The following is a 55968-nucleotide window of genomic DNA, read 5'->3' on the forward strand; positions in this document are numbered from 1 at the left end:
CAAAAGCCTCAAAGTCGACCGACATACCTACATAGCCACCCTCGACATCAAGATCTTGACACCAACGAACAGGCCTTAACTTCACGGCCTTGGCCTAAAGGGTGAGGTCACGGCTGCCGTTCGGACGCCGCCGGCCGGGGCCCGGTCGCACGGGGGCCGGGGCGGCCGCCCGTGGCTCCAGGGGGCCGTCCCCCCCGCCGCGCAGCGGGCGAGGTTGCGACCGTCGACGAGGGTGTGTCGGCGAGCGGTGGCATGAGGGGCACCGGGGCGGGCGGAGTCGGCTCGAACCGTTCGCAGCCGGCAGGTCACGACAGGCCGCGGCCCGCACCCCCGCTCGGCGGCGCCGTCCAGACCATGGCCAGGGCGAAGCCGAGGTCGTCGAACCGGGCCCCGGGGAAGACGCTGCCGTAGAGAGCGCGGAACTGTGCGCGCGAGAGGTAGCGGTCGCTGAGCAGGTGCGCCAGCCAGGGCCGGCTGTGCCAGAAGCGGAGCTGGAACCATGCGTCGCGAAGGCCGACGCGGCGGATCTCACGGGGGAAGTTCCCCAGTGCGGGCCAGGTGTACGCCTTCCGCGGCGGCGTCGGACACCGGTCGCAGACGTTGTCCACCAGGGCGACGGTGCCACCGGGCCGCACGAGCCCCTTCAGGTGCTCCAGCCCCGCACGGTAGTCCGCCAGGTGGTGCAGCATCGTGTGGCTGTAGACCAGGTCGAAGCCGTGCTCGTCGGTCAGGTCGAACAGGTCCCGCACCACGTAACGCACCTGGGGCCGCGCCCTCCTGGCCCGCGCGATCTCGATCAGAGGCCGGCTCAGGTCCAGGCCGACGACCTCCTCGAACCGGTCGGCCAGGGCAGCGGCCGCATGCCCGGGCCCGCAGCCGGCGTCCAGGGCCCGCCCGCCCCTCGGGTCCAGGCCGAGCAACCAGGCGGTGTTCTGCCCGGGGAGCAGGCTGACGAAGCGGTCGTAGGCGGAGGCGAACCCGTCGAAGGACCGGGGATCCACACTCTGCGTCATACGTTCTCCTACGGGCAGGTCGTGCGCGGTCGGCGGCGAGGAGGAGTCGCGGGTCCAGGCGCCGGCATCATCGGCTCCAGCCGAGTGCGCGGGAGATGGTGCGGGCGGTGGTCCGGATCGTCGGCAGCAGTTCCCGGAGCCGGGCGAGGTCCACCTGCGCGGCGCAGTGCCGTGACGGACAGGGCCTTGTGCACCGCGCCCGTGCCGTCCCGGACCGGGACGGCGATGCAGTTGACGAAGGGATCGTACTGCGCGTCGTCCGCCGCCCAGCCGCGCTCGCGGATCTCGCGCAGCTGGGCGGCGAAGCCGTCGGTGGTCGGCACCGTGGCGCCGGTGAACCGCTCGTAGGAGTAGTTCTCCATGACCTGCGCGCGCTCCTGCGGGGACATGTGGGCCAGGATCACCTGGCCGACGCCGGAGGTGTGCAGCACGACGGCCTTGCCGATCTGTGAGTAGGGCCGCACCCCACCCTGCGGATCCCTGTCCGTCAGCCGGGGGGCCGTTCGGGCGGGCGGCGGTCTTCCGCGACGAAGCGCCCGGCGCGGCGGTCTCACCGGGAGGCCTTGCGCCGGCGTCCTCGCCCTCTTCCGTACCGCGTCCCCGCCCCTCCACCGGCCCTCGCGTCCGTTGCCGCCGGGTCCTTTGGCGGTGTGCCCCGGTCCGCCGAGACGACCAGAGCCGCGAGGGCTGTGGTGACCGGGACCGAGGCGACCAGGCCGATCGAACCCACCAGTGTGCGCACGATCTCCTCGGCCACCAGCTCGCTGTTGGCGACCGTGCCCACGCCACTCTGCGCGACCGTGAAGAGCAGCAGCAGCGGCAACGCGGCGCCGGCATAGGCGAGGACGAGGGTGTTGACGACGGAGGCGATGTGGTCCCGGCCGATCCGTATGCCCGCGCGGTACAGGCCGCGCCAGTTCATGGCCGGATCGGCCTCGTGCAGTTCCCATACCGCCGATGTCTGCGTCACCGTCACGTCGTCCAGGACGCCGAGCGATCCGATGATGACGCCGGCCAGGAGCAGGCCGCTCATGTCGATCGACGGGTACAGATGGTGGATCAGACCCGTGTTGTCGTCCGTGTTGCCGGTGAGGGCGGACCGAGTGAGGAAATCCGAGCCCAGGAGGCCGATCAGCACGAGGGAGACGAGTGTGCCGAGTACGGCGACCGAGGTGCGGGCGGACAGCCCGTGGCACAGGTAGAGGGCGATGAGCATGATCGCGCTCGCCCCGACGACGGCCACCAGCAGGGGGTCGGAGCCCTGCAGGATCGCGGGGAGGACGAAGAGGGCGAGCACGAGGAAGCTCACGGCCAGGGCGACCAGGGCCATCACACCGCGCAGGCGGCCCACCACCACGACGGCGAGTGCGAAGATCCCCGCGAGCAGTGCCAGGGGCGTCCGGCGGTTCACGTCGGTGACGGAGTACCGCAGGCCCTTCGGTGCGGAGGGCTCGTAGGCCGTCACGACCCTCTCGCCCCGGGACAACTGCCGTGGCTGGGAGGGGTGCACGAGGTCGGTGAACGTACGGCCCCTGTCCTTGCCCGTGTCGAGCCGGATGGTCGCCTTCTTGCAGGTGCCGGACGCCGGTGGCAGCGCGGACGCCCCAGCGGCCGGGGAGGTGGCGCCGGCCGCTGGATCACTCGGGGGCCGGGCCGTCCTGCAGCTGACCGCGACGACTGCGGTGACCGTCGCCTGCTGCGTCTGCTGGTCGAAGCCGACACCGGTGTGCTTGTGCGGTGGGGCGGCCCCCGGCCACAGCACCACCAGTCCGACCACGACGGCAGCCGTGAACGGTACCAGGATCGCCGCGATGACCCGTCGCAGGTGCCGGGAGACCGGCGCAGCAGGCCCGTGACTGTGACTGTGACTGTGCGCGTGTCCGTGGTCGCGGGGCCTGCGGGCGGAACGGCCCCGCCCGGGCGCTGACGCGCGAGGAGATCCGGACGGGTCGGCTGTGTGACCGTACGCGTCGGTGGCGCCGTGCCTGGCCCGGGGGCGGGCCACGGTCTCGGGCTCGTCCCCGGCGCTGCGCCGGTCGGTCCGTTCCACACCTTCTCCCTCGCGGTCACCCCAGCCCCCCGGAGCCGGGCTCTCGTGGTGGCTCCGGGAAGGCTACGGGAACGCAGCGCGGTGCTCGCCCGTGCGGCACCTGTTCAGGGTGACCGGGCCGAGGCCCCTGCACGGTCGCAGGCGCCGGCGCACACGTGGTCGGGCGGCGCTCCCCGCCGGCTCACTTGCTGGAGCAGGGGAGGAGCGCCATCTCGCGCGCGTTCTTGACGGCGGTGGCGAGCCGGCGTTGCTGCTGGACGGTGACGCGCGTGACGCGACGGCTGCGGATCTTTCCGCGGTCGGAGATGAACCTGCGCAGCAACGTGGTGTCCTTGTAGTCGATAAAGGTGATGCCTGCCGCGTCGAGGGGGTTGGTGCGGGGCTTCACCGGCCTGTCGCCTGGGGCGCGTCGGGGCATGGGGGCTCCTCCTGCAGTGGTGTCGTCGGTCGTTGCACGGGTGGCTCAGGCGGCGTCGAGCAGCGGGGCGAACGCCGCCGGCAGTCGTTGCCAGCTCTCCGGGCCGGCCGCGTACTCGGCGTCCGTGAGCAGGCAGGAGTCCAGCAGCTCCGCTGTGCCGGACCGGTCCAGTCCGGGGGAGGTGAAGACCAGGTGCTGGCAGCGGTCGCCGTGCTCCGGGTGCCAGTCCAGGGCGGCGGCCGCACGGCGCACCGGGGGAACCAGGTCCCAGGCCGCGTCGGGCAGGGAGGCGAGCCAGGGGCCGGCGCTCTCCACGCACAGCGCGCCGCCGGCGGCGTCCCAGGCGAGCAGGGTGTCGGGTCGGTCGGCGAGCCAGAACCGGCCTCTGCTGCGCGCGGCGGCGCAGCACAGGTCTTCCAGCGCTTCGTAGAGGCGTTCGGGGTGGAAGGGCCGGGTGCGGTGCCAGACCAGCGTGGTGACGCCTGCCTCGTCCGCCTCCTGCGGCAGCAGCGCGCAGGCGGGGTGCTGGGCGGTGGCCGCCGCCTCCACGTCGAACCCCGCGAAGGCCAGTTCCGCCAGTTCGCCCGAGGCGGCGTCCACGCGGTGGGCGGTGGGGTGCAGTTGGGTGAGCAGGGCGTGGTCCTGCTCGTCCGCCTCCTCGCCGGCCACCAGCGCCAGGACGGGGGCGTACTCCAGTTGGCGGGCCCAGGTGTCGCCGACGGTGCGCCGGTCGGTGGCCGCCGCGGCGTGGCCGGTCTCGGCCAGGTCGTCCCCGTTGGCCAGCGTGGGCAGGACCAGGGCCGGGTCGACCGCGGTGACGACGTTGGTGAGCACGAGGTGCTCGCCGCTGTGCGCGGCCACGACCTCCGCCATGGCCTTGGGCTCGACCGAGTCCCACAGCTCGACGACGGCCAGCCGGGTCAGTCCGAGGCGGGCCAGGCGTTCCAGTTCGGGGACGAGGTCCTCGCGCAGCGCGCAGCAGGCGCAGTCGTTGACCAGCGGCGCCTTTCCGGACTCCTGCACGCCTGAGGCGTCCCGTACGTGTCGCCGCACGGTTCCCTCGGCCGCGGTGGCCAGGTCGTGGTGGAGCGCGACGCTGCCGGGGACCGCCCGCAGCAGACGGTCGACGACGTGTCGGCGGGCGTCGGTGTGCAGGCCGCCCACGAGCACGACGGGCAGTCGGCTTCCGGCGCGCATCAGCGGGCTCCGAGGTGGCCGTAGCGGCGTTCGAAGCGTTCCACCCGGCCGGCGGTGTCCAGCACGCGGGCGGTGCCGGTGTAGAAGGGGTGGCTGGCGGAGGAGGTCTCCACGTCGACGACGGGGTAGGTGTTGCCGTCCTCCCACTCGATGAGGTCGTCGCCGGTGAGCGTGGAGCGGGTGAGGAAGGCGAAGCCGGCCGCCTTGTCGCGGAAGACGACCGGGGCGTAGGAGGGGTGGATGCCGGGTTTCACGTCGGTCTCCCTGGGGTTGGGGTGGGTTCGGTCGGGGTGGGTCAGCGCTCTTCGCGGAATGCGACGTGCCGGCCGATCACGGGGTCGTACTTGCGCAGGGTGAGGCGGTCGGGGTCGTTCCGGCGGTTCTTGCGGGTCACGTAGGTGTGGCCGGTGCCCGCGGTGGAGCGGAGCCTGACGACGGGGCGTAGTTCGGGGCGAGCCATGGGCGCTACTATATGGGAATGATTTCCATTATCGATAGTCGCTCTCGCGGCGAGAGGTAGGTCACCCGTGTCCGCTCACTGCCAACTGACCGGTGTCCGACCGGCCTTCGGCAACCACATCTCCCACTCGCACCGGCGTACCTCCCGCCGCTTCAACCCGAACATCCAGCACAAGCGGTACTGGCTGCCCGGCGAATCCCGGCACGTGCGCCTCACGCTCAGCGCCCGGGCGATCAAAACCGTCGACACCATCGGCGTGGAGGCGGCCGTCGCCCGCATCCGCGCCAGGGGGGAGAGGGTCTGATGGCCAAGCGGAGCAAGATCGCGAAGAACGAGCAGCGCAAGGCCGTCGTCGCGCGCCATGCGGCACGGCGGGCCGAGTTGAAGGAGATCCTCCGCCGCCCGTCCTCGACCGGGGAGGAGCGCACAGCCGCCCTCGCCGAACTGCGGCGGCAGCCGCGCGACGCCAGTGCCACCCGGGTCCGCAACCGCGACAGCGTCGACGGCCGCCCCCGGGGGCACCTGCGCAGGTTCGGCCTCTCCCGGGTCCGGGTGAGGGAGCAGGCACACGCCGGCTTCCTGCCCGGCGTCACCAAGTCCTCCTGGTGAGGGACGTCAGCCCGGGTTGACCACAGTCCGGGTGGGGCAAGGGGACGCGCCCGTTCGACGCCCCACCCGGTGAACCCGCCACCGCCGTCGCTGCGTACCGGGGTGCCGGACGACGGATCAGCAACTGCCGGGCTGCGGGCGGCGCCCGCCCCGCAGCGCCTCGCTCACCTCAACCCGGGGCGGGAGCGCAGATCGGCGGGGCGTCGCCGCCGGGGCCGGCGGAACAGCCGACCCGGCAAGTACCGGAGCGCGGTGCCTGGTTGCGGCCGCCGCGCGGTCCTGGGTTGTCCTGCCCGCCGTGCTGTTCGCGCTCGCAGTGGCCGTCGAGGGCGGGAACGGGTCGAGGCCTGGTCGCCCCCCGGCCCCCTGGGGGATGCCTACAGGCGGACCAGCAGCCGGTGGACGCTGTTCCCGACGAAACCCGGGTGCCGCTCGATCTCCTCCTCCGGGACGGCGAGAGTGAGGTCGGGGAAGCGGGTGAAGAGGGCCTCCAGGGCGAGGGTCGCCTCCATGCGGGCCAGCGGGGCGCCGAGGCAGAAGTGGGCCCCGTGGCCCAGGCTGAGGTGGCGGGTGGCCTCGGTGCGGGTGAGATCGAAGCGGTCGGCGTCCGGGCCGTGCGCCTCCGGGTCGCGGCCGGCCGCGGAGTAGCCGGCCAGGACGGGCATGCCGGCCGGGATCGGGGTGTCGCTGCCGTCCAGGGTGAGCTCGCGGGTGGCGTACCGGAACGGGAAGTAGCTCACCGGGCTGTCCCAGCGCAGGGTCTCCTCGACCACGTCGGACCAGGTCGCCTCGCCGCCTTGCACCAGGGCCAGCTGGTCGGGGTGGGCACACAGGGCGCGGACGGCGTTCGTGATCAGGTTCAGGGTGGTCTCGTGGCCGGCGACGATCAGCAGCAGCATGGTACCGATGAGCTCCTCGGGGCTCAGCCGGTCACCGTCCTCGTCGCGGATGGCGATCAGAGCGCTGGTGAGGTCCTCGCCGGGGTCGGCGGCCCGCGCGGCGGCGAGTTCGGCGAGGAGAGCGGCCATCTCCCCGTTGACCCTGCGCACCTCCTCGGCGGCCAGGCCGGTGTCCACGATCAGGCTGGAGAGCTGGTGCAGCCGTCGCGCGTGCGCGTCGTCGACACCCAGCAGGTGGCAGATGACGCCCATCGGCAGGGGCAGGGCGAAGTGCTGCCTCAGGTCGACGACGCCCTCGTGCGCGTCGGCCACGGTGCGCAACCCGTCGAGGAGCTGGGTGAGCATGGTGTGGACGCGGGGGCGCAGGTTCTCCAGGCGGCGGGGCGTGAAGGTGCTGCCGACGAGTTGGCGCAGGCGACGGTGGTCGGCGCCGTCGGCGGTGGTCATCCCGGGGACGGTGGCGAAGGTGGTCAGGGGCCAGCCGTCGGGCACCCGGCCCTCCTGGAGGGCGGTGAAGTGCCGGGGCGACTTGGCGACGTCGGGGTGGGTGAGGAACTCCCGCAGGGCGTGGTGGCCCAGGACGACGAAGCCCTCGACGTCACCGGGCATCACGACCCGGGCGACCGGGTCCTCCTGCAGGAGCCGGGCGTTGCGGGCGTGCGGGCAGCCGCCGGAGACGTCGATGCGGTGGGGGCCGGTGCGGGGCTCGGCAGCGGTCACGGGGCGGTCCTCCTGGTGGCGGGCAGGGACGGGCGGTCGGCGGCCGGCGGGGGCGCGGGGGCGGCCGGCCGGGCGGCGGAGAACCGCACCGGGAGGGCTGCGGGCGCCTTCGACCAGGTCGAGGGGATCCAGGGCAACTCCTCCTCGGGCATGGTCAGTTCGACGTCCGGGAGGCGGTGGCAGAGGGTGTCGATGGCGGTGCGGGTGATGAGCCACGCGGGGTCCTGGGCTGGGCAGACGTGCGGACCGGCGCCGAAGGAGACCCAGGAGCGGTTGCCGGTGACCGGCTGCCCGTCCGGCGGCTGGACGGCGGGGTCGGCGTTGGCGCCGGCCAGGCCCAGGATGATCATGTCGCCCGCCCGGACCGGCTGGCCGCCGAACTCCAGGTCCCGGGTGGCGTAGCGGGCGGGGAAGTTCTGCACCGGCGCCTGCTGCCACAACACCTGCCCCAGGGCGTTGTCCAGGCTGACGCTGCCTCGGGTGAGGGAGAAGCGCCAGGCGGGGTCGCACAGCATGACGTGCAGGGTGGTGGCGATCCAGGCGACGGTGGCCTGGTTGCCGGCGACGAAGAGGACGGTGAGGTTGTGCAGCACCTCCTCGTCGCTCAGGGCGGCGGGATGTTGCAGCAGGGCGGAGATGACGTCGTCCGCCGGGTTCTCCCGCTTGTCGGCGATCAGGGCGGCGAGGATGCGCGCGGTCTCGGCGTTCGCCTGCTGCGAGGCCTCGTTGGTCAGGGCGGTGGCACTGATGGCCTGGGTGAAGCGGCGCCCGGTGTCCTCGTCGAGGCCGGCCAGGGCCGCGATGACCTGCCTCGGCAGCATGCGGGCGAACTGCGCCACCAGGTCGGCCTCACCCGCGCCGGCGAACTCGGCGATGAGGCGTTCAGCGAGCTCCCGTACCAGGCGGCGCAGATCGTGCCCGTCGATCGCCTTCAGCGCGTCGGAGACGGCCGCACGGATGCGGCGGTGCTGCCGGCCGTCGGCGAACAGGACGGCGGGGCGCCAGCCGACGAACGGCATCAGGGGGGAGTCCGGCGGGATGCGGCCCTCGCGCAGCAGGTTCCAGTGGCGTGGGTCGTGGCTGAAATCGGCCTCGTTGGTGGCCACCTGCCGCAGCTCGTTCCAGCCGATGACCAGCCAGGCCTCCACCCCGTCGGCGATGGAGACCGGGGCGAGCGGCCCGTAGCGGGCGCGCAGATCGCTGTACAGCTCGTGCGGGACGCCGCCGCCCACGTGGGGGCCGTAGATCGGGGTGGCCGCCGCCCGGGTGGGTGCCACGGGCTCCGCCGGCGCCGCGGCTGCCTCGGACGGTCCGGGCCGTGGGGTGGGGGCGGCGGTCATCAGGACTCCCGGTTGATCAGGTGGTTGACGAGGGCGATCAGCGCGCGGATGCAGGAGGCGTTGTCGCGGGCGTCGCACTCCAGCAAGGGGGTGTGCGGCAGCAGGTCCAGCGCGGACCGCAGGTCGGCGGCCGGGTGCGCCGGGCTGTGGGGGAAGGTGTTGGCGGCCACGGCGAAGGGCAGGTTCAGCTCCTCCAGGTTGTCCAGTGCCTCGAAGGCCGCGGACAGGTCGGCGGTGTCGATCAGCGCCAGCGCGCCGACGGCGCCTTTGGCGAGGTCCCGCCAGGCGGGCAGGAAGCGTTGCTGACCGGGGGTGCCGAAGAGGTAGAGGACCAGTTCGTCGCCCGGCCGGCCGAGGGTGAGGCGGCCGAAGTCCAGGGCGACGGTGGTGGTCCGCTTGGCGGTGCGCAGCGCGCCGTCCGCGGGGACACCGGCCCGGGTCATGGCGGCGTCCGTGCTCAGCGGCGGGATCTCCGAGACGGTAGAGATGAACGTGGTCTTGCCCACCCCCAGCGGCCCCACGATCAGGATCTTGGCGACCGCGGCGGCGCTGGCGGCCACGTACTTGCCTGCGGGCTGCGCCCCGCGCGCCCCCGGTGGCGTGTTTCCGTGCCCCGGGTCGGTGAGGGGAGCCTGGTCAGAGGCGGCTGTGAAGGCCATGCAGCAGTTTCTCCAGCATGTCGGGGTCCGGTCGTTCCGCCGGCCGGACCGGGCCGCGGGCGGTGAGGAGACCGCGGTCGAGCAGGTCGGCCAGCAACACCTGGACGACCGGGGCGGGTTGTCCCAGGTGTGCGGCGACCTCCGCCAGCGACAGCAGCCCCTGGCACTGCCCGAGGATCTCCAGGTGCTCCGGCTGGAGATCCGGCGGCGCCGGGCGGCCGGTGGCGATGACGAGGGTCTCCCAGGGAAGCGGGTCGCCGCCGCTGTCGCTGCGCCCACCAGTGATCACGTAGGGGCGGATCGCCGAGGGCACCTGCTCCATGGTCAGGAGACCGCCGCGTCCCGGGGCAGACTGCTGAGATGGTGGCCGATCTGGGCGATGAGCACCTGCATCTGCTGCGCGACCAGGCCGACGTCGGCCCGCTGGTCGGTGGCCACCACCAGCAGCGCCCCCACCCCGGCGTCGGTGACCAGGACGAACCCGGTCTCGGACTCGACCATCATCTGCCGCACCGTCTCGTCGTTCAGCAGCAGCATCGCCGCGGAACGGCCGGTCGCCGCCAGCCCCGAGCTCGTCGCGGCCAGCGACTCCGCCTCCTCGACCCGCAGCGGCTCCACCGCGGGTTCCTCACAGGAGCGGTGTCCCAGGCACAGACCGTCCTCGGAGGAGACGACGGCGTGCCGCACCCCCGGGATGCGCGTCATCGGTTGCAGCATCCAGCCCAGGTCGGGCAGTTGACGCATCGGCTGGTTCACCACTGTCCTCCAGAATTCGTGTTCGTCTCCGCCCGCTCACCCGTCGCCGCACCGCCGGCCCCGGGCGCCGGGGCGCCGTCCACCGGGCCGGGGTCCGCCGCCGGGTCGGCGCTCCGCTCGCCTGCCGCGGCACCGCTGGTCACGGAAGCACGTGCGGACTGTGCCCGGCCACGGCGCGTTCCGGCCACCACGCCGGCCACCGAGGCCCCGGCGTCCTGCGGGCTCCACTTGCCGGCGGGGGACGCCGAGTCGCCGTCGGGGGGAGCCGGTGCGGCGGGCGGAGAGGGGGCCGCTGCCCGGGCAGACGGAACCGCCTCCGGCGCGGGAGTTGACGAAGCGGCAGTAGGTGGAGGCGGAGTCGTGAGCGGTGCCGGCGATCCGGCCGGCCCCCTGACGGCTTCACCCGTGGCGGGGGCGGGGCCGCCACGGCTCCTGCGGGCCCGGCGCTGCGGCAGTCCCGACCTGCCCTCGGTGCCGCCGGCGGTCTCCGACCCGGTGCGCTGTTCCGGGAGCGTCACCGCCGCGGACGGGCCTGCCGTCATCATGCCGGCCGGCGGAGTGTGACCGGACTCGGTCAGGAGCTGGTGGGGGATGAAGACGGTGGCGCGTATGCCCCCGTAGGCGGAAGCCCCGCTGAGGTCGACGGCGAGCCCGAGTTCCCGCGCCCACCGCCCCACACACGCCAGGCCCAGCCGCGGCATCGCACCCAGCTGTGCGACCTCCAGCTCCTCCCGGATGCTGGTCACCGCCCGCTCCAGCACATCGGGTGCCATACCCAGGCTCGCGTCGTCGATCTGGATGACCACGCCCGCGCCGACCTCGCGGAAGGTGACGATGACGGACGTGCTCGGCGGGGAGAACGTCGTCGCGTTCTGGCAGAGCTCCGCCAGGACGTGCATCAGGCCCTCGACCGCGGGGGCCACGAGGTACAGGTTCTGTCCGCCGTGCACCTCGACCCGGCTGAACTCGATGATCCGCGACTGCGCACCGCGCACGCAGTCGTACAGCGAGACCGGGCTCGTCTCCCGGCGGGCCGGCCAGATGCCGGACATCACCAGCAGCGTCTGGGCCTTGTGGATCATCTGCGCCGCCGCGTGGTCGGCACGCATCACCTTGCCCATCAGAGCGGGGTCCTGGGTGTTGCGGCCGATGTCGTCGAGCACGCCCTGCTGCACGGTGGCCATCGCGTGCATCGTGCGTGCCACCGACTCGTAGGCGGACTGCACCGAGTCCCGCAGGGTCCGCTCGTACCGTGCGCCCTCGTCCTGACACAGCGCGCTGTGCAGCCGCTTCACCGCGGTGGCGAAGTCCTCGCCCACACCGCTGGTGCCCAGGACGGACGGAATCCGGGCGGGGTGCTGCTGCCCACCGCGGGCCCGCTCGGCCACCGCGGGCAGGACCACCTGCGCCAGATGCAGCACCTCGGCAGCGCGCCCCGCTGCGATCTGCTCCTGCTCCCGGCGGGCGGCCCGCTCCCGCGCTCCGCCACGGCGCGAGGCCACGAGGAACGGCAGGAGGACCAGGACTCCGATCACCACCCCGAGCCCGGCGCTCTCGACAGTCGTCATGAGGCATCGGCCTGGGGTGGGGGGATCACGAGTGCGCCTTTCGTCGTCCTGCGGACAGGGGAGGCAGGACGCGAAGCGGCCCGCCGGGTGTGTGGGTACCAGCTGCCTGAACCGATGGAGAAACTGTGGATAAACGCTCGAATGGCGTCAGTGTATGTCGCACACAGGTCCGGTTGGCAAGAACTGCCTGCGATATGAGTGGACTTGCCACGAGGAATTCGCGTGGCGGCATATGCCACCCCGTCAGCGGCGGGGGCAACCGCTCTGACCTGCGGTGGTCTGCGGCACTGTGCGGTTTTTGACGTGTTCTGCGGCGACCGCCCGAGGTTCACCGTTCGGCCCTGTTCCTCGCGCGTCCCACCGCTTCGACAAGCGTCGGAGTGCCCTCGAACGCGCCGGGCGAGGGCGGCGGCCGGAGCATGAGCATGTGTCCGGCCGTCAGATGCGCCGGCTCGCACGGGCCCACACGGGGAGCGAGCCCGGTGGCGAGGGAACTGATCGCTGCTCGGCCCTCAGCGCGCCCCGTCCCCGCCGCACCGGACCGGTGGCCGCACCGGACCGGCGGGCCGCGCCTGACCCGGCGGTCGTCCGCCGCCCCGGGCACGGCCCGCCCCCGTCCGGTCGGGATCAGCGCAGGGTCAGCGCGCCCGCCGCCTCCGCACCGCTGGAGGTGTTGATGGTCGAGTCCGGCCGGGGCGGCGCGTGCCGTACGAAGATGCCGGCGACCTCCCCGCCGAAGACCAGCGGCGCCAGCACCATTTCGCGTTCGGCCGGGTCGAGCCCCGGCAGCACCACCCGGGCGGGACGCACCCGTCGCTGGACGACGTACCGCTCGGTGGGGTCGGCCAGGCGCTTGCGCAGCTCCGCCGCCCACTCCTGGTCGGACAGCACGCAGCCGAAGACGATGTCCTTGCCGCCGTAGGCCGAGGCCGGCTTGCAGAGCAGGTCCGCCCGGCCGTCCAGCGCCCGCTCCTCGGTCCCGGGGGCGAGCGTGAAGGTCTCCGGCACGTACCGCTCGACCAGGTCCCGCTCCCTCGCGTCGAGCAGGCCGGCGTGCGCCGGGTCGAAGAGGAGCGCCAGGTTGGCCTTGTTGTCATGCAGTGCGGCGGCCGGTGAGCCGACGAAGTCGACCTTGCCCGCGGTGTCCAGCTCGACCAGGCGCCGGGTGAGCGCCGGCGGTACGAACCGCTTGGCCTCGTGCCAGGTGTAACCGGTGAAGACGGCGTGGACCCGCTCGCCCTCGAAGAAGGCGCCGTCGTCGGTGAGTTCCAGGTCGTGGACGAGGCCGCCGCTGAAGGCGTACCCGGCCGAGCGGACCATGTCGGCGAAGAACCGGCGCCCGCCGGCGGTGTCCGCGGGGTTGGCGGTGGCCTCGAAGACGCGCACCGGTGCGCCGTCCGCCGGCCGTCGGCGGACCAGCCGGCCGAAGACCTCCAGCCAGACCCGCGAGGTGTCGGTGGCGTGCATCTGAAGCCCCCGGGCGGCCAGATGGCCGGCGTAGGCCGAATCGGCCGCTGCCGCGGCGTAGGGCGCGCAGGTGCTCAGGCCGCCGAGGGAGGCCGCCACGTTGAGCTCGACGAGTTTGAGGCCCTCGTCGGTGACGACCATGTCGGGGCGTTGGAAGGCGGTCGCGATCCCGGCCAGATGCGGCCGGCGCAGCGCCTCGGTCGTCAGCTCGACGTCCGCCTCCGGCAGCCCGAGCCAGTGGGCCCAGCCGGTCAGGTCGTCACCGAACACCCGGCGGGGGAAGTCGCAGATGAGGGCGGAGAGTTGCAGTGCCACCGATGTCGTCGTCCCGACGGCGGACTCGGTGAGGACCTGCGGCGGGTAGGTGTGCACCCAGCCGGGCCGGCTCAACCGCTCCTGGAAGGCCCTGCGGTCGGCCGCCACCGCCTCGCCGCCGTCGAACTCCCGCCAGGCGGCCACGGCCCGCGGGTCCAGCCAGTCCCAGGCGCTCATGACAGCTTCCCCGCGGTGCGCAGCGCGTCCAGCACCAGGCCGACCGCCTCGGAGGAGCGGTCCTCGCCGGTGGCCCGCCGGTGGTAGCTGAGGCCACCGGGATTGACCATGTTGACCTCGATGACGTACGGGAACGCAAGGTCGATGCCGGAGTAGAAGATGCCCAGGTCCATCATCCGCTTGCCGAGCCGGCGGACGAACGCGTTCTCCTCATCGGTCAGCTGCAGCGGCGAGAAGCGCGCCCCGAGGGTGGCGTTGGAGCGGTGGTCGTCCTCCGGGTGGTGCCGGTTGAAACCCGCGACGGGCCGGTCGCCGGCGATGATGACGCGCTTCTCGTTCTCGCGGACGTTGGGGATGTACTCCTGGACGGCGGCGTGCCGCTTGGCCATGCCGATGATGTCGCGGCCGTAACGCCCGTTGCGTGAGGCGGCGTTGCCGGTGGCGGAGCTGAGCAGCGCCGACCGGTTGCGGTCGCGCCTGTTGACGACGTAGACGTCCGCGCCGCACCCCTCGCTGGTCGGTTTGACCACCCAGGAGCGGTCGGCGTCGGACTCGACCAGGTCGGTGAGGAAGTCGAAGTCGTTGGAGACGTAGGAGACCGGCAGGTTCTCCGCGGGCACCACCGCACCCAGGTTGATCTTGGAGTTGAGGTAGAAGAGGGCCGTGGCGTCGTTGACGAACGGGACGCGCTGGTTGAGCAGCCACAGCAGCCGGAAGGAGTCGTCCTCCGCCTCCGGGTGGGTGCCGGCCAGCACCCACACCAGGTCGAACTCCTCGGCGGACGCGTAGGTCTCCCGCATCCGCGGGAAGTCGCCGCCGGCGGCGAACTCCTCGGTGAGCCGGACCCGGTCGCAGACCACGACGGACCGGTGCACGTTGAGGGTGTCGATGTCGCCCACGTGCACCTCGTGGCCCTCGCGGTGCAGGGCGCTGGGGATGATCGAGTGGTTGTTCAGCTCGGCGGTGGACGCCTCGGGAACGAGTATGAGGATCTTGTACGGCAAGGAAGGTCCTTCCGGTGAGCACCGGTGAGAGCCGGTGCGCGTCGGTGGTGTGCGAGAGGCTGGGCGGGGGCGGCGGGCGGACGGCCCGGGACGGGCGCGGTCAGGCCCTGGCGGTCAGCGTCCTGACCGCACTGTCCAGACGGGCCTCCAGCGCGTCGCGGTCGTCGGCCACGGCGAGCACGAAGCCGTGCCGGTCGCCGGACTTGCGGATCGGCCCGGGCACCTTCCCGGCGGGAACGCCGATGTGCACCTCCACGACGCCCGGCAGCGAGGTGACCAGCGCGGTGGAGGTCGCGGGCACCGGGACGGCGTCCTCGAAGGTGACGTAACGGATGCCCGCCACCCGCGGGCGGTCCGCGGCGGGCGGCAGCGGCAGGCCGAGGACGGCCGCCATGGTCTGCCCGAAGACGTCCTCACCGAGCGCGAGGACCAGCATGTCGCTGATCCGGTCCCCGCCGGGTCGGGCGTGCGACTCGATCAGCCGTGGGCCGTCGGCGGTGAGCATGACCTCCGTGTGGGACGGGCCGTACCGGTGGCCTGCCGCGTCCAGCGTGGCGGTGACCAGCGCCGTGACCGCCGCGGCGTCCCGCGCGGGGAGGCGCACCGGCATGGTGTGGCCGGTCTCCACGAAGTACGGTGTGCCGGTGGTCGTCTTCTCGGTGACGGCCAGGACGCGGTGGCGGCCGTCGACGCTCATGCCCTCCACGCTGTACTCGGTGCCGACCAGGTACTCCTCCACCAGGTGCGGCCCGTCCAGCTCACCCTCGGCCAGGAACCGCTCGGTCTGTGCGGGGTCCGCCAGGTACCGGACGCCCGCGCTGCCGCTGCCGTCGACCGGTTTGACCACGCACGGGTAACCGATCTCCGCGGCGGCGGCGGCGACCTCCGGGCCACTGCCGCACAGCCGGTGCGCCACCGGAGCGCCGGCCCGGTCGGCCACCAGCGCGCGCAGGGCTGCCTTGTTCTTGAAGGCCACCGGCGCCTCGGGCGGGTTGCCCGGCCAGCCCAGCTCGCGGTTGACGGCCGCGGACACCGCCGTCCCCAGCTCCCCGAAGCCGAAGCAGCTCGCCGGCCCCGCGATGTCCAGTGCACGCAGCCGGTCGACGAGTTCGCCGCTGTCCTTGGTCCACGCCGTCTCGATCTCCGGCCAGTCGGTGGCGGGCGGCCGCGGTTGGGTGGGGTCGGCCACGATGACCAGGTCCAGACCCAGGCGGTGCGCCGCGGCGACCACGGTGTCACGGGGGCCGAGCAGGACCGCGGTGGGGACGGGCCCCGCGGGGGCGCTTTCAGGCATGGGAGGGGGCTCCTTTCGGTAGGAGGAAGCAGACCGCGGCCGCCGTGACCGCGAGGGAACTGACGACGACCCACATGGCACCGCCCCCGTGCAGCGCCTGGAGCAGGTAGCCGCCACCACTGGAGCCGAGGAGGCTGCCCAGCGCCCCGGCCAGGCTCATGGCACCGAGGGCGCGCCCGGTCCGGCGCAGCGAGGTGGCGCGGACCGTCTGCTCGTCGAGGCTCGGCGATATCAGCATCTCGGCGAGGGTGACGGGCACCACGTACACCAGCAGGGCCGCCCAGCCGGTGAGCGGCAGGAGGAGGGCGTAGGCAGCGGCGAAGGCGAGGAACCCCAGGACCAGCAGGGTGCGGCTGGTCGCCCTGGCGAAGACGTGCCGCAGCAGGGAGTACTGCAGGAGCACGCACAGCAGCCCGTTGACGGTGAAGACCACCGAGATGGCCTCCGTCGTGCCGGTCAGCCGCTTCGCCGCGATGGGCATGACGACGTTCAACTGGCTGTAGAGCATCCAGTAGGCCGTGCCGACGGCGAAGAGCAGCAGCCACCGCCGGCGCGGCCACGGCGGTTCGGCGGCGGGCCTGTCCGCACCGTCCGCACCGTCCGCACCGGCCGCGCCTTCCGGCACCGGGACCGCGGCGGCCGGCCCCGGCTGCGGCGCACGGGTGGTGAGGACCAGACCGAGGACCAGGTGGGAGCAGACGCAGGCGGTCAGGATCCAGGGGAAGCCCAGGGGGAAGACCAGCGCACCCAGCGCCGGCCCCGCCACCACGCCCACGTTCACGAACGTCGCCCGCAGCGCCAGCATCTCGCGCGGCTGGTCGCTGCTCTCGCGCACCAGCCGGGTCTTGATGGACAGCCCCAGCAGCGACCCGCCCACCCCGACGCCGACGATCCCGGCCACCAGCAGCGGCAGACGGGTGCCGCCGGCAAGCCCCAGACCGAGTAGCAGGTACCCGGCGATCCGCAGGGCGAAGGCGCATCCCAGTACCGACCGCGCCCGGAACCGGTCCACGATCACCCCGCTGACCAGCGAGAAGCTCTGCGAGCAGAAGGAGAGCAGGCCCACCAGGAACCCGACCCGGGCTGTCGGCAGTCCCTTGCCGCTGAGCTCGATCGCCAGCAGCGGCAGGAACATGAACGTGGTCAGACCGGTCAGCAGGACCGTCAGGAGCAGGACGCGCGCGGTCGGCGAGGTCCGGCGCCAGGCGTTCATGAAGCCGCGGCCTCGGTCAGGTTCGCCGTCAGCCAGGCCTCCGTCTCCAGCACCCGTTCCTCGACCTGGGCCAGGTCACGGCCGCGCACGATCGCGAAGCAGAGGTGGGAGGTGCTGTTCTGCACGATCGCGTCGGGCCGGAGGCTCTCGTTGACCTCGTAGTGCTCGACCCAGTCGAACGGCGGGCGGCCCGGGGCCCGCACCGGCCGGCCCTGCGGCAGGATCGAGACCGACCCGCGCACCTCGGCCGGCGGCTCGGCGGGGGCCGGCGGGACGGGCAGCCCCACGGACAGGCGGAGCCAGGTGGCGTGCAGGTCGACCCCGTAGGTGGCCTTCGTCATCGCCGGGATGCGGTTGCCGCCCACCCGCGAGGCGATCTCGCACAGCACCAGTTCGTCGTCCGGGGTGTGGAAGACCTCCAGGTGGTAGGCGCCGACCTCGGGCACGTCGAACGCCCCCAGCACCCGGTCCAGGAACTCCTCCAGCCGGACGGCGAACTTCTCCCGCGGGTGGAGCTGGAGCGAGCCGTTGTTCTCGCCGGAGAAGACGCCGAGGCAGCTCCGCAGGTAACGGGAGGCGGCCACGAACCGGTACCCCGGCGCGAGCACCGCGTCCACGTGGTACATCCGGCCCTCGACGAACTCCTCCGCCATCAGGTCCTCGCGCCAGTGCCGGCGGCTGAAGGCCACCAGGTCCTCGTGGCCGCGCAGCACCGTGATGTCGCGGGACCCGCCCTGCTTGACGGGCTTGACCACCACCGGGTAGCCGTTCCGCTCGACGAAGCCGGTGAGGTCGGTGAAGGCGTCCAGCCGGACGAAGCGCGGGGTGCGCACCGCCCGGCCGGCCACCTCCTTCATCACCGCCTTGTCCCGGAAGGAGAGGGCGCTCCGGGGCGACTGGCCGGGGATGCCGAGGTCCCGGCGGATGCGGGCGGTGCGCTCCAGGTCGTACTCGTTGTCCGTGATGACGTGGGTGAAGGGCCGCTCCCGGTGGATCTCGCGGATGCGCAGCTCCGCGTACGGGACGAACTCGCAGTCGGGGACGTGCTCGTAGTGCCCGATGCCCTCGGTGGCCGTCAGGTCGTTGTGGCTGTAGACGTGCAGTGAGTCCGCGATCTCCGGGAACATCGCGGGATAGTCCTGTCGGGGACCGTAGTTGATGACGGCGACCTGTCGCGTGGGGCGGCTGGACATGCTTCTGCCTTTCGGGCTTCGGGCGGTGTGGGGCTCTCAGGAGTCCCTGCAACATGCCCGTTCGGGTCGAACGCTCATATTGCAGGGACTCCTCACCGGACGGACAGGGCGGGTTCGGGCCGGACCGCGGGCTCGTACGGCGGCAGGCCGTCCTGGACGCTGTAGGAGCGCCGCGCCCAGTGCATGGCGCTCCACGGACCGGTCATGTCCGCGAGGTCGGTGATGAGGTGCGGCGTGTACTGCGGGTCCTGCTCGACGGGCCCGTCCGGGGGGAAGACCCGCTCGACGTAGCGGTGCCCGGGGTCGGCGGCCATGAAGACGATGGGGCCGCCCTGCGGGGCGAGGCCGCGCAGGTGCCGGGCGACCTGCCAGCCGGCCCCGGAGGAGAGCCCGGCGAACACCCCGGTGTGCTGCAGCAGGTGGCGGCAACCGGCCGCCGCCACGTCGAAGTTGAGCCAGTGGATGTAGTCGTAGGCCCGGTGGTCGATGTTGTCGAAGCGGATGCCGCTGCCGATGCCGGCGATGATGAAGCCGTCCAGGGGGATCGCCTCGGAGCCGAAGGAGCGGCTGCCGAACGGCTGGATACCGACGATCCGCACGTCGTCGGTGGCGGCCCGCAGGTAGTGGCTCATGGCACTGGTCGAGGCGCCGGTGCCGACACCGCCCACCACCGTGAGGTCCGATCCGCCCAGCTCCTTGAGCACGGTCTCGGCCACGCTGCGGTAGCCGACGTAGTGCACGTCGTCGTGGTACTGCTGCATCCAGTACGCGTCCGGGTGCTCGGCCATGTACGCGTGGACCAGGCGGACCCGGGTCTCCTGGTCGTGCTGGAGCCCGTCGTCCCCGGAGGAGGGCACCTGCGTGTAGGTGGCGCCGAGGTACTTCAGCTGGGTCCTGATGGCCGCGTCCACGGCGACCGAGGCGAACACGTGGGCCTTGAGACCGAGCGCGCGGCACACCAGCGCCAGAGCGTGCCCGTAGATGCCGCTGGAGCTGTCGACCAGCGTCTGGCCCGGGTGGATCACACCGCGGTCCAGGAGATCCTTGACGGCTGCGTAGACCGAGGTGACCTTCATGACCTCGAACCGGAGGACGAAGACACCGTCACCCAGGTCGATCAGGTCCGGCTCGGAGAGTTTCTCGGCAAAGGACTTGTACATCGCACGCCTTTCTGAGGACGGATGTTCCTGCAAGTGGCGTGGGAAGTTCTAGGTGCCGCGGTTACCGGCGCCGTCCCGGCCCGTTCCCGGAGCCCGCCGGGAGCCGACCGGGAAGCCTCTCTTGAGGATGTGGCTGTCATGACGACTCCTCAGCCCCTCGTGGTCGCTGCCGGCCCCGACCTGCCCGAGCCCGGGCAACGTGTCGGTGACCAGGTCGCCCACCGGGCTCACCTGCACCCCGACCACCCGGCCGTCATCTGCGGGGACCGCAGCCTCAGCTACCGGGAACTGACCAGCGCGGCCCGGAAGGTCGCCGAGCGGCTCGCTGCGGACCCCCACGGCGCCCGCTCCCGGCGGATCGGCGTGTGGGCCGCCCGCACCGAGGCCACCGTCGCCCACCTGCTGGGCGTGTCGCTGGCCGGCAGGTCCTTCGTCCCCCTCGACCCCGGCGCCCCCGCGGACGCCGTCGCGCACATCCGTGCCTCGGCCGGCCTGACGGTGACCACCGACCCCGCCACCGGGGAACTGCACCGGCACGGCGAACCGGACCCGGTGACCGCCACGCCGGCGCCACCCGCGTCCCTGGCCGACGAGGCCTACGTCCTCTACACCTCCGGCAGCACCGGCCGCCCCAAGGGCGTCACCGTCTCCCAGTACAACCTGGCCGCCTCCAACCAGGCCCGGCTCGCGGTCTACGAACCGTTCGGGACACCCGTCTTCCTGCTGCTCTCCCCGTTCCACTTCGACTCCTCGATGGCCGGCCTCTGGGGCACCCTGGCGGCCGGCGGGACCGTGGTGGTCGCGCAGGAGGACGAGCGGCGGGACCCGGCCGCGCTGCTGCGACTGATCGACCGGCACGGCGTCACCCACCTGCTCACGGTGCCCGGCTTCTACGCCGAGGTACTGGGCTGCTGGTCCGCCGACCCGGGCGCGACCGAGGCCCTCGCCTCCCTGCGGACGGTGGTCTGCGCCGGTGAGGCACTGGCGCGCAGCGTCATCGACGGCCACTTCCGGCTGCTCCCGGGCGTGCCGCTGGGCAACGAGTACGGGCCCACCGAGTGCACCGTCTGGTCGACCTACCGCTTCTACCGCGAGCCCGCCAGATCCACCATCGGCTTCCCCGTACCCGGCAGCTCCCTGCACCTGCTGGACGACGGGCTGCGCCCGGTGGCCGCCGGCGAGGTGGGGCAGATCGCCGTCTCCGGCCGCCAGGTCGCCGGCGGCTACGTCGGCGACCCGCAGCGCACCGAGGCGAGATTCGTCGTGCTCGACGACGGCTCCACCGCCCCCGTCCGCGCCTACCTCACCGGGGACCTCGGACGCTGGACCGCGCAGGACGGCCTGGAGTTCGTGGGCCGGCTGGACAACGAGGTGAAGATCCGCGGGGTCCGCATCACCCTGGAGGCCATCGAGGAGGTGCTGACCGGGCACCCGGACGTCCAGGCCGCCTGCGCCGCCTACGACGGCTCCACCTCCACCTGCTACGCCTTCGTGGTCGCCGCGCCCGGCCGCACACCCGACCCGGCGGCGATCCGCCGCGCCGCGGAGGCCGCCCTGGGCGCCGCCGCCGTCCCCGACCGGGTCGTCCTCACCGACAGCCTGCCGCGCACCGCCCACGACAAGGTCGACCGGGCGGCGCTGCTGGCCTCAGCGGTGCGCCCGGAACGGCCCGCCGCCGAGGCCGCCGGCGACGGCCTCGCGGACCGGATCACGCGGGCCTGGGAGGACATCCTCGACGTCGGCGTCGTGAGCGGCGCCCAGGCCAACTTCTTCGAACTGGGCGGCAACTCGCTCACCGTGCTGCGCCTCACCCGCGCCCTGGGCAGGATCGCCGGGCGGCGCATCGCCGTCAAGGACGTCTACCGCGCCGGCACCATCGCCGAGCAGGTCGCCCTGCTGGCCGGGAGCGCCGCCGGATGACGGTCACACCTGCGCACCAGGACTCCCCGCCCCGGGCCATCCGCCGGCTCACCCCGGAGCAGGAGGCGGCCGGGCCGGCCGTGCTCTGCTTCCCGCACGCCGGCGGCAGCGCCTCCTTCTTCCGGCCCTGGCGCACGCTGCCCGGCACACCGCGGCTGCACGCGGTGCAGTACCCGGGCCGCGAGGACCGCTTCGCCGAGGACCCGCCCGCCACACTGCCCGACCTGGCCCGGACGCTGGCCGCCGAGATCCTGGCCGGGCCCGAGCGGTACCCGGTGTTCTTCGGCCACAGCATGGGCGCCTACGTGGCCTTCGAGGTGGCCCACCTGCTGGAGCAGGCCGGCGCGCCCGTCACCACCCTGGTCGTCTCCTCCGCGGCGGCGCCCGCGAGCCGGCCGCCCGTGCCCTTCGAACACTCCGCTGACGTGCTCGCCTACCTGGAGGGCTACGAGCCGGTCACCCCCGAGATCCGCGAGGACGAGGAACTGCTGGAACTGGTCCTCGACTGCCTCAAGGGGGACCTGCGCCTGGTGGCGCACTACCGGGAGCACGCCGGCAAGCAGGTCACCTCCCGTCTGGTGGCCGTGGTCGGGGAGGACGATGTCCCCGGCATCCGTGACGGCGTGCCGCAGTGGCAGCAGCACACCCGCGGTGAGTTCGTCCTCCTGACCCGCCCCGGCGGCCACTTCTACCTCCGCACCGACCCGCCGGTGCCGCTGCTCGCGCGCGAAGCGGCGCAGCACGCGGCGGCACCCCGCACCAGCCGATGGGACGCCGGATGAACCACGCGATCGACAGCATCACCGACGGCACCACCTACCGCACCGGGAACCCCGAGGCGACCTGGCGCCACATGCGCGCACACGCGCCGGTGCACTGGCACGAGCCTGGCCTCTTCCCCGGCTTCTGGTCCCTCACCCGTTACGACGAGGTCAAAGCGGTGCTGCGGGACGCCGAGACCTTCTCCTCCGCCTCGGGCATCCTGCTGCGCCCGCTCGCCCAGGGCGAGGACCCGGGCAGCGACCGGACGCTGGCGCTCTCCGCGCCCGCCCGCCACTCCGCGCTGCGCGGGGCCATCGCCCAGTGGTTCGCGCCGCGCAACCTGCGCCTGCTGGGCGAGCACCTGGACGGGGTGGCGAAGGCGGTGGTCGGCGACGCACTGGCAGCCGGGCACGTCGACTTCGTCACCGACGTCGCCGCGGGACTCCCGGTGGAGGTGGTGTGCGCCTTCCTGGACATCCCGGTCGCCGACCGGCCGGACATCGTGGCCTGGACCACCGACGCCTTCTGCGCGGGCAGCGCCGAGGAGCGCAGCCTCGCCCACCTCCAGATCCTCGACTACTTCGGTGAACTGGCCGAGGAACGCCGGGCCCGGCCCGGCGATGACCTGGTCAGCGTGCTGGCCCGGGTCCGCTTCCAGGGCGCCCTGCTGCCGATGGAGGACGTGGTCCTCAACTGCGACAACCTGCTGGTCGGCGGCACCGAGAACGTCCGCCTGGCGATGTCCGGCGGGATGCTCGCGCTGCTGGAGCACCCGGCGCAGTGGGCCGCGCTGCGCGAGGACTTCGCGCACACCGCGCCCACCGCCGTGGACGAGATCCTGCGCTGGACCTCCAGCGCCACGCACGTGATGCGCCGCGCCACCCGTGACGTCGTCCTCGGCGGCCGGCAGGTCCGCGCCGGCGACCGGGTGGTGTGCTGGCTGGCATCGGCCAACCGGGACGCGGCGCACTTCCCCGACCCGGACACCTTCGACGTGCGGCGCACCCCGAACCGCCACCTGGCGCTGGGCGCCGGGCCCCACTACTGCGTCGGGACCCAGCTCGCCAAGCTGGAGATCACCGCAGTACTGCGCGAGTTCTTCACCCAGGTCGGGGAGGTGGCACCGGCGGGGACACCGGAGCGCCTGGAGTCGATCGTGGTCAACGGACTGCGCAGCCTGCCGCTCCACCTCACCCCGAGGACCGGGTGACCGCCCGGAAGAAGCCGGCCGTGCCGGCCGCCGGGCTGCCCGCGGCCCGTCCGGTCGCCGGCACCGCGTGCCGGGCCGGTACCGGACAGGTAACCGGACGGGAACGGCATCGGTGAAGGTGTGGTGAAGGCGGGGGAACCGCCGGGAATGACCTGACGATCCAGAAGGCGGAGAGACGATGCACAGCAGACTTGCGGTCCTCACGGGTGCGGCGGCGTTCGCAGTGGCACTGGGGATCGGCTCGTGGAGCGCGACGCCCCCGGCCAAGCCGGAGAACGCCCTGCGTACGGTGGCCACGGCCCACTCCACCGGCGGGGCCACCCCCGTGGTCCGGCCCTTCTCGGACGCCGGCCCGGCCGGTGTCCACTGACGCGACGCCCCCGGCGGCCGCGGCCCCGTCCGGCGCGTTCGCGCCGGGGGGCGGCGGCCGCCGCCGCGCACCGGACCTTCACATCGGTGTGACGAACGCGTGGACGGCCTTGGCCGTCCACGGCCCGGGGAGGGCCCGCTGCAGGGGCGGCGGCAGGCCGCGCTACTCCTCCACGCCGAGTTCCCGGCGGACCGCGGCCATCCCCGCCAGCGCGTTGGCGACCTCGACCTGGAAGTCGATGGCGTGCGCATGGCGGTGTGCGCTCCGGTGAAGTTCCAGCGCCTGCCGGTAATGGCCGGCGCGCCGCCGGACGCCACCGAGGATGTTCTCCACCGTCGCCTGCCGGATCGTCGTCCCCGCCCTCGCCCGGATCAGGGCCAGCGACCGGTCGGCGCAGGCGGCGGCAGGCCCGTCCCGTCCCAGCCGCTGGTTGACGTCGGCCGCGACGGCGTAGGCCAGCGCCAGGTTCTCCGGCACGTGCTTCTCGTCGCCGAGTTCCAGCGCCTGCTCCGTCGTCCGCCGCGCCTGCTCGACGTCGCCTGCGGCGAGATGGGCGATCGCCAGGTCGGTCAGCGCGGTGATCTCCTCACCGAAGGGGCCGAAACCGCGGCTGAGCAGCACCGCCCGTTCGGCGACCGCCACAGCCTCCTCGGGCCGGCCCTGCCAGACGTAGACGGTGCTGAGGTTGGAGCAGGCGTAGCCCTCCTGGCGGCCGGCGGTCATGCCGGCGTAGAGCTCCACGGCCGCCTCCAGGCAGCGCTGCGCCTCCGCGAGGTGGCCCAGGCAACTGTGCAGCAGGCCGAGCATGCTCAGACAGGCGGCCTCCCCGTCCCGGTCGCCGAGTGCGACAGCCACGTCCAGGGCCTCGGTGGTCGACTCGATCCCGGCGCGGAACTCGCCGAGCTTCCACTGGACGACCGACAGGTTGGACAGGCTCAGCCGCAGCGCCCGCGGGTCGCGCAGCTCGCGGGCCGCCACCACGGCGAGGCTCGCCGCCTGGCGGTACTCCTGGAGCTGGCTGCGGGTGTTCAGGTGGAAGATCAGATTCCGGGCCAGCCGCACGGCGTGCCCGTACCGGCCCTGCTCCACTGCCCGCTCGACCGCCACCAGCAGCGTCACCTGCTCCCGGTCGAAGAAGGCCTCCGCGTCCCTGGGCCCGGTGAACTCCGGCAGCCCGGACGGGCAGTCCACCTGCCGGCCCTCGGTCGCCTCACGTCCGGGGTAGCGGATGCGGCAGGCGTTCTCCGTGGCGGCCAGATAGTAGTCGAGCACCCGCTCGAAGGCCGCCGGCTCGTCCTCCTGGTCCGACAGCCTCCGTGCGAACCGGCGCACCAGGTCGTGGAAGGCGTACCGGCTGATCTCGTGCGGCTCGATCAGGTGGATGTCGGTCAGGTGCTCCAGCACGTCCTCCGCCTCCTGGAGCCCGGTGCCGAGCAGCGCCGCCGCCGAGTGGAGGTCTATCTCGGTGCCCGGGTGCAGCCCGAGCAGCCGGAACGCGACGCGGTGCCGCTCGTCCATCGCCTCGTAGGAGAGCCGGAGCGTGGCCTCGACCCCGCGGTCGTCGGAGCGCAGCTCGTCCAGCCGCCGTGACTCGTCCCGCAGCCGGTCCACGAGGTACCGGACGCTCCAGTGCGGTCGGCTGCGCAGCCGTGCGGCAGCGATCCGCAGCGCCAGCGGCAGGTGGGCGCAGATGTCGGCGAGTTCCCCCACCTCCTCGCACTCACTGCCGCTCCGCTCCTCGCCGAGCGCCGCGGTGAGCAGTGCGACGCTCTCCTCGGGCGCGAGCACACCGAGCGAGAGCGCGTCCGCACCGTCCAGCCCGACCATCCGCCGACGGCTGGTGATCAGCACCAGGGCCCCGGCGGTGGCGGGCAGCAGCGGCCGCACCTGCGCCGCGTCGGCGGCGTTGTCCAGCACCAGCAGCACCCGGCGCCCGGCCAGGGTGGTCCGCCACAGCGCCGTCCGGCCGTCGAGGTCCTCGGGTATCTGCTCGCCGGGGACGCCCAGGGTGCGCAGCAACGCCCCCAGCACCACCCCCGGCGCACGGGGCTGCTCGCCGGGGGTGAAGCCCCGCAGGTCGGTGAAGAACTGCCCGTCGGGGAAAGCGTGCGCGAGGTGGTGGGCGGCCCGTACCGCGAGCGCGGTCTTGCCGCTGCCGCCCATGCCGACGAGCGCGATGATCCGCATGGTGCGGTCGCCGTCGGCCTGCCCGACGGCCCGGCTCAGCAGGGTGCGCAGCTCCCTGCGCCGCCCGGCGAAGTCGCTCAGGTCGTAGGGGAGGGTGCAGGGCGGCGCCGCCGGACGGGGCGCCGGGGGCGCTTCGCCGGGACTCGCGGCGGGTGCGCCCTGCTCCACCGCCTCCTCCGGCCCGTCGCGCAGGATCGACTCGTGCAGCCTGCTCAGTTGCCGGCCCGGTTCGATGCCCAGCTCCTCGACCAGCAGCCGCCGGGTCTCGGCGTACGCGGCCAGCGCCTCGGCCCGGCGGCCCGAGCGGTGGAAGGCCAGCATCAACTGCCCGCGGAAGGTCTCCCGCAGCGGGTACTCGACGACGAGCTGCCGCAACTCGTCGATCAGCTCCGCCGACTCCCCGGTGTCCAGCCGGAGGTCGATGAGCTGGCCCACGGCGGCCAGCCGCCGCTCCTCCAGGACGGCTGAGGCGGCGGCGATCACCGGGCCGCCGCTGTCGGCCATCACCGGGCCGCGCCACAGCGCCAGGGCGCCGCGCAACCGCTCGACCGCCTCGGAGAGCCGGCGCGCGTCGAGCGCCTGCCGGGCCTGCTGCAGCCGCTCGGTGAACAGGCTCAGGTCGAGCTGCTCGGTGGCCACGTCGATGCGGTAACCGGGATTGTCGGTGACGAACAGCGCCTGTCCGTCCGGGATGCGTTGGCGCAGGTCGGCCACGGCCTTGCGGACCTGGTGGGCGGCGGTCGCCGGCGGCTCGGCGTCCCAGGCGGCCTCCACCAGGCGGGGGACCGGCACCATCCGGCCGGGGGAGAGCAGCAGCATCGTCAGGACGCGGGCGGTGATCAGACCGCCCAGCCGCAACCGGGCGCCGGCGATCTGCACCTCCAGCGGCCCCAGAACGGCAAAGCTCACCTGTCCGGGTGCGCCTCCCATGCATTACCCCCCTCATAGCCTCCCGACCGGCGCCATGTTACGAATCACGCCATCGTCTCCGGAAGGGTTTAGGAGAAAGGAATCCCAGGTCACGCCCGGTGTCCGAGGGACAGAACGCCGCATCTCACCCGTCGGCGGAAACGGTCCGCGCCTCTTCGGCGGCCGGAATGTCCACCCGCCGACGGTGGCGCACCAGGCACTGCCTTCCCAGCAGTCCCGCCAGCCGCACCGCTGTCGATCTTCCTGCCGCAGTCGGCGGCCGCACTCCGGTCGCAGGGCCCGTTGCCGGCGCCGCCGACGCCGGGCGGTCGCGGTGCGGGGTCAGTCGACCGCCAGGGGGTCGGGCTTCTGCCCGGTCTCCTGGGTGGCGGCCCAGGAAGCCAGGAGGCGTAGTCCTTCTGCGGAGGGGGTGCCAGGTTCGGCGGTGTAGACGGTGAGGGTGAGGCCGGGTTCGGCGGCCAGTTCCAGGCCCTCGTAGGCGACAGTGAGGTCGCCCACGGCCGAGTGGTGGAAACGCTTGGTCCCGGTGCCGTGGAGGCGGACGTTGTGCGCGCCCCAGCGGGTACGGAACTCCTCACTGCAGGTGGACAGCTCACCCACCAGGTCGTGCAGGTCCTTGTCGTGCGGGTTGCGACCGGCTTCGGTGCGCAGGATGGCCACGGCGATGTCGGCGGCCTGGTCCCAGTCGGGGTAGAAGCGGCGGGAGACAGGGTCGAGGAAGTGGAAGCGGGCGAAGTTCGGCGGTTGGCAGCTGCTGTCGTAGACGTCGCTGTAGAAGGCGCGGGCGAGCTGGTTGGCGGCGAGCAGGTCCATGCGGCCGTTGCGGACGAACGCGGGGGCGTCGGTGATGGCGTCCAGGGTCCACTGGAGACTGCGGTGCGGCGTCCACTGTCCCTTGGCACGCCGCCGCCGGGGCCTGGTGAGGGTGTCGGTGCCGTCCGCTGCCAAGGCAAGGTGGAGCAGGTGCCGGCGTTCGGCCTCGTCGAGCTGGAGGGCGCGGGCAACGGCTTCGAGGACGGCGGGGGAGACGCCGGCGAGGTTGCCGCGTTCGAGTTTGGCGTAGTACTCGACGCTGACGTCGGCCAGCGCGGCGACCTCGCTCCGGCGCAGGCCGGGCACGCGTCGCCGGGGCCCGGCCGGCAGGCCGGCCCGCTCCGGAGTGATCCTGGCTCGTCGCGAGGTGAGGAACTCGCGGACTTCTTCGCGGTTGTCCACACCTCGACGGTACGCCCGGCACGCGGTCGCAGGGGTGTACTGCTGGTACACCCCTCGCCGGTGACTCGTTACCCGCGCGAGGAGCGGGTTACCTGGTTGTGGCGGCATTTCCCGGCCCTCACCACGGTGACGTGGGAGGCGGGGGGACCCGCTCCGGGACGCGGCGGCAGGCCGGCTCCGTCCCGGGCACGCAACCGCACTCGGCGCCTGACGGTACCGCCGCGTACCGGACGCCTGAACAGCTAAGGAACCTCTCATGCGCGGAGCAGTGATCCACGCCCCCGGCGACGTGCGCTTCGAGACCCTCGACGACCCGAAGATCGTCAACCCCACCGATGCCGTCATCCGTACCGTCGCGACCTGTGTGTGCGGCTCGGATCTGTGGCCCTACCGCGGGATCGAGCCCGTCGAGGAACCCCACCCCATGGGGCACGAGTACGTCGGGGTGGTGGAGGAGGTCGGCAGCGGCGTCACCTCGGTCAGGCCGGGCCAGTTCGTGGTCGGCTCCTTCGCGACCTCGGACAACACCTGCGCGAACTGCCGCAACGGCTGGCAGTCCTCCTGCCTGAACCGTGAGTTCATGAGCACCTGCCAGGCCGACTACGTGCGCATCCCCAACGCCCAGGGCTCGCTCGTCGCCACCGACGAGCACCCGGCTGAGGAGTTCGTGCCCAGCCTGCTCGCCGTCTCGGACGTGATGGGGACGGGCTGGTACGCCGCCCTCGCCGCCGAGGTCAAGCCCGGTTCCACCGCTGTCGTGGTCGGCGACGGAGCGGTGGGCCTGTGCGGCGTCATCGCCGCGAAGGAACTGGGGGCCGAGCGGATCATCGCCATGAGCCGGCACGCCTCCCGGCAGGAGCTGGCGCGCGAGTTCGGCGCCACGGACATCATCGCCGAGCGTGGCGAGGAGGGCGTGGCCCGTGTCAAGGACCTCACCCAGGGTATCGGCGCGGACTCGGTGCTGGAGTGCGTCGGCACCGCCGAGTCGATGCGGCAGGCGCTGCACTCGGCGCGGCCCGGCGGCAACGTCGGTTTCGTCGGCGTCCCCCACGACGTGGCGATCGACGGCCAGGAGCTGTTCTTCTCCCACGTCGGCCTGCGCGGCGGCCCCGCCCCCGTCCGCGGTTACCTGCCCGACCTGATCGACCGCGTCCTGAGCGGCCGCATCAACCCGGGCAGGGTCTTCGACCTCACCCTGCCCCTGGAGCAGGTCGCCGAGGGCTACCGGGCGATGGACGAGCGCCGCGCCGTCAAGACCCTGCTGATGCCCTGACCCCCGGGACCCAACGGGGCCGGGCACCCGCTGCCCGGCCCCGGAGAGCCGCCCTGCACCCAGCGTGACCCTGCTGCTCCCGGCAGCGTCCGCCGAGGTCCGCGGTCGGTCACGGCCGCAGCTCCGAGGCGGGCCGGCGCTGTGTCCCGCCCCGCTCCCGCAGCGCTGAGCCCTGCCCGGCCGCCACGTGGCCGACTCCCCGATGACGCCGGCCGTCGACGCCTGGCCCCTCTCTCGCGGCAGCAGTACTCCTGCCGGCCCCGACCGCGTGCACCGACGGCTCGTCCACCCGCAATCCGCCCGTTCGTCCTCGGCCACCGACGGCTGCACCGCACGTCTCGCGAGGCCGGGCACGTCACCTCCGAGGCCGCCCCCCCCGACGCGGCCGGCGTCGTTCCCCGTACCCGGCACGCGGAACCGCAGCGGCGGCCGCCCCCGGCCCCGGCAGGGCTGCCGCCGCCGCCCTGTCCATCGCCTTCTGCCCTAGTCGCCTTCTGTCCCAGGAGTAACCGCTCGTATGTCTTCCGAGTCTGGAAGCACTCCCGGCAAGCTGCCGTTCGTCGTCTGGGTGCTCGCCGCCGGCACGTTCCTGATGGGGACCACCGAGTTCGTCATCGCCGGCCTCCTGCCGGAGATGGCGAGTGACCTCGGTGTCAGCGTCTCCCACGCCGGCCTGCTGATCACCGCCTTCGCCATCGGCATGATCGTCGGCGGGCCGGCCATGGCCATGGCCACGCTGCGCCTGCCCCAGCGCCGGACGCTGGTCCTGGCGCTGTCCGTGTTCGCGCTCGGTCACCTCGTCGCGGCCGTCAGCGGCTCCTTCACCGTGGTCCTCGTCGCCCGGGTCCTCACCGCGCTGGCGACCGGTGCCTTCTGGGCCGTGGGTTTCGTGATCGCCACCGCTGCCGCGGGCCCGGGCAGTGCCACCCGCGCCGTCGGGGTGATGATGGGCGGCCTCACGCTCGCCAACGTCGTCGGGGTACCGATCGGCTCCTTCGCCGGTCAGTTCACCGGTTGGCGCGGCCCGTTCTGGGCCCTTGCCGTCCTCGCCGCCCTGGCCGCCGCCTTCGTCGGCCGTTTCGTTCCCACCGTCGAGCAGCGCGCCGAGGTGTCGGCCCGGGCCGAGACCGGTGCGCTGCGGCAGGGCCGGCTGTGGCTGGCGCTCGCCGCCGCCGTCCTCATCATGGGAGGTGTCCTGGCGACCTACACCTACATCGCCCCGCTGCTCACCGACCGGGCCGGCATCCCGGCAGGCGCCGTCCCGCTGGTCCTGACCGCCTTCGGCGCCGGTGCCCTGGGCGGCACGGCCATCGGTGGCCGGCTGGGCGACCGCCGCCCGACGGCCACGACCGTCACCGCGGCCGCGGCCACCGCCGTGACCCTGCTCCTGCTGGTCCCGCTGTCGACCGGTCCTGCCGCGGCCGTCGCCCTGGTCTTCCTGATGTCGCTGGCCGGGTTCACCGTCAACCCGGTGCTCACCTCCCTCGCCGTCCGCTTCGCCGGCGACGCACCCACCCTCACCTCGGCCCTGACCACCTCCGCCTACAACACCGGCATCGCGGTCGGCTCGGCGCTCGCCGGCAAGGCGCTGGACTCCTCCCTCGGCGCGACCGGACCCGCCCTGGTCGGCGCTGTCTCTGCCGGCCTCACGCTGCTGCCGCTCATCGCCCTCGCGCTCCTCGGTACCTCCCGGCCCGGTCGGGTCGTCACCCAGGAAAAAGTTCCTGCCGGCGCGTGCGACGGCGAAGCCCACCTCGTCCAGTAGCGGTCGGCACCGGTTCGCACCCGCCCCGGCACGGTGAGCCTCGGTGCCCTGCGGGACGGCGTCGGCGCGCGGAGACGTCCGGCAACGACCTCCGCTCTGCCTCGTGCCGCAGCCGCGCAGCGGGTCGGAGTCCCTGGTCCGGCGCTCCTCGGCTTACCGAGGTCGATGTCCGACGGGCTGCGGTGCCCCGGCCCCGCTACTGCCGTGCCGCCGTCCCGTCCCGCCGCCGTTCAGGCCGTGGCACCCGCCCCCGGCGCGTCCTCGCCGCCCAGTACGTACAGCTCGGGGAGGTTGACCACGATCGCCTCCTGGGTACTGCGGGCGATCACGACGACCGCTTCGTCGTCCGGGCTGGGGTTCTCCTCGCGGTGCGGAACGTAGGGCGGGACGAAGACGTAGTCGCCGGGGGAGGTGCGGATGCGGACCTCCTCCGGTGTTCCGGTGGAGTCGTCGAGGAAGACGAACTCCGGGTGGCCCTTGACCACATGGATCGCCGTCTCGGAGGAGCCGTGGTGGTGGTTGGAGGAGGCGGTGGCGGGTGCGACATGGGTCTGGCCCATCCAGATCCGCTCCGACCCGACGGTGTTGCCGCTGATCGCGGCGAACCGCCGCATCCCGCCCGTCTGCGCGGTGCCGCCGTCCAGCGCGTCGGCCCGGACGTGGTGCAGCCGGGCGCGCAGCGGGAGTTCGCCACCCTCCTGGCCGTGGTCGTGGTCCGGCAGGTCGGGGTGGAAGGCGTCGGGGCCGGGGGTGGTGCCGGGCTCCGCGGGTGAGGCCGCGCCGGACGGGGGAGTGGGCTGTGAAGGCATGGTGTTCCTGCTGGTCGGAGGGCGTCAGCCGGCGGTGCGGGCCGGTCTTGTGGCGCTGACCGTAGAGAGTGGGACGGAAGGGGTCAAGGCAGGGCCGTTGCCGCGAGGGGCGGGTCCGCGGGCGCGCGAGGGGAGACGGACCACCACGTGCACGCGTTGCCGCCCCTGCTGTTCGAGGGGTAGGGCGGTCCGGCCCCCGCGGGCGGTGGGGTCTGGCAGGATCACGGAAGGGGGTACGGGCCGGCGCCGTCTTTTTCGCGCCTCCGTCACGGGTGGCGACGTCCGCAACCGCCCCCGGCCGCCTCACCCGGCAACACGACGTCCGCGGAAGGACTCACCGAGCCATGCCCCTGCTCCCCGCCGACCCGACCGTCCTGCACCCGATGCCCGACCACCCCCGTGTGGTGCTGCTCAAGCCGCTCGTCACCTCGCCCCTGATCGACGTCGGCGAGTACTCGTACTACGACGACCCGGAGGACGCGACGGCGTTCGAGACCCGCAACGTCCTGTACCACTACGGGCCGGAGAGGCTGGTCATCGGGAAGTTCTGCGCGCTGGGCACCGGGGTGCGGTTCCTGATGAACGGCGCCAACCACCGCATGGACGGCCCCTCGACGTTCCCGTTCCCCACCATGGGAGGCTCCTGGGCCGAGCACTTCGACCTCATCACCGAGCTGCCCAACCGCGGGGACACCGTGGTGGGCAACGACGTCTGGTTCGGCCACGGGGTGACGGTGCTGCCCGGCGTGCGGATCGGACACGGCGCGATCATCGCGGCCGGCTCCGTGGTCACCGCGGACGTCCCCGACTACGGTGTGGCCGGCGGCAATCCGGCCCGTCTGCTCCGCACCCGCTACGACGACCGGGACGTCGCCCGCCTGCTGGCCGTGGCCTGGTGGGACTGGCCCGTCGAACACCTCACCGAGCACCTGCGCACGGTCATGTCGGGGAGCGTCGCGGAGCTGGAGGACGCGGCCCCTGGGCGCAGCGGGAACGCCTCCCGCAAGGCGGCGCCCCGCAGCGCGACCGAGCGCTGAACGGTCCCGGGACGAGGCGTCCCGTGTCCCTGGGACCGACCGGCCGGTCCGCGGTGGCGACCGTCGCCCCACCCCAGCCGGCGAACACGAGCCGGTCCGGGAAGACGACCGCGGGGATCTCCTGCATCGGCTCGGCGAAGCTGCGGCTCAGGGCACCAGCAGGGCGTGCAGGGGGTCCTCCGGTCCCAGGACGTCGGCCAGTTCGGCGAGTGTCGGGCCGGTGGCCGGGCCGCGCCGGGTGACGGCGACCGACGCCGCGGTGTTGGCGGCGCGGGCGGCCTCCTGCGGGGTGGCGCCACGTCCGAGCAGGGCGAGGAAGGCCCCGACATGCGCGTCCCCCGCGCCGTTGCTGTCGACCGCCTCGACGGGCCGGCCGGGCAGGTGGACCACGGCTGCGTCCCCTTCGGCGAGCCAGCACCCGTCAACGTCGCCGCGGACCAGCACCCCGCCGCCGGGGGCCACCCGCCGGGCCAGCGCCGCCGTCGCGCCGGCGCCGTCGGTGAGGCCGGTGAGCAGTGCGGCCTCGCGCCGGTTGCAGCTGAGCCAGTCGCAGCGGGCCAGGACGCGGGCCAGGTGACCGGCGGCGATGTCGGCGACCAGCGGTCCCGGGTCGAGGCACAGGGTGACGCCCTCCGGCAGCGCCGCGGCGAAGTCGGCGAGCGCCACGGCGGTGTCCGGGTAGGCCAGGCCGTACCCCGACAGCTGGACCAGGTCCCCCTCCCGCAGGACGGCCGTGAGGCCCGCGGCGTCCCGGCCGGTGAAGGTGCCCTCGGCGCCGGGGGCGGTGGCGAAGGTGCGCTCGCCCCCGTCGTCGACGAGGGCGACGCAGAAGCCGGTGTCGGCGTCCGGCCGGGGCGGCAGCAGCGTCGGGACGCCGGCACCGGCGAGGGCCGCGCGCACCCGGTCCCCGTAGGGCCCGGTGCCGTGGACACCGCCGTAGGCGGCGGGCAGACCGAGCCTGGCGGCGGCCGCCAGGACGTTGAAGCCGCCGCCGACGACCTGCACGGTGTGGGAGGCGCGGACGTCGCCACCGCGCTCGGGGAGGTGCGGCACACGCATCACCACGTCGACGATGACGTTGCCGGCCAGGACGAGTCGGGCACTCACAGGGTGATCCTCTGCTGGGGCTCGGGGGCGGTCTCGCGGACGGCGGTCTCGGCGCGCACGGCACGGTCCAGGGGGCGGAGCGCGGCGTAGGCGAGGGCCGCCACAGCGAACGTCACCACCCAGCCGAGTCCGTTGGCGCCCAGCCAGGTGTGGGAGAGCGGACCGGAGAACCAGACGTCGCTCTCGCTCGTCCGGGCCTCGGTGAGCAGCAACCCGACGACGATCGCCAGCGCCCAGGCGGTGCAGGCGGACCAGGCGAACCCGCCGTTGTACCAGTAGCGGCCCGAGCGGCCGGAGCGCATCAGCTCGGGGCCGTCGTAGTCCCGCCGGCGCAGCATGTCCACGGCGAACACCCCGACCCACGCGGTGATGGGGACGGCCAGGATGGTCAGGAACGTGGTGAAGGGGCCGTAGAAGTCCTTCGCGATCAGCATGAAGTAGATGCCGCCCGCGAAGGTGACGACCACGTCCAGACCGACGGCCACCGTGCGCTTGGCCTTCACACCGAGGGTGACCAGGGTGAGTCCGGCGGAGTACACCGAGAGGTGGTTGGAGAGCAGCAGCCCGCCGAACGCGGCGATCAGGTAGGGCACCGACATCCAGGGCGGCAGCAGCGCGTCGATGGCGGAGACCGGGTCGGAGGCCGAGGCGAGCGTGGAGTCACCGGCGGCCAGCAGGGAACCGAGCGAGATCAGCAGGAGCAGGGGGATGCCCGCTCCCCACGCCGAGGCGAGGACGAGACGGCCGCCCGGAATGCTCCGGGGCAGGTAACGGGCGTAGTCGGCACCCGCGTTGGCCCAGCCGATGCCGGTGCCCGCGGCGATCACGCCGACGCCGGCCAGGACGGCGCTGAGCGGGGCGGCCGGGGCGTGCAGGACCCTGCCCCAGTCGATGGTGGCGGCGAGGAAGCCCATCACCACCAGGTTGAGCAGGCCGAAGACGTACGTCGCCCACCGGTTGATCCACATGATGGTGGCGTGGCCCAGGCCGCTGATCAGCAGGGTGCAGGCGATGAAGACCAGGAGGCACACCAGGGTGAGCGCGGTGTTGCGGTGCACGCCGAAGACGATGGCCAGCAGCGAGAGCAGCGCGTAGGCGGCGGTCGTGGTGTTGACCGTCTCCCACCCCACCCGGCTGATCCAGGTGACCAGGGTGGGGCCGGTGTTGCCGCGCCGGCCGAACACGGCCCGGGAGAGGGTGAGGGCGGGGGCGCCACCGCGCTTGCCGGCGATGCTCAACGCACCCACCAGCGCGAAGGAGCCGAACGCCCCGATGATCGCGACGACCACGGCCTGCCAGATGTTCAGGCCGCGGAAGGCCACGAGGGTGGCACCCAGGGGCAGTCCCAGGAGCGAGATGTTGGCGGCGAACCAGGTCCAGAACATCTGGCGCGCGCGTCCGTGCCGTTCGGAGTCGGGCACCGGTTCGATGCCACGGGTCTCGACGGAGCCGACACGGTCACCGGCATGATCGCTCGTCGTTGAGTCGGCCATGGCGGAACCTCCTTACGAGGCGAGGTGGGGGTAGGAGCACGGGCTCCCGAGGGCGGGGCCGGCCTCTCGGCTCACGCGGGGCGCAGGGCGAGAAGCGCTTCGGCGAGTGGTTCCAGCGCGAGGCCGTTGACGGAACGCAGGGTGGCCACGGCCTCGGCGGGCAGCGCGGACAGACCGGCGACGGCACCCGACACCGCCCCGGCGATCGCGCCGATGGTGTCGCAGTCGCCGCCGAGGTTCGCCGCGAGCAGGCACGCCTGCCAGGGGTCGTCGCCCGCGACCGTCAGCACGGCGAAGGCGGCCGGAACCGACTCCTGACTCGCGACGCTGGTGCCGATCAGCTCGCTGATGACGTCCACCGCCTCGTCCACGGGGAGCCCGGCGACCAGGCGTCGGGCCCAGCCGATGCGGGCGGCGATGTCGGCTCCGGCGACCCAGTGCCCCCGGCGCGCACCGGCGGCCGCGGCGCTCTCGGCGGCGTCCATCGCCTGGACCAGGCCGGCGCCGTCCACGGCGGCGCTGACCGCGGCGGCGACGGCTGCGGCCCCCGCGATGCCGATGGTGGTGTCGTGGGTGACCTGGCAGGAGTCCACGACCCGGTCGACGAAGTGCTCGAGCGGGAGGTGCCGGAAGGCGACGCCCACCGGGGTGACGCGCATCGCGGCACCGTTGGTGGTGCCGGTGCGCCCGGTCTCGGAGACGGGCACCCCGCGGGTCACCGCGTCCAGGGCCGCCTTGGTGGACGGGCCGAGCAGGTCCGAAGAGCCCTTGGCCCGCATCTCCTGCTCCCACTCGATCAGGGCACGGGCCAGCACGGTGGGGTCGAGGCGGCCGGCGGACTCCACCAGGAGCCGGCCGACGATGACGGCCTGGTCGGTGTCGTCGGTGACGCTGCCCGCCGGCATCCCGGCCGCCACCGGGTTGTCCTCGGGGCCGGCTTCGAAGCCGGTCACCCGCCCGAAACGGGCGGTGATGGCGGCGCGGGACATGATCTGGGTCGGCATGCCGAGGGCGTCGCCCAGGGCCAGCCCGTAGAGGGCGCCGAGGGCACGGTCGGTGCGGGGGTCGTTCATGGTGCTGTGGTTCCTGTGCTCGGGGGGACGGCCGCGCGGGGACGGCCGGTGGGTGCGGGAGGCGCCGGCGCGGGTCAGGGCGCGTCGGGCTCGCCGAAGCGGGTGCGGAGTTCGAAGTGGGCGGGGTCCAGGAGGCTGACGACGTGCTCGACGGGGTCGCCGGTGGGCAGCCTGCCGATGCGTCGCACCCGCAGGAAGGAGACGCCGGGTGCGCGCCCCAGGAGCCGCGCGTCCTCCTCCTCCAGGGGCACGGCGGTCGCCGCCTGTTCACCGGAGGCCACGACGAGACCGGCCGCCGCAAGGGTGGCGGTCAGCGAGTCGTCGACCAGACCGCCGGCCGGGACGTCCTCCAGGCCGGGGTGGCACGGTACGCGGCTGCGCTCCAACGACACCGGGGTGCCGTCGGGCAGCGACCGCAACCGGTCGACGGCCAGGAAGGCGGTGGTGGGCAGGTTCAGCCGCCCCCCGAGCTCGGCGTCCTGGACGACCTCCAGCCGGAGCAGGGCCGTGGTGAGTCCGGTGCCCTGCTCGGTCAGGGACTGGGTCCAGCCGTGCCGGTTGTCCAGCGGCGCGCCGTCGAAGGTGACGAAGGAGCCGATCCCGGGGTGGGTGCTGATCAGCCCCTCCTCGGCCAGCTCCCGCAGCGCCTCGCGGACCGTGGTCCGGCTCACCGCGAACCGCTCGGTCAGGGAGTGCTCACCGGGCAGCCGGCTGCCGGACCGCAGCGCCCCGGCCCTGATCTCGTGACCCAGGATGCGGGCCACCCGCTGATGCTTGCGCGCCTGTGCAGACATGTCCACACCGTAAGTCAACCTGTCTGGACCTGTCTGTTGTCCGGGTCACAGGCTCCGGCCCCGGCCTGCTGCCGGCCCTGCCGTGCCGGTCCGAACGGGAAGTGTCCGGCGCAGGACGGCCGCAGACGCGCGCCCGTAGGTGGAGCCGGACAGCCGGATCAGTGCCTTGGTCGCGCTGAACGGGTCGGTGACCACGAGGAGCAGGCCGATCACGGCCGCCGCCGCGGACACCCCGGCACGACCAGCACCAGCCGGTCGTGGCGGAAGCCGTTCCGTGCGGAGAGCCCGAAGACCAGCAGGGCCGCACGGCCGAGCCCACCGCGGACGCAGCCGCCAGCCCCCAGGGGCCGGCTGCCGGCAGGGAGGTGGTCAGGAGCACCGCACCGCGCGCCGCCGCCGCCGGAGACGCCCGGAACCCCGGGCTCGACCAGCGGGTTGCGGGTCGCCGCCTGCACCAGCGTGCCGGCCGGCGCCGGCGCGGCCCCGCCGGCAGCGCGGCCGGGGCCCGCGGGACCCGGGTGTCCAGGATGGATGGGGGAGACGGCCTGCGCCGGGGAGGGCACGGCGCGCCGGAGCGCCCTGACGCCGCGGACACCGGAACGCCCGGCACCGGGCCGCAGGACGGGTTTTCCCTCCCGGTGCCGGGCTCGGCCCTCGCCTGCCGCACTTCCCGGTGGAGCCGGAGCCGGTGAGCGCCGGCCGCAGGGACCGGCCTGGCGCGGCCCGGACGCGCGGCGTGGTCCTCACACCGTGCAGGGCGCCGCGACGGTCCTGCCCCGGAAGGACGGGTGCTCTCCGAGGCGGCGGACATAGTCCCGGAGCCGGACGTGCGAGCAGAGGGTGCCGGGTGGGCCGAGGTGGACGAGCGCCACCCACAGGTCCACGTCCGCAGCCGTCAGCTCCCCGCCCAGCGCGTAGGGCTGCCCGGTGAGCCGGCGCTCCCACATATCCAGTGCCGCACGCTGTTCACCGGGGCGGGCGGCAGGGGAGAGGTGCAGTTCCAGCGCCTCACCGACGGCTTCGGCCGCTGCGGCCAGGTGCGGCGGGCGCAGGCGCGAGGGGCGGTCCCCGTCGTGGCCGGAGAGCGGCCCCGCGAGGTCGCGGAGGATGTCCGGGGTGTGGTTGCTGACGATGCGCCCGCTCCAGCGGTCGCGCAGCGCGGGCGCGGTGAGGGGTCCGTCGTAGTGGTGCAGGGTGGCTTCGTACGCGTGGCGCAGCGCCGCGAAGGCGTCGGGGGCGTCGCCGGGGCGCGTCAGGACGGTGGTGGCGATCGCGCCGTCGAGACCGAGCAGGTCCAGAGTGATCGAGATGCGCAGTGAGTGCGGACAACTCTCCGACAGGAACAGGTCGTAGCGGTGCGGTTCCGGATAGAAGCCGCCTGCCAGGCCGATGCCGATCCGGCCTCGCAGGACGTGTGGCAGCCGGGCGCCCGCCGAAGCCCCCGGGTGGGGCCGAGTGGCGGACGTACTCGGTTGCCGGTGAACGGCGTCGGCCGTCCCGGCGCCGCGCGTAGCTGTCTCGGGCATGACTCTCCCTTGGGAAACGAGGAAGCCACCGCCGCCTCGGGGGCGCCGGCGGCCGAATGCGGAGCGACTGCGCTGCTCGCAGCGGTCCGCGACGACGAACCGGCGGCGGATCAGTACGCGCTGGAGACCCGCGACAGATCGATGTGCAAGCGCCTCGTCAAGTCACTCCTGGGCATTGCCCGCCCGTCTCACCCTCGGGGCTCGCGAGACGCGAGACCACGCTTGCCCCACCGCACCGGCGGGACCCGGTCGTCACCCGGGGCACCCCGTCGCGGCGGAAGGGTTGCCTGCCAGCGGGCCGGGGCCGATGACCACATCAGCGGGGGTGAACCCGCGGCGTGGGCGCTGACAATCGTGACCGTCCACGCCAGTTTCGGTGCGCTCCGTGACGCCGTCAAGAAGCCGTGCGCACGGTCTCAAGTGATGGGCATACGCGTTGACATTCCCCCGAGGGCATGACTGACTGGCGGCGTCCCACGACAGGACCCAGGCCGGAGAAATGACGGTGACGGCGATGTACGCAGTTGACGGAAAGGCCGCGCGACAGCGCCCCGGCCGCGTCCTGCTGTGCTCGGACCGCTCGGTCGACCTGCTGCGCGTCAACAGCGCCCTCTGTACGGCCGCCCGTCCTGCCCACTGCCGGGACTGACGACTCTCTGAGCCCGCGCTGACCACCGCCGTCGCGGTGTGCTGCCCCCTCCCCGCCCAGCCCCCGTTCCACGTGTACCGGTCGCCTCGCCTCCGCCGAGCCCTTTGCCGCTCGGCGCGGCGCCGACCACCCGCGTGGTCCGGGCTGTCCGAGTCCGCTGGAGCTGTCCATGCATCTCCCGGTTCCGCCGTGTCCGCCGGGCCGGCGCCCCACCGCAGGCCCCGGCCTCCGCGAAGAGGACGCCCGACAGCGGGAGGGAACGGCGCAGTCGGGTAGCGGTGCCCGCCGACGAGCGGTCGGCCACCCACCGGGGAGCCGCGCGCCAGACCGGCACGGTGCCCGGGACCACCGGGCCGCAGACGCGCAGGCACGGCACGTGCGGCCCGCGTCCCGCCACCACGCCGTGAAACCCGCCCCGCCCCGCCTCCACCTGTACTCCCGGCACCACATCGACCTGCTGCGCGTGGCCGGCGCGCTCTGTCGCCCCTGACCGCCGCCCCCGCAGCCGCCCCCGTACCGGGGCCGGCTCTCCCGCACGGCCATCAGGAAGGCGTCACCCCCATGTCCCCCTCTCCCGCCCCGCTGCACCTCGCCGTCGCCCTCGACGGCGCAGGCTGGCATCCGGCCGCCTGGCGCGAGCCCGTCGCCCGCCCCCGCGAACTGCTCACCGCCGCCTACTGGACCGACCTCGTCACCGAGGCCGAACGCGGGCTGCTCGACTTCGTGACCATCGAGGACGGGCTCGGCCTCCAGTCCTCCTCGCCCACCGGCCCCGACGAGCGCACCGACCAGGTGCGCGGCCGCCTGGACGCCGTCCTCGTCGCCGCGCGGGTCGCCCCGCTGACCCGACGCATCGGCCTGGTGCCCACGGTGGTCGCCACCCACACGGAGCCGTTCCACATCTCCAAGGCGATCGCCACCCTCGACCACGTGAGCACCGGCCGCGCCGGCCTGCGCGTGCAGGTCACCGCCCGCCCGAACGAAGCCGCGCACTTCGGACGCCGGACGATCCCGCCGCTCCCCGCCGAGGGGTACGACACCCCTGCCGGGCAGGAGGTCGTGCGCGAACTCCTCGACGAGGCGGCCGACCACGTGGAGGTCGTGCGCCGGCTGTGGGACAGCTGGGAGGACGACGCGGAGATCAGGGACGCCGCCACCGGGCGCTTCATCGACCGCGACAAGCTGCACTACATCGACTTCGAGGGCAGGTACTTCCACGTCAGAGGCCCCTCGATCACGCCCCGCCCACCCCAGGGGCAGCCGATCGTCAGTGCCCTCGCACACGGCCCCGCCGCGTACCGGCTGGTGGCCCGTGCCGCGGACGTCGGCTACGTCACCGCGCACGACACCGACCACGCCCGCGCGATCGTCGCCCGGATCCGCGCTGAACAGGAGAAGGCCCAGCGCGCGGACCAGCCCCTCCACGTCTTCGGCGACCTGCTGGTCTTCCTCGACGACGACCCCGCCGAGGCCGCCGCCCGCCGGGCGCGCCTGGACGCCCTCGCCGGCACCCCGTACACCGGCGACACCCCGGCCTTCACCGGGTCGCCGACCCAACTAGCCGATCACCTGCAGGAGTTGCAGTCAGCCGGGCTTTCCGGCTTCCGGCTGCGGCCCGCCGTAGCCGGTCACGACCTCCCGGCGATCACCCGTGGCCTGGTCCCGCAACTCCAGCGCCGCGGCGTCTTCCGACGCGCCTACGAGGCCGACACCCTGCGCGGCCTGCTCGGGCTCTCCCGCCCCGCCAACCGCTACGCCGCCACCTCCTGAGCCCGAAGGACATCCACCATGAGCAAGCAGCTCAAGCAGATCCACCTCGCGGCACACTTCCCCGGCGTCAACAACACCACCGTCTGGAGCGACCCCGAGGCCGGCAGCCACATCGAGTTCAGCTCCTTCGCGCACTTCGCCCGGACCGCCGAACGCGCGAAGTTCGACTTCCTGTTCCTCGCGGAGGGACTGCGGCTGCGCGAGCAGGGCGGCAGGATCTACGACCTGGACGTCGTGGGACGCCCCGACACCTTCACCGTCCTCGCCGCCCTGGCCGCCGTCACCGAACACCTCGGCCTGACCGGCACCATCAACTCCACCTTCAACGAGCCGTACGAGGTGGCCCGTCAGTTCGCCGGCCTCGACCACCTCTCCGCCGGACGCGCCGCCTGGAACGTGGTCACCTCCTGGGACGCCTTCACCGGTGAGAACTTCCGACGCGGAGGCTTCCTCCCGCAGGACGAGCGCTACTCGCGCGCCGAGGAGTTCCTCACCACCGCCAACGAACTCTTCGACTCCTGGCGCGGCGACGAGATCACCGCCGACCCCGTCACCGGCACCTTCCTCAGTGACGCCAAGGCCGGGTCCTTCGTCCACACCGGGCAGCACTTCGACATCCACGGGCAGTTCAACGTCCCCCGCAGCCCGCAGGGGCGCCCGGTGATCTTCCAGGCCGGGGACTCCGACGAAGGGCGGGAGTTCGCCGCGTCGAGCGCCGACGCCATCTTCAGCCGGCACGCCACCCTCAAGGAGGGGAGGGCCTTCTACGCGGACGTCAAGGGGCGCCTCGCCAAGTACGGCCGCACGCCGGACCAGTTGCTCGTCCTGCCCGCCGCGAGCTTCGTCCTGGGCGACACCGACGCCGAGGCGGAGGAACTGGCCCGCGAGGTGCGCCGCCGGCAGGTGAGCGGGGCCACGGCCATCAAACACCTGGAGTTCGTCTGGAACCGGGACCTGTCCGCCTACGACCCCGACGGGCCGCTCCCCGACATCGACCCCGACCCCGGCGAGCACACCGTCGCCCGCGGCCGTGCCCAGGTGAGGATGTACCGCGACCCCTTGGCCACCGCCCGCGAATGGCGGGAACGTGCCGCCGCCAACAACTGGTCGATCCGCGACCTGGTCATCGAGACCGGCAACCGGCAGAACTTCGTCGGCTCTCCGGAGACCGTGGCCCGGACCATCGACGAGTTCGTCCAGGCCGACGTCAGCGACGGCTTCATCCTCGTCCCGCACATCACCCCGGGCGGCCTCGACCCCTTCGCCGACAAGGTCGTCCCGCTCCTCCAGGAACGCGGCGTCCACCGCACGGAGTACGAGGGCAGCACCCTGCGAGACCACCTCGGCCTGGCGCACCCCGACGCCGCGCGCCGGGAACGGGCAGCGTCGTGAAGATCCTCGCCATCACCCCGGTCGTGCACGCCCCGGACCCGGTGACGGGCGTCCGCGAACCCACCCGGGACCGTTTCCGCGAGGTTCTCGACAACGCGTTCCTCACCGGGGAACCGGGCTCCGACAGCTTCGGGGTGGGGGAGCGGCACGAGCGCCCCTTTCTCCCCTCCTCCCCGCCGCCCGTCGTCCTCAGCCCGGCACTGGTCGGCAGCCCCGCGCAGCTCGTCGAGAAGGGGCACTGCCACCTCCAACGGTTCGGGCACGCCCTGCCGGACGTCCCCGCGGACGCGGGAGGACCCACCAGCCGGCAGCACCTGGACTCCCTCGCACTCTTCCGGTCGGACGTCGCGCCGGTGCTGCGCCGCGAGATCCCCGACCTGCTGTTCCCGTGGAGCCCCGCCCCCGCGGGCCCCGCGCCCGCCCTCCACGCCCCGACCACCGACCGCTGAGGAGCCCCCGTGTCCGACATCCCCCTCGGCGTCCTGGACCTGGTCCCGATCCCGTCCGGATCCACCGCCACCGAGGCGCTGCACAACTCCGTCGACCTGGCCCGGCAGGCCGAGCGCTTCGGGTACGCCCGCCACTGGTACGCCGAGCACCACCTCAACCCGGGGGTGGCCGGCACCTCACCGGCCGTCGTCCTCGCCCTGACCGCCGCCGCGACCTCCACCATCCGGCTCGGCTCCGGCGCCGTGCAACTCGGCCACCGCACCGCCCTGTCCACGGTCGAGGAGTTCGGCCTGATCGACGCCCTGCACCCCGGCCGCCTCGACCTGGGACTCGGTCGCTCCGGCGGCCGGCCCCCCGCCACGCCCGCCGCACCACCCCCGACCACGAGCCCCGTCGTCGACGACCGCGCACCGAACGGACTGCGCATCCCACCCCCCTTCTCCCTCGCGCACCTGCGCGGCTCGCCGCGTGTCGCACTCCAGCAGAAGCTGCTGCGCCAGCCGCACGCCGAGGCGCAGCCCTACGGCGAGCAGATCGACGACATCCTGGCGCTGCTGGCGGGCACCTACCGTTCCGCGGACGGCATCGAGGCCCACGCCGTACCGGGGGAGGGCGCCGAGGTCGAGGTCTGGATACTGGGCAGCAGTGGCGGGGAGAGCGCCGAAGCGGCGGGCCGCAACGGTCTGCGGTTCGCAGCGAACTACCACGTCAGCCCGGGGACGGTGCTGGCGGCGGTCACGGGCTACCGCGCCGCCTTCCAGCCCTCCGCGGCCCTGGACCAGCCGTACGTCAGCGTGTCCGCGGACGTCGTGGTCGCCGCGGACGAGGAGACCGCCCGCGAACTCGCCACCGGCTACGGCCTCTGGGTCCGCAGCATCCGCACCGCCGAGGGCGCCATCCCGTTCCCCACCCCGGACGAGGCACGCGCCCACGCCTGGTCGGATGCGGACCAGGCGCTGGTGCAGGACCGCCTCGACACCCGGTTCGTCGGTTCCCCGGGTGCGGTCGCCGACCAACTGGCCCTTCTCCAGGAGGCCACCGGGGCGGACGAACTGCTGATCACCACCATCACCCACGACCACGCCGACCGCGTGCGGTCCTACGAGCTGTTGGCCCGGGAGTGGCGCAGGAGGTGAGCGGACGTCGGCAGCGGCCGCCCCGACCAGCCCGGCGCCGAGCCGGTCGGGACGGCGGGCGTACGCCCGTCCGCCTCAGGCCGTTGCGCTGCGTTCCCTGGCGATCCCCCGCAGCAGCTCCATGACCGCTCTGGCCCGGGCGGTCTGCGTCACTCCCTGGACCGTCGCCAGTTTGAGTTCCAGGGGCGCGCGCCCGTCCCGGAGTTCCAGCTCCACCACCTCTCCGCCGGCGTAGGTGCTGCGGGTCGCCGGACGCTGGTTGAGCACCGAGTAGCCGAGGCCCTCCGCCACCATCGAACGGACCGTCTCGTAACTCTGGGTGCGGTACCGCACATCCGGGGCGGTACCGCTGCCCGCCACCAGTGCGCGGAAGTAGTCGCGGGTGTAGGGCAGGTCGAGCAGGACCAGCGGCTCGGCGGCGAGTTCGGCGAGCTCCACCGTGCCGCGCTCGGCCAGCCGGTGGCCGGCCGCGACGATGGCGTAGGCCGGGAAGCGGGCGATCGTCTCCCCGTCCTCCGCGAACTGCGGGGACAGGCCGAGGTCGTAGGTGAGGGCGAAGTCGATCCGTCCGGCGTGCAGGGCCTGGCGCAGTTGCTCGGCCTCCGCCTCCACCACGTCGATCTCGATGCCCGGGTAGTGCCGGGTGCACGCCCGGAACAGGGCGGGCAGGTAGAACGGGGCCAGCGTGACGAAGCACCCGACGGTCACCGGCCCCGACAGCGTCTCCCCGCTGCCGCGGGCCTCGCCCTCGACCTCGCGCGCCCGGGCCAGCAGCTCGCGAGCCTGGTGCTGCAGCCGCTCCCCGGCCGGTGTCAGGACCAGCCCCCGGCCCCGGCGGCGGATGAAGAGCTGCACCCGCAGGTCGCGTTCCAGGTTGTGCACGGCAGCGGACACCGCGGACTGCGCGATGTTCAGCTCGGCCGAGGCCGTCGTCATGGAACCGCACTCCGCGGCGACGAGGAAGTAGCGGAGCTGGACGAGGGTGAAGCCCACCGGTGACGTCATGAGTGACCCCTGAGCCTGGCGATACGGGTGCTCCGACCCTATGCGGCGACCCCTACCGTGCAGGCGCCCGGCCCGGCACCTCCTCGGCGGTCCCCTCCGGCATGTCGGGGGCGGCCGGGGCGGACACGTCCTCGGGGCGCAGCAGGGGGGAGCCCGCGGTCTCCTTCAGGGACAGGGCGGCGACCAGGCCGCCGACGGCGAACAGCATCATGTAGAAGCCCGGGACCAGGGTGCTGCCGGTCGCGGAGATGAGCACGGTCATCAGGTACGGGACCGTGCCGGCGAAGAGGGCGGCGGTGACGTTGTAGGCGATGGACAGGCCGCTCTGGCGGGTGCGGGTGGGGAAGATCTCCGCCGACCACACCGCGTAGGTGCCGAGGATCGCGGCGAGGACCACGCCGAGCAGCAGCCCCGCGACCCAGGTCCCCGCCGACCCGGTCCGCATGAGGAGGAAGGCGGGGGCGGAGAGGACCAGGAGGGCCACCGTCGCTCCGACGAAGACCGCTTTGCGCCCCACCCGGTCGGACAGGTAGCCGAACGCCGGGACGAGGACCAGCCCGAGCAGCGAGATCACCGTGGACAGCAGGGCGGCGCTGTCGGACGAGCGTCCCAGGTGGTCGGTCTCGTAGGTGACCAGGTACGTCAGCACCATGTAGAAGGGCACGTGCATGGCGGTCATCAGGCCCGCCGCCTGCAGCAACCGGCGCTTCTCCGAACGGAACAGTTCCCGCACGGGGCTGCGGGGGACGGTCCCGCTGGCTTCGAGGGCCTGGTACTCGGGGGTGTCCTCGATCTTGTTGCGGATGACGAAGCCGATGACACCGAGCGGCGCGGAGACCAGGAAGGGGATGCGCCAGCCCCAGGAGGTGAGCTGAGCCTCGTCGAGCCCCGCCGACAGCAGCAGGAAGACGAAGGAGCCGGCGAGGAAGCCCAGCAGCGAGCCGACCTCCAGCCAGCTGACCCCGAACCCGCGGCGGCGCCGGGGTGCGCTCTCGGCGAGGAAGCTGGCCGCGCTGCCGAACTCGCCGCCCGCGGCGAAGCCCTGGACCAGACGCAGCACCAGCAGGAGCACGGGAGCCGCGATGCCGATCGTCCCGTAGCCGGGGAGCAGGCCGATCGTCAGGGTCGCGCCGGACATCAGGAAGATGACCAGCGACAGGGTGCGCTTGCGGCCGATACGGTCGCCGAGCGGCCCGAAGACCATGGCGCCGATCGGCCGGATGCCGAAGGACACCGCGAACACGCCGAAGACGGCGAGCAGCCCGGTGGTGCTGTCCTCGGCCGGGAAGAACACGGTCGCGACGGTGCCGGCAAGGTAGGCGTAGGCGGCCCAGTCGAACCAGTGCACGAATACGCCGATGGCGCCGGCGGCAACTCTTCTGCGCAGGGACACCACGTCCGTGGCCGCCGCGGCCTCGGTCGTCGTGGCGCCGGTGTTCCAGGTGGGCATACGCGCCTCCTTGGGGGTGGGAAGGGAAGAGCCGGAGGTGTGCGGGCGCCGTCGCCGCCGTCGTCAGAGCGAGGGCAGGCCGGTGAGGGAGGCGGGGCTGGTGAGCAGCCGGAGTTCCGCCTCGGTCAGCAGCTCCCGCTCACGGATCAGGTCCAGCGCCGGCCTGCCGGTGCGGTGTGCCTCCAGCGCTACGGCGCACGCCGTCTCGTGACCGAGCGCCGGACCGAGCGCGGTGACCAGCCCGGTGGAGGCCGCGACAGCCTCCGCCAGCCGGTCCGCGTTGGCGGTGATGCCGCGCACGCAGTGCTCGGTGAGGACGCCGGCACCGGCGGCGAGGTGGTCGAGGCCGGCGCTCAGAGTCCGGTAGATGACCGGTTCGAAGGCGTTGAGCTGGAGCTGACCGCCCTCAGCGGCGAGGGTGACGGTCACGTCGTTGCCGATGATCTCGAAGGCGATCTGGTTGACGACTTCGGGGATCACCGGGTTGACCTTGCCGGGCATGATGGACGAACCGGCCTGCCGCGCGGGCAGGTTGATCTCCCCGAACCCGGCCTGCGGGCCGGAGGACAGCAGACGCAGGTCGTTGCAGATCTTGGAGAGCTTCACCGCGACGCGCTTGAGCACACCGGAGAGCTGCACGAACACCCCGACGTCCTGGGTGGCCTCGACGAGGTCGGGGGCGGAGACCAGGGTGGGGATGCCCGTGAGCCGGCGCAGGTGCTCGACCGCGCGCTCCCGGTAGCCCGGGCGGGCGTTGAGGCCGGTACCGATCGCCGTGCCGCCCAGGTTGAGCTCGTGCAGCAGCAGCCTGGCCTCCGCCAGCCGCTGCTCGTCCTCGGCGAGGGTCGCGGCGAACGCCCCGAACTCCTGGCCCAGCGTCATGGGCACGGCGTCCTGCAACTGGGTGCGGCCGACCTTCAGCACGTCGGCGAACTCGGCGGCCTTGGCCGCGAACGCCTCACGCAGCCCGGCGAGGGCGGTGAGAGCCGCGCCGACGTGCGCGTCCAGCGCCAGCTTCACCGCCGTCGGGTAGACGTCGTTGGTGCTCTGGCCCAGGTTGACGTGGTCCAGCGGGTGCAGGACGGCGTACTCGCCGCGGCGCCGTCCGAGCAGTTCCAGGGCACGGTTGGCGATCACCTCGTTGGCGTTCATGTTGGTCGAGGTGCCGGCGCCGCCCTGGACGAGGTCGACGCGGAAGTGGTCGTGCAGCGCACCTCCGCGGATCTCGGCGCAGGCGTCGACGATCGCCGCCGCAAGCGTGTCGTCCAACGCGCCCACCTCGGCGTTCGCCCGGGTCGCAGCCTCCTTCACCGCCGCCAGCGCGCGGATCAGGTGGGGGCGGGCGGCGAGCGTCTCCCCGGTGACGGGGAAGTTGGCCACCGCCCGCACCGTGTGCACCCCGTAGTAGGCGTCCGCCGGCACCTCGACGCAGCCGAGCATGTCGTGCTCACTGCGAGGCCGGTCGCTCGGAGGTTCGACGGGACGGGAGAGGGGAGTCAGGGACATCGGTGTCCTCCGGTGCGTCGCGGGTCGAAGGGGCGGGCGGACGGCCCGCCGGGCCGTCCGCCCGGGGCGGCGGGAACCCCGGCCGGGTGCGCCCCGGGGCAGGTGGGGGGCAGGGGGGCGGCAGCGCCCGCCCGGCCCCTCGCGGCGGCCGGCATCGCGCACCGGCCGGAGCGGCGCGGCGCGTGACCGGCGACCGCCACACTCACGACCGCCGGCCCGGCGGCGCCGGCCGGGATCGCGGCCGGTGCTCCGGCCGCGGCGGCGGGGGCGGCCCCGGACGGCCTCCCGCCCCGAGCCGGCCGCAGCACAGCACCCGGCCCGGCCGGTGCGGCGACCGCCGCCGTCACGCCGGCACCCCTCCGCCCGGCACGCCCCGGTCCACACCGGTCCAGGCCAGCGCGACCGCGCCGTCCAGCAGGGCCCGCTGAGCCGTGCCGCCCACGCAGTACGCGGCGAACTCGTGCTGGTGGTTGGTGGCGGGCAGGGAACCGATGCCGATGTAGGGGTGGATGGCCGGGACGACCTGGGAGACGTTGCCCATGTCGGTGGAGGCACGGTTCATCCGGGCGGCCTGGCCGGGCGGCGCGAACTCCCGCCCCAGGGCGAGGGCGTTCATCCGGTAGTCGCCGAGAGCCCCCTCGTCGGTGCGGAACTCCGCGTACGGCTTGCTCTCCGGTTCGATCTCCAGCTCGCAGCCGGTGGCGAGCGCGCCCGCCTCGAAGGCCCGCATGACGCGCGGCTCCAGCTCGGCCAGTTCGGCGAGCGTCTCGGCCCTGACGTACCAGCGCCCGGCGGCCCGCTCGGGGATGGCGTTGGGGGCGTCGCCGGCGTGGGTGACCACACCGTGCACCCGTGCCGAGGCCGGCAGTTGCTGGCGCAGCAGGCCGATGGCGACCTGGGCCACGGTGAAGGCGTCGGCCGCGTTGACGCCCGACTCCGGGTAGGCGGCGGCGTGCGCGGACTTCCCCGTGTACGAGATCCTGGAGTGGCTGACCGCGAACGGGCGGGCCTCGGCCACGTCGACCGGCGCAGGGTGCACCATCATGGCCAGGTCCACACCGCCGAAGGCGCCGCGCTCCAGCATCTCGATCTTGCCGCCGCCGCCCTCCTCGGCCGGGGTGCCGTAGACCTCGACGGTGAGGCCGGCGTCGTCGGCGACCGCGGCCAGGCCGAGCGCCGCGCCGACCGAGCTCGCCGCGATGAGGTTGTGCCCGCAGGCGTGCCCGAGGCCGGGCAGGGCGTCGTACTCGGCGCACAGCGCGACCCGGACGGGACCACTGCCGAAGCGGGCCAGGAACGCGGTGTCCAGGCCCAGGTAGGACGAGGTGACGTCGAACCCGGCCCGGTCCAGCAGGTCCGGTACGGCGGCGGCGGCCCGGTGCTCCTCCCAGGCGGTCTCCGGGTCGGCGTGCAAGCGCTCGGACAGGCCGACCAACTCCTCGGCGTGCCGGTCGACCGCGCCCCGCGCCGCCTGCTTCAGCCCGCTCATCACAGGTCTCCCGGGACGCCGTACGAGGGCGAGGAGGCGGGGTCGAGGCCGCGCCGCACGTAGTCGTCGCGCTGCGGCAGCCACACCTCAAGGAGGTCGCCGAGCCGGTCGACGGGGTCCTCCGCCCAGTCCACCCGCAGGTCGGTGACGCGCCAGCCCACGTCGGCGACGACCGCCATCCCCGCGGAGTGGACCGGGCCCTCCTCACCGCCGGCCGCGACGGCGGCCTTCATCGCGGTCAGCAGCCGCTCCTCCAGCTCACCCGTCGCGGCGGCGTACGCGTCGAGGAGGACGCCGGGCAGGTGCTCGCCGCAGAGCATGTTGCCGGCCGCGACCGCGCCGTCCGCGCCGGCCGAGGCGTACGTGCCCAGGGTGTGCGGTCCGCTGTAGGCGTACCCGGGCCCGGAGCGGCCCAGCACGGTCAGTTGGCGGTAGGCGATGGTCCGCGCGTGCCGGGCGTCGCCGGTGACGCCGGCGAGGGCGCGTTCGGCGTCGCCATGCTCCGCCAGCCCCGCCAGCAGGCTGGTGCCGAGCGTGGGGTCGGTGATGTTCTGCGAGGTCGCCGCGCCGACCCCGGGCCGCAGGTGCATGACGCGGGCGGCGACCGCCGGACTGGAGGAGCTGGCCGCGATGCCGAACCGCTCACCGTCGCGGACCACGAGCGAGAAGGTCATGCCCGGCCTCCCCGGGGGATCACGGCCACGGCGTCGATCTCGCACAGCCACTCCGGGCGGGCCAGCGCCGACACCACCAGGCCGGTGGAGATCGGGTGGACGCCCTTGGTCCAGCGGCCCACCGTGCGGTACACCGCCTCGCGGTAGCGCGGGTCGACCAGGTAGATGGTCAGCTTGACCAGGTGCTCCATCCGGCTGCCGGCTTCTTCGAGCAGCATCGCGATGTTCGCCATGGCCTTCTCGGCCTGGGCCTCGGCGTCGCCGATGCCCACGGACTCACTGGTGTCGAGGTCCTGGCCGATCTGGCCCCGGACGTACACCGTGTCGCCGGCGACGACGGCCTGGCAGAGGTCGTTGTCGAGGTTCTGCTCGGGATAGGTGTCACGCGTGTTGAACGGCCGGATCCGGGTGTGTCCGCCTGCGACGATCGGGGCCTTGGCGGTGTCCTGGTGCGTGGAGGTCATGTCCGCTCCTCAGTTCTTCTGGGTGGTGGCCGGCGCGGCGCCGGGCCGGTCGGGGGTGCCGTAGGCGAGGTAGCCCCGCTGGGTCGCGATGTGGTCCGCGACGTACCGGGCGTCGTGCCAGACCCCCCAGATGAAGCTGGACCCGCGGCGGGAGAGCCAGGGCAGACCCAGGAAGTACACGCCGGGCTCGGTGGAGACCCCGCGCCGCTGCTTCGGACGCCCCCGCTCGTCGAACGCGTCGACCTCCAGCCAGCCGTAGTCGGTGGCGAAACCCGTCGCCCAGACGATCGAGGTGACACCGGCCTCGGCCAGGTCCAGCTCGCGGCGCGGATCGGTCACGCAGTCCGGGTCGGGGCCGAGGACGTGGGCCGCCGGCTCCTCGGGCAGGTCGAGCCCGTTGCGCTCGACGTAGGCGTCGGCCGCCCGGAGCAGTTCGAGGTACTTCTCGTCGCCGAGCGCGATGTTCTTGGCGAGGTCCGGCGCGAAGCTCAGGACGCCGTCGTCGTAGGACGCCGTCATGCCGACCAGCTCGACACCGGAGGCGGCCAGGGCGCGGAAGTCGACGGTGTGGCCGCCGCGGGCGCCGCTGACCGCGATGGTGACGTGCTCGGCGCCCTCCGGCGGGGTCTCCGCGTCCCAGCGGCCCAGCACACCGAGCCACCAGCAGAAGTCGCGCCCCCGGTACTCGCGGGGCGGACGGTCGTGCGGACCGACGGAGAGGAACACCCGGCGGCCGGAGCGCCGCAGCTCGTCGGCGATCTGCACCCCGGAGGACCCGGCCCCCACCACGAGGACCGCGCCCGCAGGCAACTGGTCCGGGTTGCGGTACCCGCTGGAGTGGAGCTGCACGGGGACGACGCCGTCCTCGGGGACGATGGGCGGGATCACGGGCCGCTGGAAGGCCCCGGTCGCCACCACCACGAAGCGCGCGTCGATGGACCCCTCCGAGGTCTCGACCCGGAAGCCGGGTCGGCCGGCGTGCCGGCGCACCTGGGTCACCTCGACACCGCACCGGACGGGGGCGCCGATCTTCTCGGCGTACGCGGCGAAGTACTCGGCGACCTGGTCCTTGGAGGCGAAGCCGTCCGGGTCGACGTCCGTGAACTCCAGCCCCGGGAACCGATCGTGCCACGCGGGCCCGTTCGCGACCAGGGAGTCCCACCGCTCCGAACGCCACCGCTCGGCCACCCGGTGCCGCTCCAGCACGATGTGCGGTATCCCCGCGGCGCCCAGGTGCTCGCTCGCCGCCACGCCGGCCTGACCCGCTCCGACAACGACTACCTGGGTCTCTTCACTCGGCACTTCAACCTCCACTCCCGCGGCAGTTCATCCCGGCCTCGCATCGGCCGTGCTGCCGCAGAACACATCCTTGGAGCCCCGTCCGACTTCTGTCCAACAGATGTTTCCGTTGCAGGTGATCTGATTTGGCGATGCAGGCTGCCCGAGGGTTCCGGCGGCCTGTGCCGGGCCATGCCGGCGTCGCGCCGCGGCGGGTCACGGCTGTGACGGGGCCGGGACGCGGACGTGGGCGTGGGGGGCGCGCGACGGTGCCGGGTCCGGGTCCGGTCGTCGCCTCGGCCGCACGGCGGTACGGCGGTACGGCGGTGCAGCCGACGCCGCCCGGCCCGCCCCGGCGGCACGCAGGTGCGCGGGGGAGCGGTGCGGCTCAGCTCGCCGTCGGCAGGGACTCCAACGCCTCCGCGACACGAGCCCCGGCCGCGGCGTTCACCAGGGCCTGCCCCAGCACCGGGACGGGCTCCCGGGCGGGGAGCAGCAGGCCGACGTCGGCGGTGCGGACCGGGTCCACCAGCGGGACCACCTGCATGCCGGGGGGAACACCGAACACGTGCAGCCAGGCGTGCGGGACGACACTCGCCCACTGGCCCGTCCTGACGAGGGCGAACAGGGAGGCGATGGAGTCGGTCTCCACCCTGGGGGCGACCGGGGCGCCGATCTCGGCGAAGACCGAGTCGAGTACCTGCCGGCCCTGCATCAGCGGGTCCAGCAGGCACAACGGCTGGCGGGCCGCCTCCCGCCAGCCGATCTCGGCGGGGCCCGCTCCGGAACCGGCGGCGAGGAGCACGTACCGTTCCCGGTACAGGGGCAGGAAGGTCAAGCCGGTCTCGGCCGGGCCGGGACGGTAGGTGACCGCCGCGTCGAGTTCGTAGGCCCGCAGCCGGGCGAGGATGTCCTCGGCCTGCAGGTCCGCGCGCACCAGCACCGTCGCGAGCGGATTGGCGGCGCAGAAGGGCCGCGTCAGCAGGGACACGGCCGTCGAAGCCGTCGGGACCGCCCCGATACGCAGCTGCCCCGTCGCCCCCGCCCGCAGCGCGCCGATCTCCTCCCGCATGGCGTCCCGGTCGGCGAGGATGCGCTGCGCCCAGAGGACGACCCGCTCGCCCTCGGGCGTGAGCCCGCTGAACCTGCGCCCACGCCGCACCAGGGGCACCTTCAGTTCGTCCTCCAGCTTCCGGATCCCCTCCGACAGCGCCGGCTGGGAGACGAAACAGGCCTGAGCGGCCCGGGCGAAATGACGGATGCGGGCGAGGGCGACCAGGTACTCGAGTTGGCGGAGCAGCACTTCCTCTTGGTCTCCCCGTACCGGCGGGCCGCGGGAGCGGCCGGACACTCGTGATCGGACTTGCCTATCACATGATAGGAGAAGCCGCGTTGACCAGCGCTTTTCCGGTGGAGGAAGGTATGTCACAGACCCGGAGGACCCCCGCTCGCCGTTCCGCTCCCTGACCGCGCCCGGCGGTGCCCGGAGCCCCAGAGCGAAAGGACGAGGCATGCGGGACGTCGAAGAGCAGCCCGAGAACGTGACGGTCTCCGCGCCCAGGACCTGGGCCACCGGTGCGCCCGCCGTCGCGCACGCGCTGACGTACGCGCTGGGCCAGACCTCGGCGAAGCGCACCGCCCTCACCCTGCTGAACATCAACCAGCCACGCGGCTTCGACTGCCCCGGCTGCGCCTGGCCCGAGCCCGGACCGGAGGAGCGGCACCGCAACGAGTACTGCGAGAACGGCGCCAAGCACATCAGTGACGAGGCCACCACTCGCAGGGTGACCAGGGAGTTCTTCGCGCGCCACTCGGTCGACGAACTCAACGGGATGTCGGACCGCCTGCTCAACCAGCAGGGCCGGCTCACCGAACCGATGGTGCTGCGCGAGGGCGCACGCCACTACACACCCGTCGGCTGGGACGAGGCGCTGGACCTGCTCGCCGGCGAACTGCGCGGGCTGGACCACCCCGACGAGGCGCTGTTCTACACCTCCGGACGTCTCGCCAACGAGCCGGCCTTCCTGCTCCAGCTGCTGGCGCGCGCCTACGGCACCAACAACCTCCCGGACTGCTCCAACCTGTGCCACGAGTCCAGTGGGGCCGCACTTGGCGAGACCCTGGGCATCGGCAAGGGCAGCGTCAGCCTGGACGACCTCTACGACGCCGACCTGGTCTTCGTGGTCGGCCAGAACCCCGGGACGAACCACCCGCGGATGCTGTCGGCGCTGGAGGAGACCAAGCGCCGAGGCGGGCAGGTCGTGGCCGTCAACCCCCTGCCGGAAGCCGGGCTGCTGCGGTTCAAGCACCCGCAGAAGGCCCGGGGGATCGTCGGCCGGGGGACGGACATCGCCGACCAGTTCCTGCAGATCCGCCCCGGCGGCGACCTCGCCCTCTTCCAGGCACTCAACCGGTTGCTGCTGGAGGCCGAGGACGAGGCGCCCGGAACGGTACTGGACCGCGACTTCATCGACACGCACACCACCGGGTTCGACGCCTTCGCCGAGCACACCAGGAACGTCACCTGGCCCGAGATCCTGAGCGCCACCGGCCTGAGCAGGGCGGAGATCGAGCAGGTCCACGGCCGTGTGCTGGGCAGCCGCAGCGTCATCGTGTGCTGGGCGATGGGCCTGACCCAGCACAAGCACGGGGTGCCCACCATCCGCGAGGTCGTCAACTTCCTGCTGCTGCGCGGCAACGTCGGCCGGCCCGGGGCGGGGGTCTGCCCGGTCCGGGGCCACAGCAACGTGCAGGGCGACCGCACGATGGGCATCTGGGAGCGGATGCCGCAGTCGTTCCTCGACGCGCTGGGCGCCGAGTTCGGTTTCACCCCGCCCACCGCCCACGGTGTGGACTCGGTCGACGCCATCCGTGCCATGCGCGACGGCCGGGCGAAGGTCTTCGTCGGGGTCGCCGGCAACTTCGTCCGCGCCACCCCTGACAGCGACGCCACCGAGCGCGCCATGCGCAACTGCCGCCTCACGGTCCACATCTCCACCAAGCTCAACCGCTCCCACGCGGTGTGCGGGCGGACCGCGCTGATCCTGCCCACCCTGGGGCGCAGCGACCGTGACGTCCAGGCGGGCGGGGAGCAGTTCATGACGGTCGAGGACTCCATGAGCGAGGTCCACGCCACCCGCGGCCGACTGGCACCCGCATCCGGGCACCTGCTGAGCGAGGTCGCCATCATCAGCCGGCTGGCCCGCCGGGTCCTCGGCTCCTGCCCGGACATCCCCTGGGAGGACTTCGAGGCCGACTACGGCACCATCCGCGACCGGATCTCCCGAGTCGTCCCCGGCTTCGAGGACTTCAACGCGCGGGTGGCGCGGCCCGGGGGATTCCGGCTGCCCAACCCGGTCAACAGGCGCGTCTTCGCCACACCCAGCGGGAAAGCCGTGTTCACCGCGAACGAGGTCACCGTCCTGAAGGCCCCGGAGGGCCACCTCGTCCTGCAGACGCTGCGCTCCCACGACCAGTGGAACACCATCCCCTACGCCATGGACGACCGCTACCGCGGCATCAAGGGCGGCCGCCGTGTCGTCATGGTCCACCCCGACGACCTCGCCGCCCTCGGCATCGCGGACGCGGCCATGGTGGACCTGGTGGGCGTGTGGTCCGACGGGGTGGAGCGCAGGGCCCCGGGCTTCCGGGTCGTCGCCTACCCCACCAGCCGCGGTTCGGCGGCCTCCTACTACCCCGAGACCAACGTCCTGGTGCCCCTG

50 protein-coding genes, 2 pseudogenes and 1 riboswitch (1 of these 53 only partly in view) are annotated in these 55968 nt (G+C 73.4%); of the genes and pseudogenes, 16 read left to right on the top strand and 36 right to left on the bottom strand.

What is annotated here, in order from left to right; genetic code table 11:
* Window positions 1-305: 305 nt before the first annotated feature.
* From ACFV3R_RS27610 to rpmG, 7 genes are all read right to left on the bottom strand, one after another.
* Window positions 306-1013 (bottom strand): class I SAM-dependent methyltransferase, encoded by a 708-nt coding sequence (locus tag ACFV3R_RS27610; protein ID WP_385588765.1) that lies wholly within the window; start codon window positions 1011-1013, stop codon window positions 306-308.
* Between the two features lie 8 nt (window positions 1014-1021).
* Complete coding sequence (locus tag ACFV3R_RS27615) at window positions 1022-1477, bottom strand: IclR family transcriptional regulator C-terminal domain-containing protein (RefSeq protein WP_385588767.1); 456 nt, start codon at window positions 1475-1477, stop codon at window positions 1022-1024.
* Between the two features lie 86 nt (window positions 1478-1563).
* On the bottom strand, window positions 1564-3063 hold the full coding sequence (locus tag ACFV3R_RS27620) for a YibE/F family protein (protein WP_385588769.1): 1500 nt from the start codon (window positions 3061-3063) through the stop codon (window positions 1564-1566).
* Between the two features lie 181 nt (window positions 3064-3244).
* Window positions 3245-3481: a 30S ribosomal protein S18 gene (rpsR, locus tag ACFV3R_RS27625; RefSeq protein ID WP_385588771.1), complete on the bottom strand. Its 237-nt coding sequence runs from the start codon at window positions 3479-3481 to the stop codon at window positions 3245-3247.
* Window positions 3482-3526: 45 nt separating this feature from the next.
* The gene (locus tag ACFV3R_RS27630) at window positions 3527-4678 is read right to left on the bottom strand and encodes a CobW family GTP-binding protein (RefSeq protein ID WP_385588773.1); all 1152 of its coding nucleotides are present in this window, start codon (window positions 4676-4678) and stop codon (window positions 3527-3529) included.
* Window positions 4678-4932 (bottom strand): type B 50S ribosomal protein L31, encoded by a 255-nt coding sequence (locus tag ACFV3R_RS27635; RefSeq protein ID WP_385588775.1) that lies wholly within the window; start codon window positions 4930-4932, stop codon window positions 4678-4680. Before ACFV3R_RS27635 ends, ACFV3R_RS27630 begins: the two co-directional genes overlap by 1 nt.
* Before the next feature lie 41 nt (window positions 4933-4973).
* Window positions 4974-5138 carry a 50S ribosomal protein L33 gene (gene rpmG / locus ACFV3R_RS27640; protein ID WP_385588777.1) on the bottom strand — a complete coding sequence of 55 codons (165 nt, stop codon included), beginning with the start codon at window positions 5136-5138 and terminating at the stop codon, window positions 4974-4976.
* Between the two features lie 67 nt (window positions 5139-5205).
* On the opposite strand from rpmG, the gene rpmB reads away from it, so the two are divergent.
* Together rpmB and rpsN are read left to right on the top strand one after the other, a co-directional pair.
* Window positions 5206-5442: a 50S ribosomal protein L28 gene (gene rpmB, locus ACFV3R_RS27645; protein WP_385588779.1), complete on the top strand. Its 237-nt coding sequence runs from the start codon at window positions 5206-5208 to the stop codon at window positions 5440-5442.
* Entirely contained in the window at window positions 5442-5747 is a 306-nt protein-coding gene (gene rpsN / locus ACFV3R_RS27650; protein WP_385588781.1) for a 30S ribosomal protein S14, read from the top strand. The genes rpmB and rpsN overlap by 1 nt, the downstream gene beginning before the upstream one ends.
* A 377-nt stretch (window positions 5748-6124) precedes the next feature.
* Here rpsN and ACFV3R_RS27655 read toward each other — a convergent pair whose 3' ends face one another.
* From ACFV3R_RS27655 to ACFV3R_RS27710, 12 genes are all read right to left on the bottom strand, one after another.
* Window positions 6125-7366 (bottom strand): cytochrome P450, encoded by a 1242-nt coding sequence (locus ACFV3R_RS27655; RefSeq protein ID WP_385588783.1) that lies wholly within the window; start codon window positions 7364-7366, stop codon window positions 6125-6127.
* Complete coding sequence (locus ACFV3R_RS27660) at window positions 7363-8706, bottom strand: cytochrome P450 (RefSeq protein ID WP_385588785.1); 1344 nt, start codon at window positions 8704-8706, stop codon at window positions 7363-7365. The genes ACFV3R_RS27655 and ACFV3R_RS27660 overlap by 4 nt, the downstream gene beginning before the upstream one ends.
* A complete protein-coding gene (locus ACFV3R_RS27665; protein ID WP_385588787.1) occupies window positions 8706-9365 on the bottom strand; it encodes an ATP/GTP-binding protein in 660 nt (219 codons plus the stop codon). Before ACFV3R_RS27665 ends, ACFV3R_RS27660 begins: the two co-directional genes overlap by 1 nt.
* Window positions 9343-9687 (bottom strand): DUF742 domain-containing protein, encoded by a 345-nt coding sequence (locus tag ACFV3R_RS27670; RefSeq protein WP_385588789.1) that lies wholly within the window; start codon window positions 9685-9687, stop codon window positions 9343-9345. The genes ACFV3R_RS27665 and ACFV3R_RS27670 overlap by 23 nt, the downstream gene beginning before the upstream one ends.
* Before the next feature lie 2 nt (window positions 9688-9689).
* Window positions 9690-10121 carry a roadblock/LC7 domain-containing protein gene (locus tag ACFV3R_RS27675; RefSeq protein WP_385588790.1) on the bottom strand — a complete coding sequence of 144 codons (432 nt, stop codon included), beginning with the start codon at window positions 10119-10121 and terminating at the stop codon, window positions 9690-9692.
* Window positions 10118-11689, bottom strand: a complete 1572-nt coding sequence (locus ACFV3R_RS27680; RefSeq protein ID WP_385588792.1) for an ATP-binding protein — start codon at window positions 11687-11689, stop codon at window positions 10118-10120. The genes ACFV3R_RS27675 and ACFV3R_RS27680 overlap by 4 nt, the downstream gene beginning before the upstream one ends.
* 627 nt (window positions 11690-12316) lie before the next feature.
* Window positions 12317-13648 (bottom strand): hypothetical protein, encoded by a 1332-nt coding sequence (locus tag ACFV3R_RS27685; protein ID WP_385588794.1) that lies wholly within the window; start codon window positions 13646-13648, stop codon window positions 12317-12319.
* Window positions 13645-14652, bottom strand: coding sequence for a RimK family alpha-L-glutamate ligase (locus tag ACFV3R_RS27690; protein WP_385588796.1), 1008 nt, complete (start codon window positions 14650-14652; stop codon window positions 13645-13647). The genes ACFV3R_RS27685 and ACFV3R_RS27690 overlap by 4 nt, the downstream gene beginning before the upstream one ends.
* 100 nt (window positions 14653-14752) lie before the next feature.
* Entirely contained in the window at window positions 14753-15946 is a 1194-nt protein-coding gene (locus ACFV3R_RS27695; RefSeq protein WP_385588798.1) for an ATP-grasp domain-containing protein, read from the bottom strand.
* Window positions 15939-17159: an MFS transporter gene (locus ACFV3R_RS27700; RefSeq protein WP_385588800.1), complete on the bottom strand. Its 1221-nt coding sequence runs from the start codon at window positions 17157-17159 to the stop codon at window positions 15939-15941. Before ACFV3R_RS27700 ends, ACFV3R_RS27695 begins: the two co-directional genes overlap by 8 nt.
* Window positions 17156-18352 carry an acetyl-CoA carboxylase biotin carboxylase subunit family protein gene (locus ACFV3R_RS27705; protein ID WP_385588802.1) on the bottom strand — a complete coding sequence of 399 codons (1197 nt, stop codon included), beginning with the start codon at window positions 18350-18352 and terminating at the stop codon, window positions 17156-17158. Before ACFV3R_RS27705 ends, ACFV3R_RS27700 begins: the two co-directional genes overlap by 4 nt.
* Before the next feature lie 92 nt (window positions 18353-18444).
* Window positions 18445-19512 carry a pyridoxal-phosphate dependent enzyme gene (locus ACFV3R_RS27710; protein ID WP_385588804.1) on the bottom strand — a complete coding sequence of 356 codons (1068 nt, stop codon included), beginning with the start codon at window positions 19510-19512 and terminating at the stop codon, window positions 18445-18447.
* Window positions 19513-19650: 138 nt separating this feature from the next.
* On the opposite strand from ACFV3R_RS27710, the gene ACFV3R_RS27715 reads away from it, so the two are divergent.
* The 4 genes from ACFV3R_RS27715 (at window position 19651) to ACFV3R_RS27730 (ending at window position 23774) form a co-directional block, all read left to right on the top strand.
* Window positions 19651-21432, top strand: a complete 1782-nt coding sequence (locus ACFV3R_RS27715; RefSeq protein WP_385588806.1) for a non-ribosomal peptide synthetase — start codon at window positions 19651-19653, stop codon at window positions 21430-21432.
* Window positions 21429-22214, top strand: a complete 786-nt coding sequence (locus ACFV3R_RS27720; protein WP_385588808.1) for a thioesterase II family protein — start codon at window positions 21429-21431, stop codon at window positions 22212-22214. The genes ACFV3R_RS27715 and ACFV3R_RS27720 overlap by 4 nt, the downstream gene beginning before the upstream one ends.
* Window positions 22211-23404 carry a cytochrome P450 gene (locus ACFV3R_RS27725; RefSeq protein ID WP_385588810.1) on the top strand — a complete coding sequence of 398 codons (1194 nt, stop codon included), beginning with the start codon at window positions 22211-22213 and terminating at the stop codon, window positions 23402-23404. Before ACFV3R_RS27720 ends, ACFV3R_RS27725 begins: the two co-directional genes overlap by 4 nt.
* A 178-nt stretch (window positions 23405-23582) precedes the next feature.
* A complete protein-coding gene (locus tag ACFV3R_RS27730; protein WP_385588812.1) occupies window positions 23583-23774 on the top strand; it encodes a hypothetical protein in 192 nt (63 codons plus the stop codon).
* 162 nt (window positions 23775-23936) lie between these two features.
* Here ACFV3R_RS27730 and ACFV3R_RS27735 read toward each other — a convergent pair whose 3' ends face one another.
* Both ACFV3R_RS27735 and ACFV3R_RS27740 read right to left on the bottom strand, forming a co-directional pair.
* A complete protein-coding gene (locus ACFV3R_RS27735; protein WP_385588814.1) occupies window positions 23937-26870 on the bottom strand; it encodes a BTAD domain-containing putative transcriptional regulator in 2934 nt (977 codons plus the stop codon).
* Window positions 26871-27212: 342 nt separating this feature from the next.
* Window positions 27213-28106 carry a helix-turn-helix transcriptional regulator gene (locus tag ACFV3R_RS27740; protein ID WP_385588816.1) on the bottom strand — a complete coding sequence of 298 codons (894 nt, stop codon included), beginning with the start codon at window positions 28104-28106 and terminating at the stop codon, window positions 27213-27215.
* A 256-nt stretch (window positions 28107-28362) separates the two neighbouring features.
* Here ACFV3R_RS27740 and ACFV3R_RS27745 point away from each other — a divergent pair, with 256 nt between their 5' ends.
* A complete protein-coding gene (locus ACFV3R_RS27745) occupies window positions 28363-29379 on the top strand; it encodes a zinc-dependent alcohol dehydrogenase family protein (protein WP_385588818.1) in 1017 nt (338 codons plus the stop codon).
* A 517-nt stretch (window positions 29380-29896) separates the two neighbouring features.
* Window positions 29897-31144 (top strand): MFS transporter, encoded by a 1248-nt coding sequence (locus tag ACFV3R_RS27750; RefSeq protein ID WP_385588820.1) that lies wholly within the window; start codon window positions 29897-29899, stop codon window positions 31142-31144.
* Window positions 31145-31374: 230 nt separating this feature from the next.
* On the opposite strand, the gene ACFV3R_RS27755 is transcribed toward ACFV3R_RS27750, so the two are convergent.
* The gene (locus ACFV3R_RS27755; RefSeq protein ID WP_385588822.1) at window positions 31375-31953 is read right to left on the bottom strand and encodes a cupin domain-containing protein; all 579 of its coding nucleotides are present in this window, start codon (window positions 31951-31953) and stop codon (window positions 31375-31377) included.
* Between the two features lie 344 nt (window positions 31954-32297).
* On the opposite strand from ACFV3R_RS27755, the gene ACFV3R_RS27760 reads away from it, so the two are divergent.
* Window positions 32298-32990 (top strand): CatB-related O-acetyltransferase, encoded by a 693-nt coding sequence (locus ACFV3R_RS27760; RefSeq protein WP_385588824.1) that lies wholly within the window; start codon window positions 32298-32300, stop codon window positions 32988-32990.
* A gap of 147 nt (window positions 32991-33137) precedes the next feature.
* Here the strand turns inward: ACFV3R_RS27760 and ACFV3R_RS27765 are convergent, their stop codons facing one another.
* The 6 genes and pseudogenes from ACFV3R_RS27765 to ACFV3R_RS27790 all read right to left on the bottom strand — a co-directional run bounded on the left by ACFV3R_RS27765 (window position 33138) and on the right by ACFV3R_RS27790 (window position 38983).
* Window positions 33138-34097 (bottom strand): PfkB family carbohydrate kinase, encoded by a 960-nt coding sequence (locus tag ACFV3R_RS27765; RefSeq protein WP_385588826.1) that lies wholly within the window; start codon window positions 34095-34097, stop codon window positions 33138-33140.
* Window positions 34094-35590, bottom strand: coding sequence for a purine-cytosine permease family protein (locus tag ACFV3R_RS27770; RefSeq protein ID WP_385588828.1), 1497 nt, complete (start codon window positions 35588-35590; stop codon window positions 34094-34096). The genes ACFV3R_RS27765 and ACFV3R_RS27770 overlap by 4 nt, the downstream gene beginning before the upstream one ends.
* Before the next feature lie 71 nt (window positions 35591-35661).
* Window positions 35662-36663, bottom strand: a complete 1002-nt coding sequence (locus ACFV3R_RS27775; RefSeq protein ID WP_385588830.1) for an ADP-ribosylglycohydrolase family protein — start codon at window positions 36661-36663, stop codon at window positions 35662-35664.
* 74 nt (window positions 36664-36737) lie between these two features.
* Window positions 36738-37457, bottom strand: a complete 720-nt coding sequence (locus tag ACFV3R_RS27780) for a GntR family transcriptional regulator (RefSeq protein WP_385588832.1) — start codon at window positions 37455-37457, stop codon at window positions 36738-36740.
* 60 nt (window positions 37458-37517) lie between these two features.
* Window positions 37518-37986 (bottom strand): annotated as a pseudogene (locus ACFV3R_RS27785) (iron chelate uptake ABC transporter family permease subunit); the annotation flags it as partial.
* 214 nt (window positions 37987-38200) lie between these two features.
* Complete coding sequence (locus ACFV3R_RS27790; protein ID WP_385588834.1) at window positions 38201-38983, bottom strand: glutathione S-transferase C-terminal domain-containing protein; 783 nt, start codon at window positions 38981-38983, stop codon at window positions 38201-38203.
* A gap of 213 nt (window positions 38984-39196) precedes the next feature.
* A riboswitch (SAM riboswitch) is annotated at window positions 39197-39343 on the bottom strand.
* 154 nt (window positions 39344-39497) lie between these two features.
* Here ACFV3R_RS27790 and ACFV3R_RS27795 point away from each other — a divergent pair.
* The 6 genes and pseudogenes from ACFV3R_RS27795 to ACFV3R_RS27820 all read left to right on the top strand — a co-directional run bounded on the left by ACFV3R_RS27795 (window position 39498) and on the right by ACFV3R_RS27820 (window position 44380).
* Complete coding sequence (locus ACFV3R_RS27795; RefSeq protein ID WP_385588836.1) at window positions 39498-39632, top strand: hypothetical protein; 135 nt, start codon at window positions 39498-39500, stop codon at window positions 39630-39632.
* Window positions 39633-39801: 169 nt separating this feature from the next.
* The gene (locus ACFV3R_RS27800) at window positions 39802-40122 is read left to right on the top strand and encodes a putative leader peptide (RefSeq protein ID WP_385588838.1); all 321 of its coding nucleotides are present in this window, start codon (window positions 39802-39804) and stop codon (window positions 40120-40122) included.
* Window positions 40123-40193: 71 nt separating this feature from the next.
* Window positions 40194-41402, top strand: coding sequence for an LLM class flavin-dependent oxidoreductase (locus ACFV3R_RS27805; protein ID WP_385588840.1), 1209 nt, complete (start codon window positions 40194-40196; stop codon window positions 41400-41402).
* Window positions 41403-41420: 18 nt separating this feature from the next.
* Window positions 41421-42794 (top strand): NtaA/DmoA family FMN-dependent monooxygenase, encoded by a 1374-nt coding sequence (locus tag ACFV3R_RS27810; protein WP_385588842.1) that lies wholly within the window; start codon window positions 41421-41423, stop codon window positions 42792-42794.
* A pseudogene (locus ACFV3R_RS27815) lies at window positions 42791-42988 on the top strand (LLM class flavin-dependent oxidoreductase); the annotation flags it as partial. The gene ACFV3R_RS27810 and the pseudogene ACFV3R_RS27815, both read left to right, overlap by 4 nt.
* 264 nt (window positions 42989-43252) lie before the next feature.
* Window positions 43253-44380, top strand: a complete 1128-nt coding sequence (locus tag ACFV3R_RS27820; RefSeq protein WP_385588844.1) for an LLM class flavin-dependent oxidoreductase — start codon at window positions 43253-43255, stop codon at window positions 44378-44380.
* 75 nt (window positions 44381-44455) lie between these two features.
* Here ACFV3R_RS27820 and ACFV3R_RS27825 read toward each other — a convergent pair whose 3' ends face one another.
* The 8 genes from ACFV3R_RS27825 to ACFV3R_RS27860 form a co-directional block, all read right to left on the bottom strand.
* A complete protein-coding gene (locus tag ACFV3R_RS27825; RefSeq protein WP_385588846.1) occupies window positions 44456-45385 on the bottom strand; it encodes a LysR family transcriptional regulator in 930 nt (309 codons plus the stop codon).
* 52 nt (window positions 45386-45437) lie between these two features.
* Window positions 45438-46835 carry an MFS transporter gene (locus ACFV3R_RS27830; RefSeq protein WP_385588848.1) on the bottom strand — a complete coding sequence of 466 codons (1398 nt, stop codon included), beginning with the start codon at window positions 46833-46835 and terminating at the stop codon, window positions 45438-45440.
* Between the two features lie 63 nt (window positions 46836-46898).
* A complete protein-coding gene (locus ACFV3R_RS27835; protein WP_385588850.1) occupies window positions 46899-48341 on the bottom strand; it encodes an aspartate ammonia-lyase in 1443 nt (480 codons plus the stop codon).
* Window positions 48342-48684: 343 nt separating this feature from the next.
* Window positions 48685-49830, bottom strand: coding sequence for a M20 family metallopeptidase (locus tag ACFV3R_RS27840; protein ID WP_385588852.1), 1146 nt, complete (start codon window positions 49828-49830; stop codon window positions 48685-48687).
* Complete coding sequence (locus ACFV3R_RS27845; protein ID WP_385588854.1) at window positions 49830-50504, bottom strand: DUF1028 domain-containing protein; 675 nt, start codon at window positions 50502-50504, stop codon at window positions 49830-49832. Before ACFV3R_RS27845 ends, ACFV3R_RS27840 begins: the two co-directional genes overlap by 1 nt.
* Complete coding sequence (locus ACFV3R_RS27850; protein ID WP_385588856.1) at window positions 50501-50968, bottom strand: RidA family protein; 468 nt, start codon at window positions 50966-50968, stop codon at window positions 50501-50503. The genes ACFV3R_RS27845 and ACFV3R_RS27850 overlap by 4 nt, the downstream gene beginning before the upstream one ends.
* 9 nt (window positions 50969-50977) lie before the next feature.
* Window positions 50978-52270, bottom strand: a complete 1293-nt coding sequence (locus ACFV3R_RS27855) for a flavin-containing monooxygenase (RefSeq protein ID WP_385588858.1) — start codon at window positions 52268-52270, stop codon at window positions 50978-50980.
* Between the two features lie 364 nt (window positions 52271-52634).
* Complete coding sequence (locus ACFV3R_RS27860; protein WP_385588860.1) at window positions 52635-53549, bottom strand: LysR family transcriptional regulator; 915 nt, start codon at window positions 53547-53549, stop codon at window positions 52635-52637.
* A gap of 208 nt (window positions 53550-53757) precedes the next feature.
* Here ACFV3R_RS27860 and ACFV3R_RS27865 point away from each other — a divergent pair, with 208 nt between their 5' ends.
* Window positions 53758-55968 carry the 5' portion of an FdhF/YdeP family oxidoreductase gene (locus ACFV3R_RS27865; RefSeq protein WP_385588862.1) on the top strand. 75 nt of this gene lie beyond the right edge of the window, so only the first 2211 of its 2286 coding nucleotides appear in the window; it begins with the start codon at window positions 53758-53760; its stop codon lies off the right edge, out of view.

This window comes from Streptomyces sp. NPDC059740, assembly GCF_042733155.1.
Lineage (GTDB): Bacteria > Actinomycetota > Actinomycetes > Streptomycetales > Streptomycetaceae > Streptomyces.

Excerpts from the sequence above, each read along its gene's own strand:
- ACFV3R_RS27610 (WP_385588765.1), bottom strand. The coding sequence starts at position 1,013 with ATGACGCAGAGTGTGGATCCCCGGTCCTTCGACGGGTTCGCCTCCGCC.
- rpsR (WP_385588771.1), bottom strand. The coding sequence starts at position 3,481 with ATGCCCCGACGCGCCCCAGGCGACAGGCCGGTGAAGCCCCGCACCAAC.
- ACFV3R_RS27630 (WP_385588773.1), bottom strand. The coding sequence starts at position 4,678 with ATGCGCGCCGGAAGCCGACTGCCCGTCGTGCTCGTGGGCGGCCTGCAC.
- rpmG (WP_385588777.1), bottom strand. The coding sequence starts at position 5,138 with ATGGCTCGCCCCGAACTACGCCCCGTCGTCAGGCTCCGCTCCACCGCG.
- rpsN (WP_385588781.1), top strand. The coding sequence starts at position 5,442 with ATGGCCAAGCGGAGCAAGATCGCGAAGAACGAGCAGCGCAAGGCCGTC.
- ACFV3R_RS27660 (WP_385588785.1), bottom strand. The coding sequence starts at position 8,706 with ATGACCGCCGCCCCCACCCCACGGCCCGGACCGTCCGAGGCAGCCGCG.
- ACFV3R_RS27665 (WP_385588787.1), bottom strand. The coding sequence starts at position 9,365 with ATGGCCTTCACAGCCGCCTCTGACCAGGCTCCCCTCACCGACCCGGGG.
- ACFV3R_RS27670 (WP_385588789.1), bottom strand. The coding sequence starts at position 9,687 with ATGGAGCAGGTGCCCTCGGCGATCCGCCCCTACGTGATCACTGGTGGG.
- ACFV3R_RS27680 (WP_385588792.1), bottom strand. The coding sequence starts at position 11,689 with ATGACGACTGTCGAGAGCGCCGGGCTCGGGGTGGTGATCGGAGTCCTG.
- ACFV3R_RS27685 (WP_385588794.1), bottom strand. The coding sequence starts at position 13,648 with ATGAGCGCCTGGGACTGGCTGGACCCGCGGGCCGTGGCCGCCTGGCGG.
- ACFV3R_RS27695 (WP_385588798.1), bottom strand. The coding sequence starts at position 15,946 with ATGCCTGAAAGCGCCCCCGCGGGGCCCGTCCCCACCGCGGTCCTGCTC.
- ACFV3R_RS27700 (WP_385588800.1), bottom strand. The coding sequence starts at position 17,159 with ATGAACGCCTGGCGCCGGACCTCGCCGACCGCGCGCGTCCTGCTCCTG.
- ACFV3R_RS27705 (WP_385588802.1), bottom strand. The coding sequence starts at position 18,352 with ATGTCCAGCCGCCCCACGCGACAGGTCGCCGTCATCAACTACGGTCCC.
- ACFV3R_RS27710 (WP_385588804.1), bottom strand. The coding sequence starts at position 19,512 with ATGTACAAGTCCTTTGCCGAGAAACTCTCCGAGCCGGACCTGATCGAC.
- ACFV3R_RS27715 (WP_385588806.1), top strand. The coding sequence starts at position 19,651 with ATGACGACTCCTCAGCCCCTCGTGGTCGCTGCCGGCCCCGACCTGCCC.
- ACFV3R_RS27720 (WP_385588808.1), top strand. The coding sequence starts at position 21,429 with ATGACGGTCACACCTGCGCACCAGGACTCCCCGCCCCGGGCCATCCGC.
- ACFV3R_RS27725 (WP_385588810.1), top strand. The coding sequence starts at position 22,211 with ATGAACCACGCGATCGACAGCATCACCGACGGCACCACCTACCGCACC.
- ACFV3R_RS27730 (WP_385588812.1), top strand. The coding sequence starts at position 23,583 with ATGCACAGCAGACTTGCGGTCCTCACGGGTGCGGCGGCGTTCGCAGTG.
- ACFV3R_RS27745 (WP_385588818.1), top strand. The coding sequence starts at position 28,363 with ATGCGCGGAGCAGTGATCCACGCCCCCGGCGACGTGCGCTTCGAGACC.
- ACFV3R_RS27750 (WP_385588820.1), top strand. The coding sequence starts at position 29,897 with ATGTCTTCCGAGTCTGGAAGCACTCCCGGCAAGCTGCCGTTCGTCGTC.
- ACFV3R_RS27755 (WP_385588822.1), bottom strand. The coding sequence starts at position 31,953 with ATGCCTTCACAGCCCACTCCCCCGTCCGGCGCGGCCTCACCCGCGGAG.
- ACFV3R_RS27760 (WP_385588824.1), top strand. The coding sequence starts at position 32,298 with ATGCCCCTGCTCCCCGCCGACCCGACCGTCCTGCACCCGATGCCCGAC.
- ACFV3R_RS27770 (WP_385588828.1), bottom strand. The coding sequence starts at position 35,590 with ATGGCCGACTCAACGACGAGCGATCATGCCGGTGACCGTGTCGGCTCC.
- ACFV3R_RS27775 (WP_385588830.1), bottom strand. The coding sequence starts at position 36,663 with ATGAACGACCCCCGCACCGACCGTGCCCTCGGCGCCCTCTACGGGCTG.
- ACFV3R_RS27780 (WP_385588832.1), bottom strand. The coding sequence starts at position 37,457 with ATGTCTGCACAGGCGCGCAAGCATCAGCGGGTGGCCCGCATCCTGGGT.
- ACFV3R_RS27790 (WP_385588834.1), bottom strand. The coding sequence starts at position 38,983 with ATGCCCGAGACAGCTACGCGCGGCGCCGGGACGGCCGACGCCGTTCAC.
- ACFV3R_RS27795 (WP_385588836.1), top strand. The coding sequence starts at position 39,498 with ATGTACGCAGTTGACGGAAAGGCCGCGCGACAGCGCCCCGGCCGCGTC.
- ACFV3R_RS27800 (WP_385588838.1), top strand. The coding sequence starts at position 39,802 with ATGCATCTCCCGGTTCCGCCGTGTCCGCCGGGCCGGCGCCCCACCGCA.
- ACFV3R_RS27805 (WP_385588840.1), top strand. The coding sequence starts at position 40,194 with ATGTCCCCCTCTCCCGCCCCGCTGCACCTCGCCGTCGCCCTCGACGGC.
- ACFV3R_RS27810 (WP_385588842.1), top strand. The coding sequence starts at position 41,421 with ATGAGCAAGCAGCTCAAGCAGATCCACCTCGCGGCACACTTCCCCGGC.
- ACFV3R_RS27825 (WP_385588846.1), bottom strand. The coding sequence starts at position 45,385 with ATGACGTCACCGGTGGGCTTCACCCTCGTCCAGCTCCGCTACTTCCTC.
- ACFV3R_RS27830 (WP_385588848.1), bottom strand. The coding sequence starts at position 46,835 with ATGCCCACCTGGAACACCGGCGCCACGACGACCGAGGCCGCGGCGGCC.
- ACFV3R_RS27835 (WP_385588850.1), bottom strand. The coding sequence starts at position 48,341 with ATGTCCCTGACTCCCCTCTCCCGTCCCGTCGAACCTCCGAGCGACCGG.
- ACFV3R_RS27840 (WP_385588852.1), bottom strand. The coding sequence starts at position 49,830 with ATGAGCGGGCTGAAGCAGGCGGCGCGGGGCGCGGTCGACCGGCACGCC.
- ACFV3R_RS27845 (WP_385588854.1), bottom strand. The coding sequence starts at position 50,504 with ATGACCTTCTCGCTCGTGGTCCGCGACGGTGAGCGGTTCGGCATCGCG.
- ACFV3R_RS27850 (WP_385588856.1), bottom strand. The coding sequence starts at position 50,968 with ATGACCTCCACGCACCAGGACACCGCCAAGGCCCCGATCGTCGCAGGC.